The organism is Micromonospora sp. DT229, from assembly GCF_049844505.1.
GTDB lineage: Bacteria > Actinomycetota > Actinomycetes > Mycobacteriales > Micromonosporaceae > Micromonospora.
In genome coordinates, this window is record NZ_JBNCLD010000006.1 from 1 (window position 1) to 56,640 (window position 56,640).

Annotated in this window: 50 protein-coding genes (1 of these 50 only partly in view); 18 read left to right on the forward strand and 32 right to left on the reverse strand. The window is 71.3% G+C overall.

Annotated elements, in window-relative coordinates; translation table 11 throughout:
• Window positions 1–149 precede the first annotated feature (149 nt).
• The 5 genes from pdxS to pgsA form a co-directional block, all read right to left on the reverse strand.
• Window positions 150–1,061 (reverse strand): pyridoxal 5'-phosphate synthase lyase subunit PdxS, encoded by a 912-nt coding sequence (gene pdxS / locus ACLQ2T_RS11180; protein ID WP_425765937.1) that lies wholly within the window; start codon window positions 1,059–1,061, stop codon window positions 150–152.
• Window positions 1,062–1,190: 129 nt separating this feature from the next.
• Window positions 1,191–1,697, reverse strand: a complete 507-nt coding sequence (locus tag ACLQ2T_RS11185) for a hypothetical protein (RefSeq protein WP_425765938.1) — start codon at window positions 1,695–1,697, stop codon at window positions 1,191–1,193.
• A 26-nt stretch (window positions 1,698–1,723) separates the two neighbouring features.
• Entirely contained in the window at window positions 1,724–2,884 is a 1,161-nt protein-coding gene (locus ACLQ2T_RS11190; protein ID WP_425765939.1) for a glycosyltransferase family 4 protein, read from the reverse strand.
• 13 nt (window positions 2,885–2,897) lie between these two features.
• Window positions 2,898–3,776, reverse strand: a complete 879-nt coding sequence (locus ACLQ2T_RS11195; protein ID WP_425765940.1) for a phosphatidylinositol mannoside acyltransferase — start codon at window positions 3,774–3,776, stop codon at window positions 2,898–2,900.
• A gap of 28 nt (window positions 3,777–3,804) precedes the next feature.
• Complete coding sequence (pgsA, locus tag ACLQ2T_RS11200; RefSeq protein ID WP_425765941.1) at window positions 3,805–4,437, reverse strand: phosphatidylinositol phosphate synthase; 633 nt, start codon at window positions 4,435–4,437, stop codon at window positions 3,805–3,807.
• Between the two features lie 240 nt (window positions 4,438–4,677).
• Here pgsA and ACLQ2T_RS11205 point away from each other — a divergent pair, with 240 nt between their 5' ends.
• The gene (locus ACLQ2T_RS11205) at window positions 4,678–6,828 is read left to right on the forward strand and encodes an elongation factor G-like protein EF-G2 (RefSeq protein WP_425765942.1); all 2,151 of its coding nucleotides are present in this window, start codon (window positions 4,678–4,680) and stop codon (window positions 6,826–6,828) included.
• Between the two features lie 13 nt (window positions 6,829–6,841).
• Here ACLQ2T_RS11205 and ACLQ2T_RS11210 read toward each other — a convergent pair whose 3' ends face one another.
• The gene (locus ACLQ2T_RS11210; protein ID WP_425766268.1) at window positions 6,842–7,843 is read right to left on the reverse strand and encodes an aldo/keto reductase; all 1,002 of its coding nucleotides are present in this window, start codon (window positions 7,841–7,843) and stop codon (window positions 6,842–6,844) included.
• A 322-nt stretch (window positions 7,844–8,165) separates the two neighbouring features.
• On the opposite strand from ACLQ2T_RS11210, the gene drmD reads away from it, so the two are divergent.
• Both drmD and ACLQ2T_RS11220 read left to right on the forward strand, forming a co-directional pair.
• Window positions 8,166–11,345, forward strand: a complete 3,180-nt coding sequence (gene drmD, locus ACLQ2T_RS11215) for a DISARM system SNF2-like helicase DrmD (protein WP_425765943.1) — start codon at window positions 8,166–8,168, stop codon at window positions 11,343–11,345.
• Window positions 11,345–15,448: an Eco57I restriction-modification methylase domain-containing protein gene (locus ACLQ2T_RS11220; RefSeq protein WP_425765944.1), complete on the forward strand. Its 4,104-nt coding sequence runs from the start codon at window positions 11,345–11,347 to the stop codon at window positions 15,446–15,448. The genes drmD and ACLQ2T_RS11220 overlap by 1 nt, the downstream gene beginning before the upstream one ends.
• Before the next feature lie 58 nt (window positions 15,449–15,506).
• Here ACLQ2T_RS11220 and ACLQ2T_RS11225 read toward each other — a convergent pair whose 3' ends face one another.
• Complete coding sequence (locus ACLQ2T_RS11225; protein WP_425765945.1) at window positions 15,507–16,325, reverse strand: NPCBM/NEW2 domain-containing protein; 819 nt, start codon at window positions 16,323–16,325, stop codon at window positions 15,507–15,509.
• 801 nt (window positions 16,326–17,126) lie between these two features.
• Between ACLQ2T_RS11225 and ACLQ2T_RS11230 the strand changes: the two genes are divergently transcribed.
• On the forward strand, window positions 17,127–18,077 hold the full coding sequence (locus ACLQ2T_RS11230; protein WP_425765946.1) for a hypothetical protein: 951 nt from the start codon (window positions 17,127–17,129) through the stop codon (window positions 18,075–18,077).
• A 23-nt stretch (window positions 18,078–18,100) separates the two neighbouring features.
• Here ACLQ2T_RS11230 and ACLQ2T_RS11235 read toward each other — a convergent pair whose 3' ends face one another.
• The 3 genes from ACLQ2T_RS11235 to ACLQ2T_RS11245 all read right to left on the reverse strand — a co-directional run bounded on the left by ACLQ2T_RS11235 (window position 18,101) and on the right by ACLQ2T_RS11245 (window position 20,474).
• Window positions 18,101–19,192 (reverse strand): IS630 family transposase, encoded by a 1,092-nt coding sequence (locus ACLQ2T_RS11235; RefSeq protein WP_425765947.1) that lies wholly within the window; start codon window positions 19,190–19,192, stop codon window positions 18,101–18,103.
• A 185-nt stretch (window positions 19,193–19,377) separates the two neighbouring features.
• On the reverse strand, window positions 19,378–19,578 hold the full coding sequence (locus tag ACLQ2T_RS11240; protein WP_425765948.1) for a DUF397 domain-containing protein: 201 nt from the start codon (window positions 19,576–19,578) through the stop codon (window positions 19,378–19,380).
• Window positions 19,578–20,474, reverse strand: coding sequence for a helix-turn-helix domain-containing protein (locus tag ACLQ2T_RS11245; RefSeq protein WP_425765949.1), 897 nt, complete (start codon window positions 20,472–20,474; stop codon window positions 19,578–19,580). The genes ACLQ2T_RS11240 and ACLQ2T_RS11245 overlap by 1 nt, the downstream gene beginning before the upstream one ends.
• Before the next feature lie 136 nt (window positions 20,475–20,610).
• Here ACLQ2T_RS11245 and ACLQ2T_RS11250 point away from each other — a divergent pair, with 136 nt between their 5' ends.
• From ACLQ2T_RS11250 to drmC, 5 genes are all read left to right on the forward strand, one after another.
• Complete coding sequence (locus tag ACLQ2T_RS11250) at window positions 20,611–20,949, forward strand: hypothetical protein (protein WP_425765950.1); 339 nt, start codon at window positions 20,611–20,613, stop codon at window positions 20,947–20,949.
• A 33-nt stretch (window positions 20,950–20,982) separates the two neighbouring features.
• A complete protein-coding gene (locus tag ACLQ2T_RS11255; protein WP_425765951.1) occupies window positions 20,983–21,822 on the forward strand; it encodes a DNA-processing protein DprA in 840 nt (279 codons plus the stop codon).
• A gap of 104 nt (window positions 21,823–21,926) precedes the next feature.
• Window positions 21,927–25,430 carry a DISARM system helicase DrmA gene (drmA, locus tag ACLQ2T_RS11260; protein WP_425765952.1) on the forward strand — a complete coding sequence of 1,168 codons (3,504 nt, stop codon included), beginning with the start codon at window positions 21,927–21,929 and terminating at the stop codon, window positions 25,428–25,430.
• Window positions 25,427–27,271, forward strand: coding sequence for a DrmB family protein (drmB, locus tag ACLQ2T_RS11265; RefSeq protein WP_425765953.1), 1,845 nt, complete (start codon window positions 25,427–25,429; stop codon window positions 27,269–27,271). The genes drmA and drmB overlap by 4 nt, the downstream gene beginning before the upstream one ends.
• The gene (drmC, locus tag ACLQ2T_RS11270) at window positions 27,268–28,071 is read left to right on the forward strand and encodes a DISARM system phospholipase D-like protein DrmC (RefSeq protein ID WP_425765954.1); all 804 of its coding nucleotides are present in this window, start codon (window positions 27,268–27,270) and stop codon (window positions 28,069–28,071) included. The genes drmB and drmC overlap by 4 nt, the downstream gene beginning before the upstream one ends.
• Before the next feature lie 34 nt (window positions 28,072–28,105).
• Here the strand turns inward: drmC and ACLQ2T_RS11275 are convergent, their stop codons facing one another.
• Window positions 28,106–28,618, reverse strand: a complete 513-nt coding sequence (locus ACLQ2T_RS11275; RefSeq protein WP_425766269.1) for an HIT family protein — start codon at window positions 28,616–28,618, stop codon at window positions 28,106–28,108.
• Between the two features lie 213 nt (window positions 28,619–28,831).
• On the opposite strand from ACLQ2T_RS11275, the gene ACLQ2T_RS11280 reads away from it, so the two are divergent.
• On the forward strand, window positions 28,832–29,581 hold the full coding sequence (locus ACLQ2T_RS11280; protein ID WP_425765955.1) for a D-Ala-D-Ala carboxypeptidase family metallohydrolase: 750 nt from the start codon (window positions 28,832–28,834) through the stop codon (window positions 29,579–29,581).
• Window positions 29,582–29,633: 52 nt separating this feature from the next.
• Here the strand turns inward: ACLQ2T_RS11280 and thrS are convergent, their stop codons facing one another.
• A complete protein-coding gene (gene thrS / locus ACLQ2T_RS11285) occupies window positions 29,634–31,634 on the reverse strand; it encodes a threonine--tRNA ligase (RefSeq protein WP_425765956.1) in 2,001 nt (666 codons plus the stop codon).
• A gap of 218 nt (window positions 31,635–31,852) precedes the next feature.
• On the opposite strand from thrS, the gene ACLQ2T_RS11290 reads away from it, so the two are divergent.
• On the forward strand, window positions 31,853–32,692 hold the full coding sequence (locus tag ACLQ2T_RS11290; protein WP_425765957.1) for a DUF1775 domain-containing protein: 840 nt from the start codon (window positions 31,853–31,855) through the stop codon (window positions 32,690–32,692).
• Window positions 32,693–32,699: 7 nt separating this feature from the next.
• Here ACLQ2T_RS11290 and ACLQ2T_RS11295 read toward each other — a convergent pair whose 3' ends face one another.
• Window positions 32,700–33,620, reverse strand: coding sequence for an ADP-ribosylglycohydrolase family protein (locus tag ACLQ2T_RS11295; RefSeq protein ID WP_425765958.1), 921 nt, complete (start codon window positions 33,618–33,620; stop codon window positions 32,700–32,702).
• Window positions 33,621–33,694: 74 nt separating this feature from the next.
• On the opposite strand from ACLQ2T_RS11295, the gene ACLQ2T_RS11300 reads away from it, so the two are divergent.
• The gene (locus ACLQ2T_RS11300) at window positions 33,695–34,384 is read left to right on the forward strand and encodes a response regulator transcription factor (protein ID WP_425765959.1); all 690 of its coding nucleotides are present in this window, start codon (window positions 33,695–33,697) and stop codon (window positions 34,382–34,384) included.
• Between the two features lie 29 nt (window positions 34,385–34,413).
• Complete coding sequence (locus tag ACLQ2T_RS11305; protein ID WP_425765960.1) at window positions 34,414–35,808, forward strand: HAMP domain-containing sensor histidine kinase; 1,395 nt, start codon at window positions 34,414–34,416, stop codon at window positions 35,806–35,808.
• A 238-nt stretch (window positions 35,809–36,046) separates the two neighbouring features.
• Here the strand turns inward: ACLQ2T_RS11305 and ACLQ2T_RS11310 are convergent, their stop codons facing one another.
• Window positions 36,047–37,072, reverse strand: coding sequence for an adenosine deaminase (locus ACLQ2T_RS11310; RefSeq protein WP_425765961.1), 1,026 nt, complete (start codon window positions 37,070–37,072; stop codon window positions 36,047–36,049).
• Complete coding sequence (locus ACLQ2T_RS11315; RefSeq protein ID WP_425765962.1) at window positions 37,069–37,863, reverse strand: trans-aconitate 2-methyltransferase; 795 nt, start codon at window positions 37,861–37,863, stop codon at window positions 37,069–37,071. Before ACLQ2T_RS11315 ends, ACLQ2T_RS11310 begins: the two co-directional genes overlap by 4 nt.
• 90 nt (window positions 37,864–37,953) lie before the next feature.
• Here ACLQ2T_RS11315 and ACLQ2T_RS11320 point away from each other — a divergent pair, with 90 nt between their 5' ends.
• The gene (locus ACLQ2T_RS11320) at window positions 37,954–38,937 is read left to right on the forward strand and encodes an aldo/keto reductase (RefSeq protein WP_425765963.1); all 984 of its coding nucleotides are present in this window, start codon (window positions 37,954–37,956) and stop codon (window positions 38,935–38,937) included.
• 50 nt (window positions 38,938–38,987) lie between these two features.
• Window positions 38,988–39,182, forward strand: a complete 195-nt coding sequence (locus ACLQ2T_RS11325; RefSeq protein ID WP_425766270.1) for a hypothetical protein — start codon at window positions 38,988–38,990, stop codon at window positions 39,180–39,182.
• A 185-nt stretch (window positions 39,183–39,367) separates the two neighbouring features.
• On the opposite strand, the gene ACLQ2T_RS11330 is transcribed toward ACLQ2T_RS11325, so the two are convergent.
• The 8 genes from ACLQ2T_RS11330 to ACLQ2T_RS11365 all read right to left on the reverse strand — a co-directional run bounded on the left by ACLQ2T_RS11330 (window position 39,368) and on the right by ACLQ2T_RS11365 (window position 45,251).
• Window positions 39,368–39,571: a cold-shock protein gene (locus ACLQ2T_RS11330; RefSeq protein ID WP_067306996.1), complete on the reverse strand. Its 204-nt coding sequence runs from the start codon at window positions 39,569–39,571 to the stop codon at window positions 39,368–39,370.
• Window positions 39,572–39,833: 262 nt separating this feature from the next.
• Window positions 39,834–40,106, reverse strand: coding sequence for a DUF4235 domain-containing protein (locus ACLQ2T_RS11335; RefSeq protein WP_425765964.1), 273 nt, complete (start codon window positions 40,104–40,106; stop codon window positions 39,834–39,836).
• The gene (locus ACLQ2T_RS11340) at window positions 40,103–40,423 is read right to left on the reverse strand and encodes a DUF3618 domain-containing protein (protein ID WP_425765965.1); all 321 of its coding nucleotides are present in this window, start codon (window positions 40,421–40,423) and stop codon (window positions 40,103–40,105) included. Before ACLQ2T_RS11340 ends, ACLQ2T_RS11335 begins: the two co-directional genes overlap by 4 nt.
• Window positions 40,420–40,890, reverse strand: a complete 471-nt coding sequence (locus ACLQ2T_RS11345; protein WP_425765966.1) for a phage holin family protein — start codon at window positions 40,888–40,890, stop codon at window positions 40,420–40,422. Before ACLQ2T_RS11345 ends, ACLQ2T_RS11340 begins: the two co-directional genes overlap by 4 nt.
• A gap of 234 nt (window positions 40,891–41,124) precedes the next feature.
• Window positions 41,125–42,315 (reverse strand): mechanosensitive ion channel family protein, encoded by a 1,191-nt coding sequence (locus ACLQ2T_RS11350; protein ID WP_425765967.1) that lies wholly within the window; start codon window positions 42,313–42,315, stop codon window positions 41,125–41,127.
• Window positions 42,316–42,420: 105 nt separating this feature from the next.
• Window positions 42,421–43,242, reverse strand: a complete 822-nt coding sequence (locus ACLQ2T_RS11355; protein ID WP_425765968.1) for a DUF1206 domain-containing protein — start codon at window positions 43,240–43,242, stop codon at window positions 42,421–42,423.
• A gap of 60 nt (window positions 43,243–43,302) precedes the next feature.
• Window positions 43,303–43,668, reverse strand: a complete 366-nt coding sequence (locus tag ACLQ2T_RS11360) for a hypothetical protein (protein ID WP_425766271.1) — start codon at window positions 43,666–43,668, stop codon at window positions 43,303–43,305.
• Between the two features lie 53 nt (window positions 43,669–43,721).
• Window positions 43,722–45,251, reverse strand: a complete 1,530-nt coding sequence (locus tag ACLQ2T_RS11365; RefSeq protein WP_425765969.1) for a glycoside hydrolase family 3 protein — start codon at window positions 45,249–45,251, stop codon at window positions 43,722–43,724.
• Window positions 45,252–45,566: 315 nt separating this feature from the next.
• Here ACLQ2T_RS11365 and ACLQ2T_RS11370 point away from each other — a divergent pair, with 315 nt between their 5' ends.
• Complete coding sequence (locus ACLQ2T_RS11370) at window positions 45,567–47,198, forward strand: RecQ family ATP-dependent DNA helicase (protein WP_425765970.1); 1,632 nt, start codon at window positions 45,567–45,569, stop codon at window positions 47,196–47,198.
• 72 nt (window positions 47,199–47,270) lie between these two features.
• A complete protein-coding gene (locus tag ACLQ2T_RS11375) occupies window positions 47,271–47,774 on the forward strand; it encodes a hypothetical protein (protein WP_425765971.1) in 504 nt (167 codons plus the stop codon).
• Window positions 47,775–47,819: 45 nt separating this feature from the next.
• Here the strand turns inward: ACLQ2T_RS11375 and ACLQ2T_RS11380 are convergent, their stop codons facing one another.
• Window positions 47,820–48,584: an ABC transporter permease gene (locus ACLQ2T_RS11380; protein ID WP_425765972.1), complete on the reverse strand. Its 765-nt coding sequence runs from the start codon at window positions 48,582–48,584 to the stop codon at window positions 47,820–47,822.
• On the reverse strand, window positions 48,577–49,542 hold the full coding sequence (locus ACLQ2T_RS11385; RefSeq protein ID WP_425765973.1) for an ATP-binding cassette domain-containing protein: 966 nt from the start codon (window positions 49,540–49,542) through the stop codon (window positions 48,577–48,579). Before ACLQ2T_RS11385 ends, ACLQ2T_RS11380 begins: the two co-directional genes overlap by 8 nt.
• 95 nt (window positions 49,543–49,637) lie before the next feature.
• On the opposite strand from ACLQ2T_RS11385, the gene ACLQ2T_RS11390 reads away from it, so the two are divergent.
• Window positions 49,638–50,387 (forward strand): TetR/AcrR family transcriptional regulator, encoded by a 750-nt coding sequence (locus ACLQ2T_RS11390; protein ID WP_425765974.1) that lies wholly within the window; start codon window positions 49,638–49,640, stop codon window positions 50,385–50,387.
• Between the two features lie 10 nt (window positions 50,388–50,397).
• On the opposite strand, the gene ACLQ2T_RS11395 is transcribed toward ACLQ2T_RS11390, so the two are convergent.
• The 7 genes in view from ACLQ2T_RS11395 to ACLQ2T_RS11425 are tightly spaced (at most 10 nt apart) and all read right to left on the reverse strand, a layout consistent with a single transcriptional unit that may run on beyond the window.
• Window positions 50,398–51,381: a DNA topoisomerase IB gene (locus tag ACLQ2T_RS11395; protein ID WP_425766272.1), complete on the reverse strand. Its 984-nt coding sequence runs from the start codon at window positions 51,379–51,381 to the stop codon at window positions 50,398–50,400.
• A complete protein-coding gene (locus tag ACLQ2T_RS11400) occupies window positions 51,365–52,315 on the reverse strand; it encodes a glycosyltransferase family 9 protein (protein ID WP_425765975.1) in 951 nt (316 codons plus the stop codon). The genes ACLQ2T_RS11395 and ACLQ2T_RS11400 overlap by 17 nt, the downstream gene beginning before the upstream one ends.
• Window positions 52,312–53,007, reverse strand: a complete 696-nt coding sequence (locus ACLQ2T_RS11405) for an SDR family oxidoreductase (protein ID WP_327026852.1) — start codon at window positions 53,005–53,007, stop codon at window positions 52,312–52,314. Before ACLQ2T_RS11405 ends, ACLQ2T_RS11400 begins: the two co-directional genes overlap by 4 nt.
• The gene (locus tag ACLQ2T_RS11410) at window positions 53,004–54,425 is read right to left on the reverse strand and encodes a PfkB family carbohydrate kinase (protein WP_425765976.1); all 1,422 of its coding nucleotides are present in this window, start codon (window positions 54,423–54,425) and stop codon (window positions 53,004–53,006) included. Before ACLQ2T_RS11410 ends, ACLQ2T_RS11405 begins: the two co-directional genes overlap by 4 nt.
• Before the next feature lie 10 nt (window positions 54,426–54,435).
• Entirely contained in the window at window positions 54,436–55,110 is a 675-nt protein-coding gene (locus tag ACLQ2T_RS11415) for a D-sedoheptulose-7-phosphate isomerase (RefSeq protein WP_425766273.1), read from the reverse strand.
• Window positions 55,107–56,324 carry a glycosyltransferase gene (locus ACLQ2T_RS11420; RefSeq protein ID WP_425765977.1) on the reverse strand — a complete coding sequence of 406 codons (1,218 nt, stop codon included), beginning with the start codon at window positions 56,322–56,324 and terminating at the stop codon, window positions 55,107–55,109. Before ACLQ2T_RS11420 ends, ACLQ2T_RS11415 begins: the two co-directional genes overlap by 4 nt.
• A protein-coding gene (locus tag ACLQ2T_RS11425) for a glycosyltransferase (protein WP_425765978.1) crosses the window boundary here: on the reverse strand, window positions 56,315–56,640 show its final stretch. Its footprint extends 646 nt past the window's final position; 326 of the gene's 972 nt are visible here — the last part of the coding sequence; the start codon falls outside the window, past its right edge — the gene reads right to left on this strand; it ends in the stop codon at window positions 56,315–56,317. The genes ACLQ2T_RS11420 and ACLQ2T_RS11425 overlap by 10 nt, the downstream gene beginning before the upstream one ends.

Here is a 56,640-nt window from a genome sequence, read left to right on the forward strand (position 1 = left end):
ACGCGACCCTGGCCTGTACTGCGCATTCGTCACCCTCGCCGCCGCCCTGACCTGCCACAAGCGCTACCTCAAACTCATCACCTGAGACACACTCTAAGAAGGGTCCCCTTCTCTACCGCAGGCGTTAATAAGGTGCCCTTCCTTGCACTTCACCAGCCGCGGTCGGCCAGGCGGTGGGGGACGGGGATGTCGTCGACGTTGATGCCGACCATCGCCTCGCCGAGACCCCGGGAGACCTTGGCCAGCATCTCCGGGTCGTCGTGGAAGGTGGTCGCCTTGACGATCGCGGCGGCCCGCTGGGCCGCGTTGCCGGACTTGAAGATGCCGGAGCCGACGAAGACCCCCTCCGCCCCGAGCTGCATCATCATCGCCGCGTCGGCCGGGGTGGCGATGCCACCGGCGGTGAACAGCACCACCGGCAGCTTGCCGGTCTCGGCCACCTCCTTGACCAGCTCGTACGGGGCCTGCAACTCCTTGGCCGCGACGAACAGCTCGTCGGTGGGCAGCGAGGACAGCCGGCGGATCTCCTGGCGGATCTTGCGCATGTGGGTGGTGGCGTTGGAGACGTCCCCGGTGCCGGCCTCCCCCTTCGAGCGGATCATGGCAGCGCCCTCGGTGATCCGGCGCAGCGCCTCACCCAGGTTGGTGGCCCCGCAGACGAAGGGAACCGTGAAGGCCCACTTGTCGATGTGGTTGGCGTAGTCGGCCGGGGTGAGCACCTCCGACTCGTCGACGTAGTCGACACCGAGGGCCTGGAGGATCTGGGCCTCGACGAAGTGACCGATGCGGGCCTTGGCCATCACCGGGATGGAGACCGCGTCGATGATCCCGTCGATCATGTCCGGGTCGCTCATCCGGGAGACCCCGCCCTGGGCGCGGATGTCGGCGGGTACCCGCTCCAGCGCCATCACCGCTACCGCACCGGCGTCCTCGGCGATTTTCGCCTGGTCGGGGGTGACCACGTCCATGATCACGCCACCCTTGAGCATCTCGGCCATCCCCCGCTTGACGCGGGCGGTGCCGACGGCCGGACTGGTGGCGGTGGGGTTCGGGGAAGTCACGGCTGATCGCTCCTTGAGGCACGCGGGTGGGGGCAGCGGAATGCTATGGCCGCGGCGGCGTCGTTTCCGACAGCCAATCGCAGCGCTGGTGGCCTGGAATGTGGCCCCCGTCACCTGCGACGGTCCAGGTCAGCGTGGGGAGACGTCCACGATCGGCACGGTGAGGGTGGGGTCGTCGATGTCGAAGTAGCGCGGCCAGGTGTGCCGTCGTCCCATCCGGAACAGGCGCACCAGGCGGCGGCTGCGCGCGGTACGGGCGTCCCGGACCAGGTCGGTGTGCACCTGGCGGGCCAGGGCGAGGCGTCGGCTGGCCGCGATGACCGCCTCACAGTCCGGGTCGGCGGGGTCCAGCTGGACCGCCCGCAGTTGCCGGGTCAGGTCGTTCTCGGCCGCCTCCCGCTCCTGCGGCTGCGCGTCCAGGGCGATGCGGGCCGCCGCGTACAACTCGACGCCGTAGCGGCGCTCGGCCAGCACCGCGGCGGCGGCGGCGCGGCGCAGCAGGTGGGCGTCCAGGGCCCGGGCCGCGAGCTCCGCGCGGGCCTGCAGGCGCTCGACCCGACCGGCGGTCCAGATCAGGTACGTCGCCACCAGGGCGACGACCACCGTCGCCCCCACCACCCACCACATGCCCGGCATCGTAGTGCTGCTCCCGTTCCTCCCGGTCAGTCCAGTCCCACCCACTCCTGGTCGATCACCCGCCCGTCGGTCGCCTCGATCGCTGCTGCGTATACCTCCAGAACCCGGCGGGCAACCACGGGCCAGTCGAAATTCGCCACCACCTGGTCGCCGCAGGCGGTCAACTCCGCCCGGGCGGCCGGATCGTCCAGCAGTTCGACGAGGGTACGGCCCAGGGCTGCGGCGTCACCGGTGGGGAACAACCGCCCGGCCCGTCCGTTGTCCAGCACCCGGCGGAAGGCGTCCAGGTCACTGGCGACCACGGTGGTACCGGCGGCCAACGCCTCGGTGAGGATCATGCCGAACGACTCCCCCCCGGTGTTCGGCGCCACGTAGAGGTGCACGCTGCGCAGCATCCGGGCCTTCTCCGCCTCGGGCACCAGCCCCAGGAAGGTGACCCGATCCCGAAGCTCGGGGGGGAACCGGTCGAACAGGTCGTCCGGGTCGCCGGGGCCGGCGACCAGCAGGCGCAACCCGGGTCGCCGGGGGGCCAGCTCGACGAAGGCGTCCCGCAGGATCGGGAAACCCTTGCGGGACTCGGTGAACCGGCCCAGGAAGCCCAGGGCGCCGCCGCTGCCGGGTCCGCACTCCCCCGGCCAGCCGGGCAGCGGGGGCATACCGGCGAACTTGGCCACCGCCACCCCGTTGGGGATCTCCACCGCCCCGCCGTCGAGGTGCTCCACCTGCACCTTGCGGGCCAGGGCACTCACCGCGATCCGGGCGGTGATCCGTTCCAGCACGATCTGCAGGGCCCCCTGGGCGGCCGACAGCACCCGGGACCGGGTCATCGCGGTGTGGAAGGTAGCCACCACCGGCCCGCGGGCGGAGAGCACCGCGAGCATGGAGATGCTCAGGGTCAGCGGCTCGTGCACGTGCAGCACGTCGAATTCACCCCGGGTGATCCACCGGCGTACCCGGGTGGTGGAGACCGGGCCGAAGGCGATCCGGGCCACCGAACCGTTGTACGGCAGCGGCACCGACCGACCGGCCGAGACCACGTACGGCGGCAGGGGGACGTCCTCGTCCGCCGGGGCGAGCACGCTCACCTCGTGGCCGAGCCCGATCAACGCCTCGGCGAGGTCCATGACGTGGTTCTGCACCCCGCCCGGCACATCGAAGGAGTACGGACAGACGATGCCGATCCGCATTGCGCCCGTCCCCTCAGTCCAGCCACATCCGCTGCAACATATGCCAGTCTTGCGGATGCCGCGCGATGCCCGCCGCCAGACCGTCGGCGATCAGCTGGGTCAGCGACCGGACCCGGGTGTCCAGGGCGCCTTCCTCCGGACCCGGCACCGGCAGCGGACCCTCGATCGCGGCGCGGGCCGCATTCGGTTCGTACCACAACGACGCCACGTACAGCGGTGCACCGGTGCGCAGCGCCAGCAGAGCCGGACCGGCCGGCATCCGGGTCCGGCCACCGAAGAAGTCCACCTCCACCCCACGGGCGGACAGGTCCCGGTCGGCCAGCAGCGGCACCACCGCTCCGGCGTTGAGTCGGTCGGTCAGCACGTCCAGGGGCGGTCGCGAGCCACCGGTGGTGGGCAGGATCTCCATGCCCAGCCCCTCCCGGAAGGCCATGAACCGTTGGTAGACGGCCTCCGGCTTGAGCCGCTCGGCGACCGTGGACAGCGGCCAGCCGTTGGCCACCACCCAGGCACCGGCCAGGTCCCAGTTGCCGGCGTGCGGCAGGGCCACCACCGCGCCCCGTCCGGCGGCCACGTCGGCGGCCAGCAGCTCGGCGCCGTCCAGCCGGAAGGTGGCCAGCACCTGCTCCCGGCTCAACGAGGGCAGCCGGAAGGCCTCCATCCAGTAGCGGGCGTACGACCGCAGGCCCGCGCGGACCAGGTCGTCCAGCTCGGCCTCGGGCAGCTCCGGGCCGACCACCCGGCGCAGGTTGGCGCGCAGCCGGGTGGCGCCGGCGCCCCGACGACGGTGGGCCCGGTCGGCGCCGGCGTTGAAGGCCGCCGCGGCCACCGGGCGGGGCAGGGCACGGACCAGTCGCCAGCCGGCGACGTAGCCGAGTTCGGTGAGATTCACCGGCACCCCCGGGGTCGGGCTGTGCCGCTCACCCCTGGCCGCCCGGCACGTCGACCTGCTGGGCCTGCCGGTAGACGAACCGCATCCGCTGCCCCACGGTGAACAGGGACACCGCCGCCAGCAGCCACAGGGCGATCGGCAGGGCCAGCGGGTGGACCAGTTCGGCCAGCAGGCCACCCACCCCGACGATCAGCAACCGCTCGGTACGTTCGGCGATGCCGACGTTGCCGCTCATGCCGAGCCCTTCGGCGCGGGCCTTCACGTACGAGACGAGTCCACCGGCGGCCAGGCAGATCAACGCGGCGGCCGTGCCGGCGCGGTCCCCCTGCCCGGCCAGGTAGAACGCGACCGCGCCGAACACCGCGCTGTCTGCGACCCGATCCATGCTGGAGTCCAGGAAAGCGCCGAATCGGGTGGATCCGCCACTCATCCGGGCCATCGTCCCGTCGAGCATGTCGGTGAGCGCGAAGAGCGTCACGATCAGCGCACCGGCGACCAGGTGGCCGCGGGCACCGAAGCCGAGGGCGCCGACGAGCACCCCTACGGTGCCCGCGACGGTGACCGCGTTGGGGGTAACGCCCGCGCGCAGGAGGCGGCGGGCAATCGGCTCGACGACGCGGGTCATCCCCGCGCGGACCGACACTTGGAAGATCTTCGCCATGGCGGTCCCACGATAACGGTCGGTCCTGCGACGGCAACAACGCCGGTCCCTGCCAAGTGGGTTGTGCCGGTCGGCCATCGGGTGTGGGATCGAGACGGGAGGGTGACCCAGCTCACCCGACCGCCCGTTGACTGCCCGGTCCGGGGCGAACCACCGGAGGATGATCGCCGCGGTACCCCGTCCGGGCCGCATCCCGTCGCGCGCGGCGGTCGCCACCACCGGCTGAGGGAGGTGCGCCCGATGGCGCAGAAGATTCAGGACAAGCACACCACCGGGGTACCGGTGGTGACCGACCCGGCGAAAATTCGCAACGTGGTGCTCGTCGGGCACTCCGGTGCGGGCAAGACCACCCTGGTCGAGGCGCTGCTGGCGGCCACCGGCACCATCTCCCGCGCCGGCTCGGTGGCCGAGGGCACCACGGTCTGCGACCACGACCCGGCGGCCGTACGCCAGCAGCGGTCGGTCGCCCTGGCCTGTGCGCCGCTGATGCACGACGGCATCAAGGTCAATTTGCTGGACACCCCCGGGTACGCCGACTTCATCGGCGAGTTGCGGGCCGGGCTGCGGGCCGCCGACGCCGCCCTGTTCGTGGTCTCCGCGGTGGACGGGATGGACGCCGCCACCGCCGCCCTGTGGGAGGAGTGCGCCGCCGTCGACATGCCCCGAGCGGTGGCGGTGGCCCGACTGGATCACCCCCGCGCCGACTTCGACGAGGCGGTGGCGCTGTGCCAGCGGGTCTTCGGCGACAACGTGATGCCGCTCTACCTGCCGATGCTCGGCGATGACGGGGTCTCCACCGCCGGCCTGCTGGGGCTGATCACCCGGCGGGTCTTCGACTACACCGACGGGCTGCCCGCCCAGGTGCGTCAGCCCGACCCGCAGCACCTGCCGGCGATCGCGGAGTCCCGGGACGAACTCATCGAGGGGATCATCGCCGAGAGCGAGGACGAGACCCTGATGGACCGGTACCTGGCCGGAGAGGAGATCGACCCCGCCGTCCTGGTCGAGGACCTGGAGAAGGCCGTGGCCCGGGGCCACTTCTATCCGGTCGTACCGGTCTGCGCGGCCACCGGGGTCGGGGTGGACGCCCTGCTGGAGGTGCTCACCGCCGGCTTCCCCTCGCCGCTGGAGCACACCCTGCCCGCGGTCACCGGGGTGGACGGCTCCCCCCGTCCGCCGCTGACCTGCGACCCGGAGGGCCCTCTGGTCGCCGAGGTGGTCAAGACCACCATCGACCGGCATGTCGGCCGGGTCTGCGTGGTGCGGGTCTTCTCCGGCACCCTGCGCCCGGACCAGACGGTGCACATCGCCGGTCACGGGCTGGCCGAACGCGGCCACCCCGACCACGACGCCGACGAGCGGGTCGCGCACCTCTACAGCCCGCTGGGCGCCACCCTGCGTGAGGTCGGTGCGGCGGTGGCCGGTGACATCTGCGCGATCACCAAGTCCGGCAGCGCGGAGACCGGGGACACCATCTCCGCCAAGGAGGACCCACTGCTGATCGCCCCGTGGGAGATGCCGGAGCCGCTGCTGCCGGTGGCGATCGTGGCCCGGACCCGCTCCGACGAGGACGCCCTGGCCCGCAACCTGGCCCGCCTGGTGGCCGGCGACCCGACGATGCGGCTGGAGCGCAACCCGCAGACCCATCAGTTGGTGCTGTGGTGCATGGGCGAGGCGCACGCCGACGTGGTCCTGGACCGGCTGCGCGCCGGTGGGGTCGAGCTGGACACCGAGCCGGTCAAGGTGGCGTTGCGGGAGACCCTGACGGCACCGGCGGCCGGGCACGGCCGGCACGTCAAGCAGTCCGGCGGGCACGGCCAGTACGCGGTCTGCGACATCGAGGTGGAGCCGTTGCCCCGGGGTGCCGGTTTCGAGTTCGTCGACCGGGTGGTCGGCGGGGCGGTCCCGCACAACTACATCCCTTCGGTGGAGAAGGGGGTACGCGCCCAGATGGAACGCGGGCTGCTCGCCGGGCACCCCGTGGTGGACCTGCGGGTGACCCTGGTCGACGGCAAGGCGCACAGTGTCGACTCCTCCGACGCGGCCTTCCAGACCGCCGGGGCGCTGGCCCTGCGCGACGCCGCCGCCAAGGGCCGGCCGGTGCTGCTGGAACCGGTCGACGAGGTGACCGTGCGGGTGCCGGACGGCAGCGTGGGCACCGTGCTGGGTGACCTGTCCGGCCGCCGGGGCCGGGTGCTCGGCACCGAACCGGACCCGCAGACCGAGGGGCGCAGCCTGGTCCGGGCCGAGGTGCCCGCCACGGAGTTGCTGCGCTACGCCGTCGAACTGCGGGCGATGACCGCCGGAGCGGGCACCTTCCGCCGCCGGTTCGTGCGCTACGACCCCATGCCGGAGCACCTGGCGGACCAGATCCGCAAGGAGCACGCCTGAGGGTCGGGGGCGGTCAGGGGCGGGCGGTGGGAAGCATCGGGCTGGGCCAGTAGGGGCGGTCGGCCGCCCGCAGGGCGGCGGCGCGCAGGGCGGCCAGTCGGTGTTCGACCTCGGCGAAGTGGTCCGGGGTGAGCGGGCCGAGGGTCAGCGCGGCGGCATTCTCCTCCACCTGGGCCACCGTGCGGCAGCCCGGGATCGGGATGGTCCGGTCGCTGCGGGCCCAGATCCAACCCAGCGCCCCCTGGGCCAGGGTACGGCCGTCGGCGGTCAACGCCTCCCGGACGGCCTGCACCCGGCGCAGCCACTCCGGGGCGGGACGGCCACCCCGGAACCACTCCAACCAGCCTGAGGTCATGCCCCGGATGTCGTCGTGAGGCAGGGTCGAGGCGGGGTGGTACTTGCCGGTGAGCAGCCCCATGCCCAGCGGCCCCCGGTTGACGCTGGCCAGGTCGTACTTCTCGCACAGGTCGAGCAGTTCCGGGGCGTCGCGCAGCACCGACAGGCCGTGCTGCACGGCGGCGGCGTGCGGGGCGTCCTGACCGAAGGCGGCGGCCCGTTCGGTGCGGTCGGTGCTCCAGCCGTACGCCCGGATCAGGCCGTCGGTGACCAGTTCCTCCAGGGTGCCGATCAGCGCCTGGGCCCGGGCCACCGGCAGGTCGGCCAGGTGCAGTTGGTAGAGGTCGATCCGGTCGGTGCCCAGCCGCCGCAGGGAGGCCCGTACGGCCCGGTGCAGGTAGGCCGGTGAGGGGTCCGTACCGGTGGCCTGTCGGGTCTGTTCGTCGAAGGTGTAGCCCCACTTGGTGGCGATGACTGCCGCGTCCCGCCGCCGGGCCAGGGCCCGCCCCAGGAGGCGCTCGCCGTGCCCGGCGCCGTAGGTGTCCGCGGTGTCGAACAGGGTCACCCCCAGGTCGAGGGCCCGGCGGATCGCCCGTACCGATTCGGCGTCGTCGACCGCCCCCCAGCCCAGCGGGGTACGCCCCTCCGCCCAGGGACCGGCTATCGCCCAGCAGCCCATGCCCAGGGCGCTGACCCCGATGCCGCTGCGACCCAGCGTCCGTCTCGACTCCGCCACCGGCGCATCGTGCCATCCCAAGGGCGGTGCTGGGCAGATATTCATCACGATCATCCGTACGGGGTACCGGGCCAGGCGGATCAATCGTCCGCAGAAAGCACCCGGTTCGGCCACGGTGAGTGGCCGGCGTCGGACATCCGTCTTATGTAGATCTTCTGTGGACAGTCGTTTACTCTGCACCTTTGCCCGCCCGAGCACGCATCCGTTGCTGCGGATCGCTCGATGCATGACGGCCAGAGGAGCCCCTCCCGATGGTTCGAGCCGGATGATCACGACCACCGATACCAGGCCGCTGGCCGGTCAGCTCGTCACGGTACGCAATCGCCGTTGGGTCATCGCCGACGTGAGTCGCAGCGAGGTGACCAGCGGAGATCCGCACGTCTTCACCGCACAGCCGCCACACCTGGTGACCCTGGTCAGCACGGAGGACGACGCCCGCGACGAGGAGCTGCGGGTGGTGTGGGAGTTGGAGCCGGGGCGGCGGGTGCATGACAGCGCTACCTTGCCGGACCCCCGTCACGGGTACGACGATCCGGCGCAGCTCGACGCCTTCCTCGACGCCGTACGGTGGGGCGCGATCGCCTCGGCGGACCGGACCGCCCTCCAGGCACCCTTCCGCTCCGGCATCGAGATCGAGGACTACCAGCTCGACCCGGTGGTCCGGGCCCTGTCGATGCCCCGCACCAACCTGCTGATCGCCGACGATGTCGGGCTCGGTAAGACCATCGAGGCCGGCCTGGTGATGCAGGAGCTGATGCTGCGGCACCGGGCCCGCACCATGATGATCGTCTGCCCGGCGGGGTTGACCCGGCAGTGGCGTGACGAGATGCGCGACAAGTTCGGCCTCGACTTCCGCATCGTCGACACCCGTCTGCTGCGGGAGCTGCGTCGCTCGCGTGGGCTCTACACCAACCCGTGGACGCACTACCCACGGCTGATCGTGAGCGTGGACTGGCTCAAGCGGGAGCGGCCGTTGCGGCTGCTGCGCGAGGTGCTGCCGATGACGCCGCGTTATCCGCGCGCGTTCGACCTGCTGGTGGTGGACGAGGTGCACACCTGCGCGCCGTCCGGTCGGGGGCGCTACGCGGTGGACTCGCAGCGCACCCGGGCGATCCGTGCCCTGGCCCCGCACTGCGAGCACCGGCTGTTCCTCTCCGCCACCCCGCACAACGGCTTCACGGAGTCCTTCACCGCCCTGTTGGAGCTGCTCGACGACCAACGCTTCGCCCGGGGGGTCAAGCCGAGCGACGAGCAACTGGCCCGGGTGATGGTGCGGCGGCTGAAGAACGAGCTGCCGCCGAGGTGGGACGGCACCCCCCGGTTCCCGGTACGCCATCTCGACTATCTGGAGGTCGACTACCCGCCCGCCGAGCGGCAGGCCCACGACCGGCTCAACCGGTACGCGGCCAGCCGCCGGACCAACGCCGAGGGGCGGGCCGGTCAGGTCGCCGCCGACTTCGTCACCACCCTGCTCAAGCGGCGGCTCTTCTCCTCCCCGAAGGCGTTCGCCGAGACGGTCGACACCCACCTGGCCACCATGACGGCCCGGTCGGCGGCGGGCCCGGCGTTGACTGTGGAACGGGCTGCCGGTGACAAGGTCCTCCAACCGGTGATCGACCGGTTGGCGGAGACCGCCGAGGACGACGAGGCCTACGGCAGCGCCGAGGCGGACGCCCTAAGGGCCGTCCGGCACTACGCGGCACCGCTGACCGCCGAGGAACGCCGACTCCTGGAGGAGTTGCGGGACTGGGCCCGTACCGCCCAGGACCGGTCGGATGCCAAGTTCGATGCGATGCGCCGCTGGCTGGACCCGATCGTGCGGCCCGAGGGTGAGTGGCAGCCGGAGCGGGTCATCATCTTCACCGAGTACCGCGACACCCAGCGCTGGCTGCACGAGCGGCTGATCAGTGCCGGGTATCCGGCGGACCGCATCGCCCTGCTGCACGGTGGACAGGACCCGGAGGAACGCGAGCGGGTCAAGAGCGTCTTCACCGAGGATCCCGATCTCGACCCGGTCCGCGTCCTGCTCGCCACGGACGCGGCCAGCGAGGGCATCAACCTGCAACGGCACTGCCATCGGCTGCTGCACTGGGAGATCCCCTGGAACCCCAACCGGCTGGAACAACGCAACGGCCGCATCGACCGGCACGGCCAGCGCGCCGCCCGGGTCGAGGTGTGGCATTTCGTACCGGCCGGCTGGCAGCAGGTCGACTACACCGACGGCTCGTTGGAGGACGAGCTGGCGTTCCTGCGGCTGGCGGTGGAGAAGGTCGAGGCGATCCGCACCGACCTGGGTAGCGCCGGTGAGGTGATCGCCACCCAGATCGAACAGAAGATGACCGGCCGACGCTCCGACTGGCAGGTCACCGACGCCGAGATCGACCGGCGGGCCAGCCGGGCACGGCTGCGGGTGGAACGCGATCTGGCCCGCGACCTGCACCGGCTGACGGAGACGTTGAAGGGCAGCCGGACCGCGCTGAACCTGACCCCGGCCACCGTGGAACGGGTGGTACGGACCGGGCTGCTGCTGGCCCACCGCCGGGATCTGATCGACGCGCCGACCCCGCCGGGTGCCCTGGGCCGCTGGTTCCGGCTGCCGGAGTTGCCCGGTGCCTGGGCCGCCGCCCGCAACGACGGTCTGCTGCATCCGGTCACCGGCCGGGAGCGACCGGTGACCTTCGACCCGGATGCGGCGGCCGGACGCACCGACGTGGTGCTGCTGCACCTCGGGCACCAGTTGGTGCAGATGTGTCTGCGGCTGCTGCGCGCCGAACTGTGGTCGCAGGCCCGGGGCGACGCCGGGTCCGGCGGGGCGAAGCTGCACCGGGTCACCGCCCGGGTGGTCCCCGGTGACCTGCTGCGTACGCCAGCGTTGGTCGCCCACGGCCGGGTGGTGATCACCGGCGCGGAGGGCATCCGGCTGCATGAGGAGATCGTCACCGCCGGTGGCCCGATCGAGGGCGGGCGGCTCACCCGAGCCCGGCAGGAGGAGCTGGAGACGCTGCTGGCCGCCGCCACCGACGAGGTGCCCGCCGAGCGGGTGCGGCAGCACCTGGCCGAGCTGTGGCCGACCCTGTCCGGGCCGCTGGCCCGCGCCCTGGGCACCCGGGCCGACCAGCGCGCCCGCAGCCTGCACGGGCTGCTCGCCCGACGCTGCGAGGAGGAGGTCACCGCGATCGAGGCGGTGCTGACCGAGTTGGCGGCCTCGATCCGGAGCAAGCTCACCGACGAGCCGCACTGGGAGCAGCCGACCCTGTTCGCCGTCGAGCGGGAACAGTTGCACGCCGACCGGGACGCGCTGAAGACCCGGTTGCGGGACATCCCGGCGCAGCGGGAGCGGGAGACCGCCGCCCTGCGCCGCCGCTACGCCGACCCGACGGTCCGCTGGTTCCCGGCCGCCGTCACCTTCCTGGTCCCCGCGTCCCTGGCCCGAGGTGCCCGCTGATGCCGCCCGCGATTCCCCGCCAGTCCCGAGGCGACTCCGGCCGTCGGCCCGGCCGACCGCCCGCGCAGCGCATCGACGAGCAGCACGCCGAGTGGCTGGGTCTGCTGCGCCCGGAGGGCCCCTTCCTGACCGTGCCGGTGCTGGTGGAGGCGCTGCCGCACGGGTTGGACACGGTGCCCGAGGAGGTGCGCAACCGCATCCGGCAGGGCTGGGCGGAGGTGCAGGAGGCCCCGGATCTGCTCGGCCCGGCCTGGACCGAGCTGATCCTGGGCGAGTTGCTGAACTATCCCTCCAGCGCCCGCAGCGAGGGGGTCTCCGGGGGCAACGGCTTCCAGCCGGAGCTGGTGCTGTCCGGCCCGCGACTCGGCGGCGGTCGGGCCGCCCGGCTGCACGTACACCGGGTGCCCTTCGGCATGTCGCTGACCTCCGGCCGAAGCGACAGGCCCGCCCCGGTCGACCAGGCCGCCCAGTTGTGCCGGGACACCGAGGTGCCGCTGGCGTTGGTGACCAACGGGCAGCACTGGGCGCTGGTGCACGCCCGCCGGGGCGAGGCCACCGGGGTCGGGGTCTTCGACGCCGACCTGTGGCTGGAGGAGCCCGCGCTGTTGCGGGCCTTCGCCACCCTGCTCGCCGCGTCCCGGGTGCTGCTGCCGCCGACCGACGCCGAGGGCCGTCCCTCCACCGGCCTGGCCGGGTTGTTCGCCCGCAGCGCGGAGGCGCTCACCCAGATCACCACCACCCTCGGCGATCAGGTCCGGCAGGCGGTGGAGCTTTTCGTGGCCGAGTTGGCCCGGCTCGACCGGGAGTCCGAGGGCCGGCTGCTCGGCAAGGTCAGCGCCCGGGAGATCTACCAGGGTGCGCTGACCGTACTGATGCGGCTGGTGTTCCTGCTCTACGCCGAGGAGCAGCGACTGTTGCCGGTGGCCGACCCGCTGTACGCGCAGGCGTACGCGGCGTCCACCCTGCACGGCCAGCTCGGCGCGGTGCGGGCCGTGCACGGCGACGAGGTGGGCGATCGGCGTACCGCCGCCTGGCCCCGGCTGATCGCCCTCTTCGCCGCGGTGCACAGCGGCTGCGAGCACCCCGACCTGCGCATCCCCGCGCACGGCGGGTCGCTGTTCAACCCGTGGCGCTTTCCCTGGCTGGTCGACGCGGCGATCACCGACCGGGTGGTGTTCGAGATGCTGGACGCCCTGCTGGTGCTGCGGCACCAGGGCAGGGCGGCCGAGCAGCTCAGCTACTCCAGCCTCGGGGTGGAGCAGCTCGGGCACGTCTACGAGGGCCTGCTGGACTTCTCCTGCGCCCGGGTGGCCGAGCCGTACGTCGGTCTGATCGGCAGGCGGGAGCCGGAGCTGCCGCTGGCGGAGTTGGAGGCGGCGGCCGAGCGGGGCGACGCGGAGCTGCGGGTGTGGCTGGTCGCCCGCTACGACCTGACCACCCGGCAGGTGGAGAAGGCGCGCGCCAAGACGCCCGCGCCGCACCAGCTCGCCGCGCTGCACGCGGCCTGCGACAACGACGCCGACCTGGCCGATCGGGTACGCCCCTTCTGGGGTCTGCTCCGCACCGACCTGCGGGACCTGCCCACCGTCTTCCCCGCCGGGTCGGTGCTGTTCACCCAGTTCGGTGACCGGCGGAACACCGGCACCCACTACACGCCCCGCGAGTTGGCCGAGGAGGTCGTGCGGCACACCCTGGCCCCGCTCTGCTTCTCCCCCGGCCCGGCGCAGGGGGTCACCGACGAGGGGGTGTGGCGGGCGAAGACCGCCGACGAGCTGCTGGCGCTGAAGGTGCTGGACCCGGCGATGGGTTCCGGGGCGTTCCTGGTGGCGGCCTGCCGCTACCTGGCCGAGGTGCTGGTGCGGGCCTGGGATCGGGACGGGCTCCCCGCCGAGCTGGCCGAGCTGGCCAACGGCAACCCGGACCGGGAGGATCTGCTGCTCACCGCCCGCCGGATGGTGGCCGCCCGCTGCCTGTACGGGGTGGACCGCGACGACATGGCGGTGGAGCTGGCGAAGCTGTCGCTGTGGCTGGTGACCCTCGCCAAGGGCAAGCCGTTCGGCTTCCTCGACCACGCGCTGCGCCACGGCGACTCCCTGGTCGGGATCACCTCGCTGGATCAGCTCACCGCCTTCCACCTCGACCCGGAGACCGGCCGCTTCCAGCACAGCCGCTTCTTCGGCGACCTGGTCGGCCGGCTCGAACGCACGGTCGACAGGATGACCGCGTTACGCGACTCGATCGGCGCGACAGTGGTCGAGGACACCCGGGACGCCGCCGACAAGCAGGGAAAGCTCGACGAGGTCGAAAACCTCGGGCGGCACCTGCGGTTGGCCGCCGACGCGGTGGTCGGTGCCGCCCTCTCCACCGCCGTGCGGGCCAGGCGCCGCCCGTGGGATCCGGAGGACGACGAAGACGACCCCGAGGCGAAGTACGACGACCGCCTGCTGGCCATCAGCGACGAGGTGTACGGGCTGCTCGACCGGCCGGACGACGCGGAGCTGGCGCAGCGGATCGAGCTGACCGTGACCGACTGGCTGCGTGGCTCCCGCCCGGAACCGATCCGGCCCCTGCACTGGCCGTTGGAGTTTCCCGAGGTGGTCAACCGGTCCGGCTTCGACGCCGTCATCGGCAACCCACCGTTCGTCGGCGGACAGCGCCTCACCGGGGCGATCGGGCCGGACGTGCGCGAATATCTGGTCGAGCGGGTCGGCCGAGGCAAGCGCGGCAGCGCCGACCTCTGCTCCTACTTCCTGCTGCGCAACCTCAGCGTCACCGGCCAGGGCCGGGTGGGCATCATCGCCACCAACACCATCGGGCAGGGCGACACCCGCGAGGTCGGCCTGGATCAGGTGGTCGACATGGGCTGGACGGTCTACCGGGCCAACAAGTCCCAGCCGTGGCCCGGCACCGCCTCCCTGGAGGTGTCGCTGCTCTGGGTGGGCCACGCCGCCGAGGGTGAGACGCCGATCCTGGACGGCCGCCCGGTGCGCGGCATCACCCCGTCCCTGGACGCCCGTTCCCGGGTGACCGGCAACCCGTACCGCCTGGCCGCCAACGCCGACCAGTCCTACATCGGCTCGTATGTCCTCGGCACTGGCTTCCTGTTGGAACCGGAGCAGGCGCAGGCGCTGATCGACAAGGATCCGCGCAACGCCGAGGTGCTCTATCCCTACCTCAACGGCGAGGACCTGAACGGCCGTCCCGACTGCTCGGCCCGCCGCTGGGTCATCAACTTTCACAACTGGTCAGTCGAACGCGCCCAGCAATACCCCGACTGCTTCGCCATCGTGGAACGCGAGGTAAAACCCTTCCGGGACAGAAACAACCGAAAGGTGTACCGCGACTACTGGTGGCAGTACGCCGAAAAACGACCGGCATTACACAAGGCGATCGAAGGGCTCGATCGTGTGCTTGTTATCGCCCGAGTCAGCAGCACTGCGGCCGCCACTTTCGTACCCACAAATCAAGTTCTGAATGAAAAGATAGTAGTCTTCGCCACCGACAAATCCGATAAGCTTGCACTTCTGAACTCCGTAGCTCACGTTCTGTGGGCATGGAAATTCTCTTCAACACGTACAGCTGACCTTCAGTACACGCCGTCGGACTGCTTCGAGACCTTTCCGCAGCCGGAGGCGACCGAGCGGATGGCGCGGATCGGAGCGGAGCTGGACTCGTACCGTCGCTCGGTGATGTTGGATCTTGACCTGGGGTTGACGAAGCTCTACAACCGGGTGCACGACGAGCAGGTGAGCAGCGCGGACATCCGCCGCCTGCGGGAGATACACGTCGAGATCGACGAGGCGGTGGCCGAGGCGTACGGCTTCACCGTGCCGCTGGGACACGGATTCCACCAGACCCGGCAGGGCACCCGGTACACCATCGACCCGACCGCCCAGGTCGACGTCCTCGATCTGCTGCTCGAACTCAACCACCAACGCCACGAGGAAGAGCAACACCGGAACCTCGGAACCCGCCGCAAGCCGCTAAAGCCGACGAAACTCGTCCCCCAGCCCCGATCGGCGAACGACCCGGCAGAACCTCCGATATCGATGGGGCCGGCTCTAGACGGCGGCCTATTCCCTCTTCCCGACGCGCTGTTCTAAAGGGGTAAGTGGCTCCAACGATTCCAGGTGACTGTCTAATCAAATGAGGTTGTCGGTGTCAGACCCGCAGCGCTGCGTCGCCCCAGACCACCTTGTCGTTGTCGTCGAAGCCGGAAGCGTCCGAGGGCCGGAAGAAGGTCATCTGCAGGCGTAGTCGCTGCCCGTTGGCCACCTTAACGGCGACCTTCTTGGAGGCGCCGGCGGCGAGGGTCTCCTCATGAATCACCTCCTGGTCCACGATCACTTCGAACTTGACTTCCCGGTTGCCGTTCCGGTTCTTGTCCGACAGCCCGATGACGGCGGTGAACTCGGCGTACCGGCGTCCCAGGTCGTATTCGGCGTAGACCTGCTTGGCTTCTGACCGCCCGTAGCCCTGCGCGAAGGAAATGCTGTGGACGTAGGTCTTGCCGCTCACGTTAGCGGCACCCTTCTCGGGGGTTTCCCCGCGCAACATCTGCTCGTCGGCCAGATAGACCATGTTGGGCGGGATGCCGTCCGAGGAGGACTCGCCATCCTCGCTGGTGGCATCGTCAAGATCCTGCCTCAGGCCATCCCGCTCCTCGCGCAGCCTGTCGATGTCTAGGACCAGCGTGTCTCGCTCGGTCTTGAGCGTAGCTACCTGCTCAGAGAGACCGGACACCTCGTCAGAGAGCGCCTCCACCCGGCCCTCGGCCTGATCTTTCTGCTGGTTGACCCGCACACTTACCACGCCGAGCACTGCGGTCAGCAGCGTCAGAACTGCGGTGCAGACACCGAGGATGGCGATGATCTTTTTGGTTCGGAGTTCCATAGCGTTTTCCGCCACGGGCCGCGCGTCGCTCGTGCGCCCATCGCCGCTTTGCTCTTCCGCGCGGTTGTCGCGACTCTTCTGCGACATTGAACCTCCGTTGACGATAGCGTCATGTCGACGCGAGACGCTAGCGAAGATCCCACGAAAGAGCAATGGACCTGCCGGATCGGGAACTGACCCGATCAGCCGCTTCGGGCTAGTTTGATCGCACCTAATCAGGCCGTTCGAAGCTAGCGGGTTCACTGATCGATCCAACTTGGAGATGGGGGCTCGCAACCCTTCGGTGATCACTTGGGTGTCGAGTCGGATGGCTCCCTAGAAAGAGCCGTGAGCATGGTCGATGATACGAGCAGGCCATTGGCCTCGACGGCAGGGTGGTCGACCAACTTGAGTTGCTGTCGGCCAGGTCCTCAACTGTGCTGTGAGCTTCTTACTCTACTTCAACCCACGCAATGGTTTGCCGCCGAATCCGGTGCGTGGGTTGAGGAAGAGCAAAGGCGGGAGTGGAGAGGGTGGGTCGCTGGCCCATTCACTCCGTCGGCACCGCAGGACCGGCAGCCCTCTCGGCCAGCCGATGGTCGCTTGTTGGGACAGAGCTCCCGGCCAGTTCCGGAACCGCAGATCAACACCCCGCCACAATGTCGAGAAGCCGACAATCGCGATCTGGACATCGCTGCGACTCTTCGGTTCGTCGACGTTCGACTGTCCGTGCCATATGGGCCGATCCTCCGGATGAGGAAACAGGAATGCCCGGTCGTCGTCCACGGTCGCACCCTCGGGTGTTGCCCCTGTATGTCGGCCCCTGGTAAACAGAGTCAGAACCGCCAGAGGGCGTTCCCTCCCCACGATCGTCATTGATTCATCCGGCGCTAGGAAGTGAGCCATCATATGTCGTTCATCAAAAGGTTCGGGGCGCTGACCCTTGGTGTCTTCCTTCTCGCTGGAACGGCTTGCAGCGGATCCGGGCCGACCGGTAATCAGGACGCTTCGGCGCGGGAGATTACGCTAAACTTCCCGACCGCTCCGCCCCAGGTCGATATGCCTCATCTAATTTGTCTCGATGATGCGGTCGTGGCGTCGATAATCGGACAACCGGTGACCGACAAGAAGACGTCTGAGGACGATTCCGGGCTGTCGGAGTGCTATTACGAATTTGGCTCGGAAAAACTTCTTTTCATGGCGTTCCGACGGAATGTACAACGAACCGGACATCCCGGTCGGGGGATGCCAGCAAATGACCTCGGGCCAGATTTCATCCGGTTTAGAAACCAGGAACAGCATGGCGCGATTTGTGAGGTCTTCGAGCCTACATTGTTCGACGTGGTGATCTACGACTTCCGCACGTCACACGACTCGGGCATGCTGTGCGGATGGGCCAATCAACTGATCAAGCTTCCCTTCCACGAACCGGTGCCCGCCGAACTGGCCATTCCGGCCGAGGGACGCCCCGGAGCCTGCAACTGGCTGGGTGACGCTGATCTCCCGGTGCCGGTCGGGCCTGAGACGACTTTCAGCCGTTACGCACAGCAGACGACGATGTTTGGTCGCCCGTTCGTCCCGGCCCAGGGTTGCCAGGTCACGGCCGGGGATGTGCACGTCTGGTGGTGGGTCTCGGAGTCGCTGCCTGCCGACGATATCGCGCAGGCAGTCAAGGACTACGACTCCGGTGGTGGCCGGCGTGCTGACGTGGGCGATGCCGGGTTCAAGACCTTTCCGCTGGGCATCGCGTGCGTCAAGGGCGATCGCCTGATCGAGGTGGCCATCCAGACGCCCGAGACCGCAGGCCGGGAAGAAGCTGAACTCCGCCTGGCCCAGGCGGTAGTCGCCGCGATCTCCTAACCCGCTGATCAACTAGTGCCCCGTCATGCAGCCTTGAACGGGTAATCCGGATGGCGGATCTTGGATCCGGTGGCGAATCCTGATTTCGGTCTGGCGTGCTGGTTGCGCCAGCGGATGTAGGCGCCGATGGCGGTGTCCTGTTCGGCGTGGGTGCGGTGGTCGGTGCCGTTGAGGGCGAAGTACCTGACGGCGGCGAACTCGGCCTCGATCCAGTTCAGCCACGACGCGTACGTCGGTAGGAACACCAGGTCGATCTGGTTGGCGGCGCACCAGGTACGGACCTCTGGGTGCTTGTGCGGGGAGAAGTTGTCCAGGATCAGGTAGAGCCGGTCGTCTGGCCAGCGGCGGCGCAGGGTCTTGAGGAAACCGAGGAACTCGCGCCAGCGTTTGCGGTCGCGGATGCGGTAGTGCAGGCGTCCGGTGGTCAGGTCGAGGGCGGCGATCATGTGCCGCACGCCCTGGTCGCGGGTGTAGGTGGCCCGTAGCCGCACAGGGTGTGCGACGGGCCGCCAGGCGCGGCCGGGACGGGGTTGCAGGTTCAGCGGCCCGAACTCGTCGACAGACAGCACCCGACCATCAGCTGGTGGATGGTCGTAGAGGTCCAGGATACGGCGCATCTTCGACGTGAAGTCGGGGTCGGTGCTGGCCTTCCACGTCTTGGTGGCCTGCCACGAGATCCCGCGTTCGTGCAGGATCCGGCGGATGGTTTCGATGCTGATCGCTGTGACGTGACCGGCTTCGATGAGGTAGTCGCGCAGCTTGGCCAGGGACCAGCAGGAGAACGGCCGGCCGAGGAAACGGGGGTCGCACCGGGCGATGACACAGATCCAATCGCGGGTCTGCTCATCAATCCGTCTCGGTGCGCCCCCGCTCCATTTTGGGTTCAAGGCGTCGACCCCCCGCTCGTTGAACGCGTGGATCACGTCACGGACGTAGTCCTCGCTGGCCTTGAGCAGGTGAGCGATGTCCGGGGCCGGCTGCCCCTGGGCAGACATCAGCACCACGATCGCCCTGCGCAACTTCACTGGGTCCCTCGCGGTCCGGGTGATCCGCTGCAACCGCTGCCCCTCGGCCATCGACACCTGCCGGACGAACACCTCCGGCCGTCTACCCACCGGCCACCACCTCCCACCACGAGTACTGGGGGACAGCCTGCCCGATACATCCTCAGAACCAGCGGATTACACGATCAACGTTCAAAGACGAGGCACTAGGTTGCGGCGAAGTAGCGGACTTCTGGCGCCCGGGATGCCGCCATACCGCCGAACCGGCGAGTCCACCACAGGAGTGCGGCTAACCGTCAGCTTGCCACGCCGGCCTTGAGCCCATTCATGAAGCTGGCCCAAGAGGAGGCGTCGAAGGTGAGCATCGGGCCGCTGCGGTCCTTGGTGTCACGGACATCCACCGCACCGCCGTCGATCCGGACTTCGACGCAGGCGGCGTTGTTGGAGCTGCGGGAGGACTTGAACCAGCCACGGTCAGGGGCGGGACGAGGGGCCATCACGTCATCTCCTTGGCGATCCGCCGGATCAGCGCCAGCGACTCCGCCGAGCTTAGCGCCCGCTCCCGTGCCTCAGCGAAGGTGACCACGTAGTCCGCGACCCTGCTCGACTGGTCGATGATGTCGCTGGAGGTGAGCACCTCCTGCCAGACGAGTTCGGGCAGCCGGGGCGACGGGAACGACAGGATCTGGAACGGGCCGCCAAGCGCAGGATGCGCCCCGGCGGTGAAGGGCATGACCCTGATCTCGAACTGCTCCGGCCGCTCGGTCAGCAGCCGATCGAGGTGGTCGAGTTGGGCGCGCATCACCTCGGGGCCGCCTACTTGCTGCCGCAGCGCGCCCTCGGCGATCACGGTGGTCAGCCGCAACGGGTGGTCGCCGTCGAGCCGCCGCTGCCGCGCCATTCGCACGGTGACCCGCCGCTCCATCTCGGTCAGCCGGACGTAGGTGTTGCCGCCTCGGATGACCGCGCGGGCGTACTCCTCGGTTTGCAACAGCCCGTGCAACAGTTCGTTGTCATAGGTGCGGATGTGCTCGGCCCCTGCCTCGTAGCCGAGGAAGCGAAGGAACTCGGCCGGGAAGAGCTGTGAGTACTGGTGCCACCAGGCGCGCGTCATGGCGGCCACCCGCAGCTCCTCCAGCTCGGCGGCGTCGGCAGGGTCGATCTCGTACACCGTGACGAGCTGGGCCAGCCGGTCGCCCGGCAGCTTGACCCGCCCGGCCTCCACCCCGGAGATGTACGCCTGGGTGATGCCGCTGGCCCGACCGGCGGCCACCGCCGTCATCCCCACTTCCTCGCGGCGTTCACGCAGCCGCAACCCCAGCTCCCATGCCTGCACGGTCGGGGACACAAGCAACGGCCGCTTGCGGCGCGTCCTTCCGGAGTTCGATGGCATCTCGATCCGCTCCCTCCACTGTCGCATCTACGGCGCTCACAATATCCGTCAAAGCTTTCTCGCGATAGGTTCTTGATATAAATAGCGGTATCGGCGATGCTGCCACGGGGAGCTTCACTGTCCACAAGGAGGCGGCATGTTGAGCGAGATCAGGTGGTTTCCTCGGGAGCCGGAGGTGCGGCACGCCCTGTCGCTCTGCCGGGTGGTCGACGCCAGCACCCGGGACGAGTGGTACGACCTGCTCGGGGTCATCCGGGTGCCGGTGCGCCCACAGACGCCGGAGACGCCGCACGATCGGCTTCGGGACTGGGCGCTGGCCACCCTGAGAGCCGGTGGCTACGGCTTCGGACGCTACTACGCGAGCCTCTCCACGCTCGACCAGGACGGCGAGCCGGACAAGTTGATCGCGGAGGAGAACATCAACTGGTCCGGCAGCGAAGCCCTGGTCCCGGCCGACCGATCAACCGACGGGTGAAACGTCACCCGCGCGAACCCTATGGACACCGAGATGATCGAGCGGGCTGCCCTGGTCGCCCTACTCCGTCGCCCTCATGCAGGCTGGCCGGAGACGACGCTGCAGATCCAGGAGAACGGCAGCGCCAAGGCCGTCCTTGACCACACAGTCGGCCATTCCGCCACGCTCTTCCCGGATGCGGATTCGGCAACCAGTCTGCTCGACGCTGCCGCCGCCGAGATCGCCGAGTGGCAGGCAGAGGGGATCGGCGTCCACGCCTTCTTCGACGCCACCTACCCGGCCCAACTGCTCGGCATCCGGGAGATGCCACCGCTCCTGTTCAGCCGAGGTGATTTGCGGGTTCATGACCGGGCGGTCGCCCTCGTCGGCAGCCGCAAGGCAAGCAGGGACGGGCTACGGATCGCCCGAGCGTGTGCCACCACCTTGGTAGGGCGTGGCGTGACCGTGGTCAGCGGGCTCGCCACCGGCATCGACACCGCCGCTCACACCGCCGCACTGGAGGCAGGAGGCCGCACCGTCGCCGACGTGGGGCTGGTGATCTCGCAGTTCTGGCCTGACACCCCGCCGAGCCGCCAGAGTTTTCCCATGCGCAACGCCGTCATGAGCGGATACGCAGTCGCGACTGTCGTCGTCGAAGCAGGCGAGACCAGCGGAGCACGCGTCCAGGCCCGGCTCGCCCTCCAGCACGGTCGTCCCGTCGTTCTCACGAGTCAGGTCATGCAGTGCGACTGGGCCAAGGCGTTCGCCGAAAAGCCCGGCGTCTACGTCGTCCACGGCACCGCACAGCTGCTAGAAGCCGTCGATGACATCCTCAGCTACCAACCTACCGAAGCTGGCCTGGAGAACTTCCCTGACTTCGCACTCCACTGCTGAACACTGACCGAAGAGTCTCGCCTGGCGTCGATGCGGCCGCCCCCTGGAAGGTGCCGCAGCGGCCGGTTCCCCTGGTGTCGTTCCTAACCGCTACGGTCACCTCCATGAATGGGGAGGGTGTGCTCGCCGCACCGGATGAGCGGGGGATCCGCGCCGAGCTGCAGAAACTGGTCCTGGATGACCTGCTCGGGCCGCTCCACGGTGCGGCGGAGGAGTTTCCGACCAGGGAGAATCCGCTCGATCGCTACCTGCTCGGTCGACTCGCTCCCAACGGTGAGTCGGTTGACCCGTCCGATCAGGACACCCTCGATGAGGCCACTGTGTCCGATCCGGTGGAGGGGGGTGCCGAGCCGAGCGCCCCGAGCCTGCCCAGCATGGCGCCCTCCGCGATCGGCTTCACCACCTCCGTGCCGGTGTCGGTCACCCAGCTACGGCTCACCGCTGCCTGGGGCAGCTACGACATGGGGGTGTCGGATCGGGAGGAGCACGCCGGGCAGCGGGTCTGGCGACGGCACCAGCGCGGCGGCCCGGTGACGGTGACCCTGAGTGAGGGGTTGCTGGCTCCGGAGCCGGTCGACACGGCTCAGCCGAAGGTGGTGGTGCGTGGTCGGGCACGTCGCCTGGGCGAGCACTGGCTGGTCTCGCTCTTCCTGGAGAACCGGCAGCACAGTCCGTCGCCTCGGGACCCCAAGCAGTGGATCTTCCAGGTGGAGCTGAGCGCTACCGGCCCCGAGGAGGGCGAGCCGGTCTTCGTGCCCCGGCCGGAACAGGTCTCCGGTGGTGATGCCGCAGATCAGGCCGAGCGGCGTCGGCTGGCCATGGCCTACCGCTTCCAGCCAGAGTTCGCGGTGGGGCACGGCACGGCCGTCTCGGCCGAGGTGGCGCCCTCCGATCCACTCCTAGCCCACAGGATCTGCACCACCACCGTTCCCGTCCACGAGATGCCCTTCACCGACGTGCCCGACAGCAGGCAGGACAAGGATCTGCTGCCCGAGCTGGCCGAGGTGGAGCTGGACATGAAGCGGCTGGCCGAGTTGGCCGAGGCCGGGCCCGCTGCGACGTTGACCAGGGCGCTACGGCCCCTCGTCGCCGGCTACCGCAGGTGGATCACCAAGAACGAGGCGAGCGCCGGCGACCCGGCGCGACGACTCGACGAGTACCGCCCGGAGGTGCGGGAGGCCCTGCGTGACGCGCGGACCTCGGCCGACCGGATCGAAGCCGGCATCAACCTGCTGGCCGCAGATCCGACGGCGCGCGAGGCGTTCGGCTTCGCCAACCGGGCGATGTATCTGCAACGTGTGCACACCGTGGCCGCCAGTCGCCGACGGGAGGATCCGAAGACTGCGCTGGCGGATGCGGTAGCTGCCGTCGACCAGCCGGACAACCACCGGTGGCGGCCGTTCCAGTTGGCCTTCGTCCTGCTCAACCTGCCGGCGCTGGCCGACCCCCGGCACCCGGAGCGCAGTGCCGACACCGACCAGGCCATCGCCGACCTGCTGTGGTTCCCCACCGGTGGCGGCAAGACCGAGGCGTACCTCGGCCTCACCGCCTTCGCCATCGCGGTACGCCGTCAGCAGCCGGAGTACCCCGGGTTGACCGGCCGCGACGGGCTGACGGTGCTGATGCGCTACACCCTGCGCCTGCTCACGATCCAGCAGTTCGAGCGGGCGGCCACCCTGATCTGCGCGGCGGAGACCCTGCGCCGCGCAGATCCGCAGACCTGGGGCGAGACGCCGATCCGCATCGGGTTGTGGGTCGGGGGCCGGGTCACCCCGAACCGCACCCAGGACGCCAAGGAGTGGCTGGATCAACGGCGGCAGAATCGCCCCAACCGGGGGGTCGGTTCGCCGCATCAGCTCACCAGTTGCCCCTGGTGCGGCACCAGGATCGACCCGGGTCGACACATCGTCGTGGAGCGGGAGCCCTGGCGCACCCTGGTGCTCTGCCCGGACGTGGACTGCCCGTTCAGCACCCTGGGCGGCTTCTCGCTCCCCGAGGACCAGCGGGGGCTTCCGGTGCTCCTGGTCGACGAGGAGATCTATCGACACCCACCGGCCCTGGTGATCGCCACCGTCGACAAGTTCGCCCAACTGCCGTGGAAGGGTGAGACCGCCACCCTCTTCGGCCGGGTGCACAAACGCTGCGAGCAGCACGGCTACCTGACCGAGGACCTCGAAGCCACCGACTGGGAGCGCCGGCGACACCGGCCGGGAAACCGGGTGCTCCCCTGCCCGCCGCTGCGCCCGCCGGACCTCATCATCCAGGACGAGCTGCACCTGATCTCCGGCCCGCTCGGTTCGCTGGTCGGGCTCTACGAGACCGCAGTGGACCGGCTGGCCAGTTGGGAGCCAGAGCCCGGGCACCTGTCCCGACCCAAGGTGATCGCCTCGACGGCCACCATCCGCCGCGCGCAGCAGCAGATCGGCGCGTTGTTCCACCGGCGGACCCAGGTCTTTCCGCCGCCGGGGCTGGACGCCGCCGACAGCTTCTTCGCCCGGCAGCGCGAGCACGAGCAGAAGCCGGGTCGCCGCTACGTCGGCATCTGCGCGCACGGCAACCGGCTCCGGTCAACCCTGATCCGGGTGTACGTCTCGGTGCTCGGCGCGGCGCAGAAGCTCCACGACAAGTACGGCGGCAACCCGGTCACCGACCCGTACATGACCCTGGTCGGATACTTCAACAGCCTGCGTGACCTGGGTGGTATGCGGCGGGTGGTCGAGGACGACATCTCCACCCGACTCACCCGCGCGGACGAACGCGGACTGGCCCGGCGCTACGACCCGCACCTGGAGGAGTTGACCTCCCGGATGTCCTCCGACGCGATCCGGCCCCTGCTGGACCGGCTCGCGGTGCGGTTCTCCGGCACCCGAGCCAAGGGCGGGCAACGGCCGATCGACGTACTCCTCGCCACCAGCATGATCTCCGTCGGTGTCGACATCGATCGGCTCGGCGTGATGGTGGTCGCCAATCAGCCGAAGTCGGCCGCGGAGTACATCCAAGCCACCAGCCGGGTCGGCCGACGGGCCCCGGGGCTGGTCTTCACCGTCTACAACTGGGCCCGGCCGCGCGACCTGTCCCACTATGAGCGGTTCGATCACTTCCACGCCACCGTCTACCGGCAGGTCGAGGCCCTGTCGGTGACCCCCTTCGCCGAGCGGGCCATCGACCGGGGTCTGACCGGGGTGCTGGTAGCGCTGATCCGCGACCTGGAGGACACCTACAACGGCAACCTTCGGGCCCGGGACTTCGACCGGCACAGTCAGCTCGCCGAGCACGTCGTGAGTTTCCTCAAGCGGCGCAGCACGGTGGCCGCCGACAACACCATCAGCCGGCGGGTGGTGGACGAGTTGGAGGCCCGTCTGGACCTCTGGGCCCGGGAACGGATGCGACCCGCGCGGCGGCTGGCCTACGACAAGCCGTACCACAGCGACGACATCGCCGGGCTGCTGCACCGCCCGGACGAGGGCCGGTGGGAGCAGACCACCTGCCCCACCTCGCTGCGCGACGTGGAACCCGGCATCCAACTCCAACTGCAACTCGCCGCCCTCGACGAGGAGCCCCCGCCGTTCCTCCCGCCCGTCGTGAACGCGCCCGGAGGTGCCTCGTGACCGGTCCGCAGCAACGCAGCCTCCGGGTCGGGGCGCTGCGCCCCAACCAACTCCTGCACACCTACGGCGTCGGGTCGGTGGCCGACCTGCCCAGCCTGTCCGTGCTGACCCTCGGGTTGGCGCACTGGGACCTCACCCACTCCGCCCCGGTCGTCGAGGAACGGCTGCTGGCGGCGCTCCGGCGCAGACTCGGCGATCAGGTGGAGAGCCTGCGCCTGCCGCCGCACCTGCCGGAGACCTCCGACCCCTTCGCCGACTGGACCCGGGTGGGCGTGCCGGTGACCCTCTTCCCCACCTGGCTGCGGTGCTCCGACACCCGGTGCAACCGGCTGGCTCCGGTCACCTCCGGGCTGTTCGAGCTGCTCTCCTCCCCCTTCCAGCCGGACAAGGCCCGCTACGTGCACAGCTGCCGGGGCAACGGCCCGTCCCGGCCCACCGCAGTGCCCGCCCGTTTCGTGCTGGCCTGCGACAACGGCCACCTGGACGACTTCCCCTGGTCGTATGTCGCACACAAAGGGACCGATCCCGGCCCCGGGCACACCCTCAAGCTCACCGAGCGCGGCAGCACCGGTGAGACGACCAACATCATCATCAACTGCGAGTGCGGGGCCGCCCAGGCGATGTCCCAGGCGATCGGCAAGCCCGCCGAGCGGAACCTTCCCGCCTGTCGGGGCCGTCACCCCCACCTGGGCACCTACGACGAGCGCTGCGGCGCCGCCACCCGGACCCTGGCCCTCGGTGCCACGAACAGTTGGTTCGCGATGCAACTGCGCGTCATCAGCCTCCCCCGGGCCGAGACCCCGGTCGACCAGGTGGTCGCCGACAACTGGAGGGACCTGGGCGTGCTCGCCGGGCTGAACGCCGAGATCGCCAAGCAGATCATGCAGTCCCAGGTCTGCTGGCCCGAGTTGAAGCCGTACGGCGTCGACCGGGCCTGGGAGGCCATCCAACGGCACGCCGCCGCCGAAGGCACCGACGGCCCAAGCCACGACGACACCGATCTGCACACGCCCGAATGGCTCGCCTTCACCTCCGGCCGCACCTTTGAACTGCCCGACTTCACCACCCGGCCGGAGCCGGTACCGGCCCAGCATCGGGATTGGCTGCGGGACGTGGTCCTCGTTCCCCGGCTGCGGGAGGTCGCCGCACTGTACGGCTTCACCCGGATCGACGCCCCCGAGTGGGTGGTTCTCGACACCCCGGACCGGCGGCGGGCCCCGCTGACGGTCGGCCGGCCCACCTGGCTGCCCTGCGCGGAGATGCGCGGGGAGGGGATCTTCCTGCGCCTAGCCGAGGACCGGATCGTCGAGTGGGAACACCGCCCGGAGGTCAAGCGGCGCGAGAAGATGTTGACCGTCGCCCACGACCGCTGGCGGGCCTCGCGGAACATGGACCCGAATCCGCATCCCGGGCTGCGATACGTCCTGCTGCACACGTTCGCGCACGTGCTCATCCGTGAGCTGGCTCTGGAATGCGGCTACAGCGCCGCCGGCATCCGGGAACGCATCTACCCCGGAACGGACGACACTTCCGCCGCTGGAATCCTGCTCTACACCTCGGCACCCGACAGCGAGGGCACCCTGGGCGGGCTCGTCTCCCTGGGGCGCACCGACCGGCTGGGCGCGCTCATCGAACGCGCCCTGGAGGCCGCCCGGCTGTGCAGCTCGGATCCGCTCTGCGCGGAACACGACCCGAGGGTGCACTCCCGGCTGTCCGCCGCCGCCTGCCACGCCTGTCTCTTCGCCGCCGAGACCTCCTGCGAACGAGGCAATCACTACCTGGACCGGGCCCTGCTCGTCGACACCCTCACCGATCCCGGCTCCGGCTTCTTCACCGCATGAGTCACGAGCGATTCGCCGAGGTGATCGCCGACCTCGCCACCGCCCTCCCCGCCGACCACATCGCCGCCTGGGCCGGTGTGCTCGGCAGCGTGGACCGGGAGCCGGACGCCGCCCTGGCGGTCGACCTCATCGCGGCCCGGCCCGGGTTCTCGGTAGCCACCCAGGCCACCAGGCTGATCACCGCCTGGCAGGCCGAGGCGCCCGACCTGCCCGGCTCGGCGGTGGCTCTCGCGCTGCGGGGTGCCGCAGTCATGCAGCAGCGGGTCGAAACACAACGGACCCGGTTGGTGGTCAGCGGCCCGACCAGCCCTGCCGTACCGGTCCGGCTGACCAGTTCCGTGATCGTGCAGGTCATCCGCGAGGCCCGGAGCCGTCTGCTGGTGGCGAGCTTCGCCGCGTACCGGGTGCCCGAGGTCGTCGCCGAGTTGCGCTCGGCGGCGCACCGGGGCGTACACATCGATCTGATTCTGGAAAGCTCGGCCGAGGACGGGGGTGCCCTGCGGGGATCGTCCGGGGCCGCAGCCGCCTTCGCCGCCGTACGCGAGCAGGCCAACTTCTGGCACTGGCCGGGAGCCCGCCGCGCCGCCGACGGAAGCCCGCGCGCCGCACTGCACGCGAAGTTCGTCGCCGCCGACGACCGGCAAGCGGTGATCACCAGCGCCAACCTCACCGGCCGGGCGCTGTCCGACAACATCGAGGTCGGGGTGATGCTCAACGATCCGCAGGTCGTCGGGCGGCTCGTCGCGCACTTCCGGGCCCTCACCGACCCGCGCACCGGCCCGCTGGAGCGGCTCACCTGAACCCGCCTGGGCGGTGCGGCAGGTGGTGGTCGGGTCAGCTGGGCCAGGCGCGTAGGAGCAGGTCGCGGGTGTCGCCGAGCAGTTGCGGCAGGACCTTGGTACGCCCGATCACCGGCATGAAGTTGGCGTCACCGCCCCACCGGGGCACCACGTGCTGGTGCAGGTGGGCGGCGATGCCCGCGCCGGCCACCCCGCCCTGGTTCATCCCCAGGTTGAAGCCGTGGGCGTTGCTGACCTTGCGGATCACCCGCATGGCGGTCTGGGTGAAGGAGGCCAACTCGATGGTCTCCGGCTCGTCCAGGTCGGTGTAGTCGGCCACGTGCCGGTAGGGGCAGACCAGCAGGTGACCCGGGTTGTACGGGTACAGGTTGAGCACCACGAAGACGTGCTCGCCCCGGGCCACCACCAGGCTCTCCTCCTGGGATCGGCCGGGGGCCAGGCAGAAGGGGCAGCCGGAGGGCTTCTCGTAGCCCCCCTCGGGCCGATCCTCACCGGAGATGTAGGTCATCCGGTGGGGGGTCCAGAGCCGGTCCAGCCCGTCTGCCATGTCCCTGTCGGTGTGCTGCTCGTCCGCCCCAGTCACACGGCGATCCTACGTACCGCGCGGGGGTGGTCCGCCACCCGCACCGTGCGGTGCCCGACGACCGCGACCGCCGCTGAGGCCCGTTCGCAGATGGAAACAAGGATTTATTGACGATTACATCGACATCGATGAAACTTTCAGTCCCCTTACCTCGAAGATCGTCGATTTGGAGTTGCTGTGGAACGACGTACCGTCCGGCACCGTCTGGGGCGCGCCCTCACCGCCTGCGTACTGGCCGCACTGGCCAGCCTGGCAGCGGTGGCCGCCACCGGCACCCCCGCCCAGGCCGACGCCTGCTACACCTGGGGCCGAGCCCTCTCCTCCGGCATGACCGGCGAGGACGTACGCCAGTTGCAGATCCGGGTCTCCGGCTACCCCGGCTACGGCGCGGTGCTCACCCTGGACGGGGCGTACGGTCCCGCCACCCGGTCGGCGGTGATCCGCTTCCAGCAGGCCTACGGCCTGGCCGCCGACGGGGTGGCCGGCACGCAGACCTTCAACCAGATCTACGCCCTGCAGGACTCGGACTGCACCCCGGTCAGCTTCAGCTACGCCGAGTGGAACCGGTGCAACAGCGACTGGTCCGGCGGCGCGGTCTCGGCCAGCACGGCACGGTTCAACGCCCTGGTCTCCATGTGGAAGCTCCAGGCGATGCGCCGGGCCATGGGCAACTCACCGCTCTACCTCAGCAGCGGATTCCGCAGCTACTCCTGCAACAGCGCGGTCGGCGGCGCCGCAAACAGCCGACACCTGTACGGCGACGGGATCGACCTGGTCGGGTCGCACTCCTTCTGCGCACTCGCCCAGCAGGCCCGCAACCACGGGTTCACCAACATCCTCGGCCCGGGATACCCCGGACACAACGACCACACCCACCTGGGCAACACGCCCAGCCGGTCCTGGTCGGCACCGAGCTGCGGGATCTGAGACCCCCATGCGACGGCGGCCCCACCGAACGGGGGGCCGCCGTCGTGGCGGGTCAGGCGGCCGAGGGGCCGATGTTGGTGCGGGACTTCACCACGTCCAGGACGTGGGTCACCGCCTCGGCCAACGGCACCCCGTTGCGCTGCGAGCCGTCCCGGTAGCGGAAGGAGACCGTGCCGGCGGCCACGTCGTCGTCCCCGGCGATCACCATGAACGGGATCTTCTGCTGCTGGGCGGTACGGATCTTCTTCTGCATCCGGTCGTCACCGGCGTCCACCTGGGCCCGGATGCCCTCGGCGCGCAGCGCGGCGACGAAGCCGTGCAGGTAGTCCGCGTGGTCGTCCCGGATCGGGATGCCGACCACCTGCACCGGGGCCAGCCAGGCCGGGAAGGCACCCGCGTAGTGCTCGGTGAGCACCCCGAAGAACCGCTCGATCGAGCCGAACAGGGCCCGGTGGATCATCACCGGCCGCTGCCGGGTGCCGTCCGCGGCCTGGTACTCCAGGTTGAAGCGCTCCGGCAGGTTGAAGTCGACCTGGATGGTGGACATCTGCCAGGTCCGGCCGATGGCGTCCTTGACCTGCACGGAGATCTTCGGGCCGTAGAAGGCCGCGCCGCCCGGGTCCGGCACCAGGGCCAGGCCGGACTCCTCGGCGGCCGAGCGCAGGGCCTCGGTGGCCCGCTCCCAGTTCTCGTCGGTGCCGACCGACTTCTCCGGGTTACGGGTGGACAGCTCCAGGTAGAAGTCGTCCAGGCCGTAGTCGCGCAGCAGTTCCAGCACGAAGGCCAGCAGCGACTTCAGCTCGCCGGCCATCTGCTCCTCGGTGCAGAAGATGTGCGCGTCGTCCTGCGTCATGCCGCGTACCCGGGTCAGGCCGTGCACCACGCCGGACTTCTCGTACCGGTAGACCGTGCCGAACTCGAACATCCGCAGCGGCAGTTCCCGGTAGGAGCGACCACGGGAGCGGAAGATCAGGTCGTGCATCGGGCAGTTCATCGGCTTGAGGTAGTAGCTGGCGCCCTCCACCTCCATGGGCGGGAACATGCCGTCGGCGTACCAGTCCAGGTGCCCGGAGACCTCGTACAGGTGGCCCTTGGTGATGTGCGGGGTGTTGACGAACTCGTACCCGGCCTGCTCGTGCTTGAGCCGCGAGTAGTTCTCCATCTCCCGGCGGATGATGCCGCCCTTGGGGTGGAAGACCGCCAGGCCGGAGCCCAGCTCGTCCGGGAAGCTGAACAGGTCCAGGTCCGCCCCGAGCTTGCGGTGGTCGCGCCGGGCGGCCTCCTCCAGCAGCTTCAGGTACGCCTTCAGCTCGTCGCGGGTCGGCCAGGCGGTGCCGTACACCCGCTGCAACTGCGGGTTGCGCTCCGACCCCCGCCAGTACGCGGCGGCCGAACGCATCAGCTTGAACGCGCCGATCAGCCGGGTGCTCGGCAGGTGCGGGCCCCGGCACAGGTCCGACCAGCAGACCTTGTCCTCGTTGGCGGCCAGGTTGTCGTAGATGGTCAGCTCACCGCCGCCGACCTCCATCACCTCGGAGGAGTCCAGCCCTTCGCCCTTGACGTCGATCAGTTCCAGCTTGAACGGCTCGGCGGCCAGCTCGGCCTTCGCCTCGTCCAGGCTGTCGAACCGGCGCCGCCGGAACCGCTGCCCGGACTTGATGATCTCCTGCATCCGCTTCTCGAGCTTGGCCAGGTCGTCCGGCTGGAACGGCTTGTCGACCGCGAAGTCGTAGTAGAAGCCGTTGTCGATCGGCGGGCCGATGCCGAGCTTGGCCTCCGGGAAGATGTCCTGCACCGCCTGGGCGAGGACGTGCGCGGTCGAGTGCCGCAGCACGTTCAGCCCGTCCGGCTCGTTGAGCGCGACCGGCTCGACGACGGTGTCCTCGGCCGGGCACCAGTCCAGGTCGCGCAGCATCCCCTGCGGGTCGCGGACCACCACGATCGCCTTCGGGCCACTGGTGGGCAGTTCGGCGGCGGCCACCGCGTCGGCCGCCGTCGTCCCGGCGGCGACGACGACGGGGTCGGCCACGGCGGGGGTACGGGGTGCGGACACGGGAGACTCCTCGCAGCAGATGTGACGGTAGGTGCCGATCTCGGCTCCCTGTGATGCTATCGGTCGCCCCGCAGGCGAGCGCCGCCGACACCGGCCGGGGGCCCGCTGCCCCCGGCTGGAACCAGGGCCGGCCGTCGTTGAACCTTTCCGGCCCGGCATCCGAACTACCTGGTGTGACCGGAGTCGGTTCCGGTCCTGGAACAGGGATGGGGACCCGGATGGCGAGGACGTGCGGTGGAGGCCGTCGACGCCGGGGTGGGCCAGTCGCCGTACTGGTCACCGCGCTGGTGCTGCTCTGGCCGGCGGCGGCCTGGGCCGACGGGGTGAGCTTCACCCCTACCGAGGCGCAGCAGGGCAACTCGGTGAAGATGGAGTTCACCGTGCCGGACGAACGGCCGGGGGTGCGTACCGAACGCATCGAGATCCGGATGCCGGTGGACCCGCCGATCGCGGAGGTCTATCCGCTGTCGGTGCCCGGCTGGGCGCCGACCATCACCCCCCGCAGGCTGGAGGTGCCGGTGGCCGGTCTGCACGGCCCGCCGACCGATGTCGTCACGGCCGCCCTGACCTGGACCCGGGCCCCCGGTCCGGCGGAGGCCGGTCCGGCCCGGCTGGTGTTCTCGATGGCCCCCCTGCCCCAGGCCGAGCAGGTGACCTTCGAGCTGACCCAGACCTACGCCGACGGGCTCCAGGTGCACTGGGGTACCGGGCCCGGTCAGCGTCCGCTGCCGCCGCTGACCCTGACCCCGGGCGATCCGGCCTACCCCGCGCACGGCGGACACGGCACCGCCCCGACCGCCGGGTCGGCCGCCCCGGGCGACACCGGTCCGAACGCCAACAGTCTGCTCGCCGCCGGTCTGGTCGCCGGTCTGGGTGGCGGCGCGGTGGTGGGCTGGCTGATCAGTCGGCGCCGTCGCGGCGAGACCATCGACCGCTCGGTGCTCGCCGAGGAACCGACGGGACCGCCCGCCGAGCGGGAAGGCTCGGAGCAGCCGACAGACCAGGAAGGCCCGGCGCAGGTCGCCGAGCGGGAGCAACCGGCCCGCGCCGGGCGCTGAGCCGACCTCAGTCGACCCAGTCGGGTAGCGGCTCCCGGGCCGCCAGCCAGGCGGTGGGCACTCCGCCGGGGGTACCCACCGAGGTGTATCCGGCCACCACCCCGCCGACGATGGCGGCCGTGGTGTCCACGTCCCCGCCCGCCTCGACACAGGCCCGTACCGCCGAGGGGTAGTCCGCCAGGTGGGTGGCGGCCACCCAGAGGGTGAAGGCCACGGTGTCCTGCGCGGTGACCCGGGCGCCGTTGCCGAGGGCCGCCACGACCTCGGCGAGGGGACGGCCGAGCAGCCCACCGGCCCGGCGTACGCCCTGGTGCACCTCGGTCGCCGGGTCCAGGGCGGCGGCCACCGCGGCGAGCAGCCGGGCCGGGGCGGGCCGGTCCCCGTCCAGGCGGGCCCGGGCGGCCAGCGAGGCGGCCACGGCCACGGCCACCGCCCCGGCGATGCCCTCCGGGTGGGCGTGGGTCACCTCGGCCGAGGCCCGGGCCTGGGCGGCGGCCCGGTGGGTGGAGTCGGCGAAGTAGGCCCCCAGGGGCGCGACCCGCATCGCCGCGCCGTTGCCGCAGGAGCCCTGCCCGTCGAAGGCGGAGGCGGCGGCGACCGGCCAGGGGGTGCCGGTACGGATCAACCGCAGGATGCGCACCGCACCCGGGCCGTAACCCCGGTACGGCTCGCACCGCTGGGCGAAGTCGACCGCCAGGGCGTCCCGGTCGATGCCGCCGGCCTGGGCGAGTGCGGCCACCACCGAGCAGGCCATCTCGGTGTCGTCGGTCCACTGCCAGGGCGGCGGCGGGAGCAGACCGGCCGCCAGATCGCCGGGGGCCCGGCCGGGTACGAAGAACTGGGAGCCCAGGGCGTCGCCGACCGACAGCCCGGCGAGACTGTCCCGGGCCAGCATCAGTCGGGTGTCCGGATAGAGGGTGAAGGTCATCGTTGGAACAGCTTGGCGGGTTCCGGGGTGGGCCGCAACAACGCTCGGTGCGCCGCGCCGAGTACCGTGCTGGGGTGGCCACCGTCCTCCTGGTCGAAGACGATCATGTCGTACGCGGCGCGATGCTTCGCTCCCTCACCGATCGGGGCCACGCGGTGCACGCGGTGGGCAGCGCCCTGGACGCCCTGCGTCGGGTCGCCGCGGAGGCACCTGACCTCGTCGTGCTCGATCTGGGGCTGCCGGATCTGGACGGCTCGGACGCCCTGCGGATGTTGCGCGGCATCACGGACGTGCCGGTCATCATCGCCACCGCCCGCGACGACGAGCAGTCCGTGGTCCGGCTGTTGCGCGCCGGGGCGGACGACTACATGGTCAAGCCGTTCACCGGGGCCCACCTGGACGCCCGGATCACCAGCGTGTTGCGCCGGGTGGGGCGGGCCAGTCGGGCGGAGCAGCCGGCGGTGCTCACCGTCGGTGGCCTGCGGGTGGACCTCGGCGAACGCAGCGCGCAGTTGGACGGGGCGGCGCTGGCGCTGACCCGAAAGGAATTCGACCTGCTGGCGTATCTCGCCGCCCGCCCCGGCCGGGTAGTGTCCCGGCGGGAGCTCTTGGAGGAGGTATGGCGGCAGCCATCGGTCGGCGAGGATCAGACCATCGACGTTCACCTGTACTGGCTACGGCGCAAAATGGGCGAGTCCGCGGCGAAGCCGCGCTACCTGCGCACCGTGCGGGGGGTGGGCTTTCGGCTGGTCGCCCCGGACTGAGGCGGTCGCTGGCCCTGTTGACGGCCGGGATGGGCGTCCTGCTGGCGCTGGCCTTCCTGGTGCCGCTGGGGCTGACCCTGGGCGCACAGGCCCGGGAGGAGGCGATCGCCGACGCGGCCCGGCGCAGCGCCCTGGTGACCGGGGCCCTGGCGGTCAGCACGAAGCCCGAGGTGGTGGCCCGGGCGATCGACGCCAGTAGCGATGATCCGGCTACCCGCCCGGTCGTGCACGGCCTGAAAGACGTCCCCTCGACCGGACGCGCCGACGCCGGGCAGTTGGCGCAGGCCCGCTCCGAGCGGCGGTCGATGGTGCTGGACGTCGACGGGGGCGTGGTGCGGCTGGATCCGGTGGTGCTGGCCGACCGTACCGCCGTGGTGGAGGTCTTCGTTGCGGAGTCCGCGCTGGGCGAGGGCGCCGGCACCCGGTGGCTGCTGCTCGCCGGGGTGGCCGTGGCCCTGGTGGGCGCCGCCGTGCTGGTGGTGGACCGGGTGGCCGCCCGGGCCGTGGACGCCACCCGGGATCTGGTCAAGGCGGCCCTCGCGGTGAGCGACGGTGACCTGGGGGTACGCGTCGAACCCAGCGGCCCCCGGGAACTGGCCGAGGCGGGCCACGCCTTCAACCGGATGGCGGAGCGCTTCGTCGCGGCCCGTACGGAGGAACGGGAACTCGTGGCGGATCTGTCGCACCGGCTGCGTACCCCGCTGACGGTGTTGCGTCTGGATGCCGAGGCCCTGGAGTCCGACGACACCAGCGTGGGCTCGTTCAGCCAGGCCGAACTGGATCACCGGCGGGGAATCCGGCGGATCCGGCAGGCGATCGTCACCCTGGAGGGTGAGATCGACACCCTGATCAAGACCACCCGCAAGGCGGTGGCCACCGAGGCCGGTCCGGCCATGTGCGACGTGAGCGAGGTGGTCCGGGAGCGGATGGTCTTCTGGGCCGCCCTGGCGGGTGACCAGAACCGCCCGCACCGGGTGATCGGGGCCCAGTTGCGCATCCCCGCGCCGGTGCCCCGGGCGGAGCTGGCCGCCGCCCTCGACGCGGTGATCGGCAACGTGTTCCGCTACACCCCGCAGGGCACCGCCTTCGAGGTGGCGGTCTCTCGGCGCGACGGGTACGTGGCCATCCGGATCGACGACGCCGGACCGGGCATCGCCGATGCCGACCGGGCCCTGCGCCGGGGCGCCAGCGACCAGGGTTCCACCGGCCTGGGGTTGGACATCGCCAAGCGGGTGGCGTTGCAGGCCAACGGGTCGGTGAGCATCGACCGGGCGCGGCTGGGCGGGGCCAGCGTGGTGATGCTGCTGGCCGACCCGGAGGCGACACCCCGGCAGGTCAGCCGGTTCGGCCTGGTGGGCCGGATGGCCCGGGAGCAGAAGAGCAGTGGACGCCGGTGGCCCCGACAGCGTCCGACGGACACCTGAATCGCCGGAAGATCCCCGGGTGACCGTTCGGGCTGTGCCCCGGCGCAAGTCTTCCTTAGATCCGGATTAATCCCCACCCGGTACCGGCCGAGCACTGTCAGGATTCGGTGCGAAACCAGCAGTTCCCCCGGCCTTCCGCTCCCAGCGCACCGGCCGGTGGAGCCGTGCGCGCGGCGGGAGACACGGTCCCCCCACGTACCTGTCTTCCGCCGCGCGCCCCTCGATCGGCTCGGGTCTCTCAGGCCGACGCGGCGGCCAGGTAGGCGTCGATCTCGTCGAGGATCTGCCGCTTGCCGGTCTCGTCGAGGAAGGACGCGGTCACCGCGTTGCGGGCCAGTTGCGCCACCTGCGCCGGGCCGGCCTCCAGCAGACGGGCGGCCACGGCGTACTCGTCGTTGAGGGTGGTGCCGAACATCGGCGGGTCGTCGGAGTTGATGGTGACCAGCAGCCCGGCCTCGATCAGGCGGGGCAGCGGGTGCTCCTCGATGCGGGGCACCGCCCGGGTCCGCACGTTCGAGGTCGGGCACACCTCCATCGGGATCTGCCGCTCGGCCAGGTACTCCAGCAGCCTCGGGTCTCCGGCGGCGGAGATGCCGTGCCCGATCCGCTCGGCCCCCAGCTCGCGCAGGGCGTCCCAGACGGTCTGCGGGCCGGTGGTCTCCCCGGCGTGCGGCACCGAACGCAGCCCGGCCGCCCGGGCCTGGTCGAAGTAGGGCTTGAACTGCGGGCGCGGCACCCCGATCTCGGGCCCGCCGAGGCCGAAGCTGACCAGCCCCTCCGGTCGCTGCTCCAGGGAGATCCGCAGGGTCTCCTCGGCGGCGGCCAGGCCGGCCTCTCCCGGGATGTCGAAGCACCAGCGCAGCTCGATGCCGAAGTCGGCGGCGGCCCGCTTGCGGGCGTCCTCGATGGCCTCGCAGAAAGCCGCAGCGGGGATCCCCCGGCGCACGTGCGAGTACGGCGTCACCGTCAGCTCGGCGTAGCGGACCTGCTGGCGGGCCAACTCGCGGGCCACCTCGTGGGTGAGGATCCAGACGTCCTCCTGGTCGCGGATCAGATCCACGACGCTGAGGTACAGCTCGATGAAGTGCGCGAAGTCACGGAACACGAAGTAGTCGGCCAGCAGTTGCGGATCCGCCGGGACCGGGGTGCGTCCCTCGTGCCGGGCGGCCAACTCGGCCACGATCCGGGGCAGGGCGGAGCCGACGTGGTGCACGTGCAGCTCCACCTTGGGCAGTCCGGCGATGAAGGTGGGCAGATCGGTCACAGACTCTCCTGGGCGCTGGCGCCGGTTCGGGCGACGACGAAGATCCGGCGGAACGGGAAGTACACCTGCCCCTGCCGCACCGGGTACGCCTCGGTCAGGCGTACCCCCAGGGCGGCCCGGAAGGCCGACCAGCGGGCCGGGTCCAGCGCGGCCCGGACCGGACGCAGGGCGGTGCCCTCCATCCAGGTCAACACCGGATGGTCCGCGTCGGGCGGGGCCGCCAGCAGGTGCACATAGACAGTCTCCCAGGCGTCCACCGCACAGTCGGCATCGACCAGCGACTCGGCGTAGTCGACCAGTTCGGCGACCGGTTCGGCGCGCAGCAACGGAAGCAGGTCGGCCTGCCAGGCCGGGTCTGCGGCGACCTCGCGCAGCGCGCGGTGCGATCCGGCGGTGAAGTTGCCCGGCATCTGCACGGCCAGCCAGGCACCGGGCGGTAGCTCACCGGCCCACCTGGTGAGCAGGTCCCGGTGACCGGGCACCCACTGAAGGGCGGCGTTGCTGACCACCACCTCGGTGCTCGGGTCGGGGTGCCAGTCCCGCAGGTCGGCCACCTCGAAGGTGACCGGGGTGTCCAGGGCGGCGGCCTGGGCGATCATCTCGGCCGAGGAGTCCAGCCCGATGATCCGGCTGTCCGGCCAGCGGGCGGCGAGGGTGGCGGTCAGGGAACCCGGACCGCAGCCTAGGTCGACCACCGTGTGGGGCCGGTCGGCGGCCACCCGGGCGAGCAGGTCATGAAAGGGCCGGGAGCGCTCGTCGCGGTAGCGCAGATAGGTCTTCGGGTCCCACATCCCGACCTCCCAAAATAAAAACCGTACGTACGTCTTGTTAGAGTACGGCCCGACCCGGCCGGAGGCAACCGTGGCCACTAGGCTCGCCCCATGGAGCAACGCACCTTCCCCCGACTCGGCCGGCAGGCCGGCGTGGTGGGCCTGGGCGCCTGGCAGCTCGGCGCCGACTGGGGCACGGTCAGCGAGGACGACGCGATGGCGGTGCTCAGCGCCGCCGTCGAGGCCGGGGTCACCTTCCTGGACACCGCCGACGTGTACGGCGACGGGCGCAGCGAGCAGCTGATCGGGCGGTTCCGCGCGGCCCACCCGGAGGCCGTACTGACGGTGGCCACCAAGATGGGCCGCCGGGTACCGCAGACCCCCGAGGCGTACACCCTGGACAATTTCCGGGCCTGGACCGACCGGTCCCGGGCGAACCTCGGAATGGACACTCTGGATCTGGTGCAGTTGCACTGCCCACCGACGGTGGTCTTCGCCGACGACGCGGTCTTCGACGCCCTCGACACCCTGGTCGAGGAGAAGCGCATCGCCGCGTACGGGGTCAGTGTGGAGACCTGCGAGGAGGCCCTGACCGCGATCGCCCGGCCGGGGGTGGCCAGCGTTCAGATCATCCTCAACGCGCTGCGCCACAAGCCGATCGAACGGGTGCTGCCGGCCGCCGCGAGCGCCGGGGTCGGCATCATCGCCCGCGTTCCGCTGGCCAGTGGGCTGCTCTCCGGCCGCTACGACGAGCACACCACCTTCGCCGCGGACGACCACCGGTCGTTCAACCGGCACGGGGAGGCCTTCGATGTCGGGGAGACCTTCTCCGGTGTCGACTTCGCCACCGGCCTGGCCGCCGTACGCCGGCTGGCCCCCCTGGTCGGCGACGGCCGGACGATGGCCCAGTTCGCCCTGCGCTGGGTGCTCGACCAGCCGGGGGTCACCGTGGTGATCCCCGGGGCCCGGGACGGGGCACAGGCCCGCGCCAATGTCGCCGCGGCCGGTCAGCCCCCACTGTCGACATCGGAACTGGCCGAGGTGACCGCGGTCTACGACGAGCTGATCCGACCGCAGGTGCATCACCGATGGTGAACGAACCGGCCGGCGGGGTCACCGACCGGCCCGAGGACAAGCAGGTCGTGATGAGCGGCTGGTTCCGGCTGACCCTCGGCCTGCTGGGGGTGGTCCTCGGCGCGGCCTGCACGGTGCAGGGGCTGGGCTACGTCGAGGACAGTGTGATGACCGGTCACCGGATCTGGGCCGTGATCGGCCCGGTGCTGATGGTGTCCGGGCTGGTCCTACTCTGGCTGGGGGTACGGGCCCGCAACCGCCGCTGACCCGCACTCGGTACCGGACCTTGTGGTCGGGTACCGGATGCGGTGGGCCCGGTCGGGGGTGGATTCCCCGGCCGGGCACGGAAAGCCCCGCGCACGGAAAAGCCCCGCGTCCGGTAGGAACGCGGGGCTTCACACCGATGTCTGGGGCGGCCGCGCCACTGGCCGGCAGCCGCCGACCGGTGTTGTCAGAGGGGGCGGACCTGCTCGGCCTGCGGACCCTTCTGGCCCTGGGCGATCTCGAACTCCACCCGCTGGTTCTCCTCCAGCGAGCGGTAGCCGCTGGACTGGATTGCCGAGAAGTGGACGAACACGTCAGCACCCCCGCCATCGACGGTGATGAAGCCGAAGCCCTTGTCAGCGTTGAACCACTTCACGGTACCCTGCGCCATGTGTATCTCCTTCTAAAACTGGCGGCCAAGCACGCCGTGCGGCCGGTTGGCCGTTTTCGAGCAGCGGTGCCTGAGGCGGCCCCCGGTGAAGGAGACTTCTCTCAACCCACGCCATCTCTCAACAGCGTGGAATAGCAAACCACGTACGCAAAAACTCTGCACAGCCTACCGGACGAAATTCTCCGACATGTGACCTGACGGATAGGTCAGTCCCACTGGGTGGTGGCCGCGCACGAGTCGAAGGGCCCCTTACCGGGCGGGTCTAATCGGGCCAACTGCCGGTCAACCGGCGTACCCCGACCGCTCCGCCCCGGTCCACAGCGGCCCGTACCACCGAGAAGATGGCACCCTGCAAGGCGGCGGCGGCCAGGATCTCGGCCCACCGGCGGTCCTCGTCGGTGGGGTTGGGCGCCTCACCGTCCCCAGCGGTCATCTTCCACACCTGACGAAAGATGACACCCGCGAGCGCACCGGCGGCCAGCCCCATCAGCACGCCGACCGGCCGGTAGGCCGCTTTGCCGATTTTGTTACTCATCCACGCCTCCCCTGGATGATGGCCAGAATCACCGCGGCGACGACCGCTCCGGCGGCCAGCGCCAGGAAGGGGGCCGGACCGCTGCGGGCATCACCCGTCGCGGCGTCGCGCCGCATCCCGGTCTGCGCGCGCATCCGCGCCACCGTCACCGCGGCCTGGTCCCGTACCCGTTCCCGGGTCTGGTCCGCAGAGGACCTCAGCCGCTTCTTGATGTCGGCCTTGGCGGCCAGCGCCTCCATCGTCTCGCCCAGCTCGACCCGGGTGCGCTGGATCTCCTCCCGCAGCGCCTCGGTGTCGCCGGTGCCGTTGCGTGTCATGCCCGCCCCCTGTCCCGGACCGCGGCGCTGACCACGTCGACGTCGGCGCGCAGGCTGCGCACGGTCGCCTGCGGCACCGGCGGCACCGCCCGACGAACCTGCCGTCGTCCGATCAGGGCGAGCACCCCGGCGATCGGGAACATGGCCACCCCCACGATCAGGGCGGCGGCCCACGCCGGCAGCACCAGGGCCAGCAGCAGGATCGCGGTGGTGATCAGCGCGGCGAGACCGAAGAACGCGAACACGCCGCCCCCGGCGAGCAGACCGACTCCGATGCCGGCCCGCTTGCCCTTCTCCGTCACCTCGGCGCGGGCCAGCGTCAGTTCGTCGCGTACCAGGCGGGAGACCTGCTCGGTCGCCCGCTGGACCAACTCGGCGGTGGACGGTTCGCCCCCATTGTGGGGTGTCCTCCCGTTGTGGGATGTCCTCCCGTTGTGGGATGCCCGGATGTTCGCCACGTCGGCCATGCTGTCCCCCTCTCGTTCATCTTCGCGCTGTGTGCCCGAACTCGGCGCCGGTCAATCCTGCCTGCGGATGGTCGACTTACCGCGCGGCGCAGACACCGAGAGATGGGACAGAAGCGTCCCGCAGCAGGTCCCCGGAAAACCCGACGACAAACCCCGGCGGGCGGCGGTTTCTCCCCGATCAGGGCGGTTCTTCTGCCCCGATCAGCAGGCGAGCCACGCCCGTGGGCCCGGGGGTCAGTGGCGGGCCTGCGCGGGTTCCTCCGGGCCGACGAAGGCCTCGCTGCGGGCCTCGCCGTCGTCACTGCCGCCGAACAGGCGCGCATCGTCCGGCACCTCGGCGTGGCGGCGGGGCGCCCGCGCGGGTCGTACCCACTGCCAGGGCAGGGTGCCGGTGCCGTCGCCGACCTCGGCGCGCAGTCGGGGCATCGCGGTGGGCCGGTGGTCGCGTACCCACGCCACCAGGTGTTCCCGGACCAGGCAGCGCAGGTCCCACAGGGCCCCGGCACTGCCGGCGCTCACCAACGCCCGAATCTTGATCATGCCGCCGGTGGCGTCCGTCACCTGGAGTACGCAGACCCGACCGTCCCACAGCTCGGTGCCCTCCACCAGGCGACGCAGTTCCTCCCGCATGGCCTGCACCGGAACCGACCAGTCGACCTCGAACTCGGCCGTGCCCAGCACGGCGGCCTCGGTGCGGGTCCAGTTCTGGAACGGGGTGTTGATGAAGTAGGAGGTGGGCAGGATCAGCCGCCGGTCGTCCCAGATCTGCACGACCACGTAGGTGAGGGTCAGCTCCTCGATGCGGCCCCACTCCCCCTCGACCACCACCACGTCGTCGAGGCGGACCGCGTCGCTGAAGGCCAGTTGCAGCCCGGCGAAGAGGTTGCCGAGCAGGCTCTGGGCGGCCAGGGCGGCGACGATACCGACCACCCCGGCACTGGTCAGCACACCGGCGCCGATGCCGCGTACGGCCGGGAAGGTCATCAGCATCACGCCGACCGTGAGGATCACGATCACCACGATGGTGACCCGGCGGAGCATGACCACCTGGGTACGCACCCGGCGGGCCTGGCGGTTGTCCGGCACGTCGACCCGGAACCGGGCCAGGGCGGTGTCCTCGAACACCACCAGCAGGGAGGCGACCAGCCAGGCGGTGGCAGCGATGACCGTGAGCACCAGCAGATGCAGGATCACCTGGCGCCCGGCGGTGCCGACGGCGTACCCGGTGCTGAAGCGGATGGCGAACTGCACCGCCAGCACGGTCGCGGCCACCTGGGCGGCCCGGTGGGCGTGCTCGGCCAACTCGGTAAGCAGCACCGAACGGCGGCCCCACCGTTTGATCAGCCGATGCACCACCTCCACGACGACGACGGCGGTCGCCGCCGCGGCGAGCGCGGCGACGACCGTTACCAGGTAGCTGTGCACGTGTTGCTCCTCCTCCGAGCCGACGGCAAGATCCGCACAAAGGGGCTATCGTGCCTCGGATCGCCGCCGCCGGCCACCGCTGGGAGGCGGTGGCCGGCCGGAGGATCAGACCTTGCGGTAGCGGGACTGGAGGAAGCAGTAGACGCCGAAGGCGGCGATGCCGAGGCCGATCAGGATCAGCAGGATGGTGCCGAAGGGCTGGTCACGCAGCGTACGCAGGGCGGCGTCGAGCCCTCGGGCCTTCTCCGGGTCGTAGTTGACCGCAGCCAGCACGACCAGCAGACCGGTGACCGCGAAGGCGCTGCCCCGGGAGATGTAGCCGGCCATGCCGAGACGACGGGCGAGCTGGGTGGTCCGGGCGTCCATCTCGCCGGTCTTGAGCCGCTTCATGAACTTCTTCTTGGCCCCGTAGATGGCCATGCCCACGCCGACCCCGGCGAGGACCAGGCCGGCCAGGCCGACCAGCCAGCGGCCACCGGTGGACTCCATCATCCGCGCGGTGAGCTCCTCCTGCTGGGAGGCGCTGTCGGAGTTGGCGTTGGAGAAGACCTTCCAGGCCGTCCAGGCCAGCCAGAGGTAGATGACCGTCCGGGCGGCGGAGACGACCCGCTCCTTGGTCCGGTCGTTGCCCTGTGCGGCGTGGTGCCCGACGGCCGCCTCCAGGGCCTGCCAGATCGCCATGGCCAGCATGCCGACGGCGATCGCGACGACGACAAACTTGCCCATGGGTTGCGCCGCCAGGGTGCGCAGCGCGCCGGACTGGTCGCCGTCGTCGGCAGACTTGCCGAACGCGAGCTGGAGGACCAGCCAGCCGAACAACAGGTGGACGATCCCGTAGCCGATGAAACCGGCCCGGGCGAGTAGTTCCAGCCACCGGCTGTCGGCCGTACGGGCGGCGGTGGCTTCGGCGTTCCGGGTGAGAGACATAGGCCCTCAATCACCGAACCCGAAGATTTCCAAACGTGGTGCCGCCGCCCGTCGTGACCGTCAGCCCGGGTTGCGGGAGATTCGCACCGCGACCTGGGAATCGGTGACGCTGTCCAAGGTGACCGCCAGACCACCGACCTCGGTGGCCTGCTGGCCGACCGTCAGGGTCAACTGCTCACCGGCGATGTCCAGGGTGACCTGGTCGTTCTGCACGCCGACCAGCTTGGCCTCGACACCGAGAATGTTGGCGTTGGCCTCGACCCCACGGTCGAAGGTCACCGTGCAGGCGTCCAGCCCGCAGTCGGTGCTGGCCCCTTCCGAGCTGCAACCGGCCAGCAGGGCGGTGCTCAGGGCCAGCCCGGCCAGCAGACCGGCGAGCTTACCGAGGGAGGTGGGGGAAGTCTTACCGGCGGAGGGTCGGTTCATCACGCCGCCCAGGGTACGAGAGGCCCGCGAATCCCCGTCGGTGCGCGAGCCGGTCACCAGCCGGGGGTGTCGGCGGCCCCGCTGAGCACCTCGGCCGCGGCCCGCCCGCAGGCCCGGGTGGCGCCGTGGGTGGCGATGTGCACCGGCCCGGTGACCAGGGCGGGGACCCCCAGTTCCACCACCACCGCGTCGGGTCGGGTGGCCAGGGCCCGGTCGACCGCGGCCCGCATCCAGGAGTGCCGGTGCAGGTCCCGCACCACCAGGACCAGGGGACGGCCGGCGGCCCCGGCGCTCGGATCGGCCGGGGTGGCCTCCTCGGTGTAGCGGACTGCGGTGGTGCCCGGCAGCAGTTCGGCCAGGGGGGCGGCCACCCCCCAGGGGGTGGCCGTTCCGATCGCCAGGTGGTGCGGTGGGGCGAACTCCACCACATGCGCGGCGCCGACCAGGGGCAGGGCCCGCTGCCCATCGGTCCGGGTGACCCGGACCGCCCGTCGGGCGGCGGCCAGTCCGACCCTCGAACCCGCCCCCTCGAACCCGCCCTCGACCGACCCGGCCCGGCCGCCGACCGACCCGGTTCGGGCGGCCAGGGTCCAGGCGGCCAGTTGGCCGACCCGCTTGGCCGCCTCGGCCAGGCGTTCCTCCGGCAGTTCCCCGGCGACGACCGCGGCGACGATGGCCTCCCGCATCTGATCGACGACCTGCTCGTCGGCGTGCTCGCCGCCGACACAGATCGCGTCCGCACCGGCGGCCAGGGCGCGGACCACCGCCCCGGGCAGGCCGTACTGGCCGGACACCGCCCGCATCTCCATCCCGTCGGTCACCACCACCCCCTGGAAGCCCAACTCCTCGCGGAGCAGACCACCGAGGATCCGACTGCTCAGGGTGGCCGGGAGTTGCGGATCCAGCGCCGGCACCAGCAGGTGACCGGTCATCACCGCCTGCACCCCCGCGGCGACGGCGGCCCGGAAGGGGGCCAGCTCGACGGCGTCCAGGCGGGCCCGGTCGGCGGTGATCCGGGGCAGGTCGTGGTGGGAGTCGACATGGGTGTCGCCGTGGCCCGGGAAGTGCTTGGCGCAGGCGGCGACCCCGCTGGACTGCAGGCCGCGTACCCAGGCGGTGGTGTGCCGGGACACCAGGGCGGCGTCGGCGCCGAAGGAGCGCACCCCGATCACCGGATTGTCCGGATTGGAGTTCACGTCGGCGTCCGGGGCGTAGTTCAGGGTCACTCCGGCGGCGGCCAGTTCGGCGCCGAGATCACGGGCCACCTCCTCGGTGAGCGCCGGGTCGTCCACCATGCCGAGGGCCAGGTTGCCAGGTCGGGAACTGCCCCGCACCCACTCGATCCGGGTGACGTCGCCGGCCTCCTCGTCGATCGCGACGATCACCTCCGGCCGTTCCGCCCGCAGGGCGGCGGTCAGCGCGCTCACCTGGGCCGGGTCGACGACATTACGGCTGAACAGGACCACCGATCCGAGCCCTTCGCCGAGGAGGCGACGGACCCAGTCGGGCGGGACCGTCCCGACGAAACCGGGCTGCAGCACCGCGTTCGCCAGCGCCGCCAGGTTTCCGTTGGACGCCCTCATGCCTGCTCTCCTCCACTTCGTACCGCCACCCGACGGTGCAGCCATGGTCACACTCGCACCCGAGAATAGTCAATAAACCTTACAGTTGCCTTGGGGGCCCTGCCCGGCGAGAGTGCGGGGATGGAGTTGCTGCTGAGCGACGCGACCAGCCCGGCCGACATTCCCGGCGTACGCCTGCTCGGCCTGGTGGTCGGCGGCCTGCTGTTGCTGCTGGCGATCCGGGCGATGTTCCGGCGCTGAGCCGCCGCTGAGGTGGTCCGACCCGGGAGGTGGTCCGGTTTCGGCATCAGGCCGCCCGGGTACCTGCGGCCCTCGATGAAACTGACCACGCACTCGATGTCGTTGCGCCGCGCGGCTCGCAGCCTGTTCGGTTGGAGCACCCTGCGGCCCAACCAGCTCGCCGCCATGCGGGCCGTGATGAAGCGCCGCGACGCCCTGGTGGTCCTGCCCACCGGCGCCGGCAAGTCGGCGATCTACCAGATCCCGGCCAGCCTGATCCCCGGCCCCACCGTGGTGATCTCGCCGCTGCTGGCCCTGCAACAGGACCAGATCGCCGCCCTCAACGAACGCCGGCGACCGGAGCTGCGGGCGGTGCGGATCAGCTCGGACGAGACACCCGGCCAGCAGGCCGAGGCGATCGCCGAGATCCGCGACGGCCGGGCCGAGTTCCTGTTCATCACCCCGGAGCAGTTGGCCAACCCCCAGCGACTGGCCGAGGTGCGCGAGCTGAAGCCCGCCCTGGTCGCCATCGACGAGGCGCACTGCATCTCCGCCTGGGGACACGACTTCCGCCCGGACTACCTGGCCCTGGGCCAGCTCATCGAGGGCCTGGGCCGCCCGCCGGTGGTGGCGCTGACCGCGACCGCCTCCCCACCGGTACGCGAGGACATCGTCGCCCGGCTCCGGCTACGCGAGCCGGAGATCGTGGTGTCCGGGTTGGACCGGCCGAACCTCTTCCTCGAGGTGGCGCACTGCCCGACCGAGGACTACCGGTGGCGGCGGCTGATCGCCCTGCTGGAGCAGGACGAGCGGCCCGGCATCATCTACGTGCCCACCCGGCGCGCCGCCGAGGAGTTGGCCGAGCGACTGACCTCGGCCGGCTTCCCGGCGCAGTACTACCACGGCGGGATGTCCGGAGGTGCCCGGGCCCGCCTGCACGAGGCCTTCCTCGCCGACCAGGTGCCGATCATGGTGGCCACCTCGGCGTTCGGCATGGGTATCGACAAGCCCAACATCGCCTGGGTGGTGCACATGGCGCTGCCCGACTCGCCGGACAGCTACTTCCAGGAGATCGGTCGCGCGGGACGCGACGGCCAGCCCGCCCGGCTCCTGCTGCTGTGGCAGGCCGAGGACGTCGGGTTGCAGCGGTACTTCAGCGGTGGCCTGCCGGACCCCACCGAGCTGCGCGACCTGGCCGCGTTGCTGCGCAGTGGCCCGAGCACCCGTAAGGAGCTGCGCGAGAGCACCGGCCTGGGGCCCCGCAAGCTCGGTCAGTACCTGGCGTTGCTGGAGCAGGTGGGTGCCGCCCAACCCCGGGCGGGGCAGCGGATCGGGGCACCCCGCTACTCCCCCACCCCCGTGGAGGCCGCCGAGGCCGCCCTGGCCGAGGCCGAACGGCAACAGAACCTGACCCGCTCGCGTACCGACATGATGCGTGCCTTCGCCGAGACCAGCGCCTGCCGTGGACAGACCCTGCTGGCGTACTTCGGGGAGCAGATGAGCGAGATCTGCGGGCACTGCGACAACTGCCACGCCGGCACCAGTGCCGCCGACGACGGTGCGGTGGGTCCCTTCCCGGTGCACAGCCAGGTCCGGCATCCGGAGTGGGGGCCGGGCCTGGTGCTCAGCTACGAGGAGGGCCGGATGACGGTGCTGTTCGACGAGGTCGGGTACAAGACCCTGTCGGTCAGCGTGGTGTCCGAACAAGGGCTGCTGTCGCTGGACTAACCTGGGCCGACCGCCGGCCGCACCCGCCCGGGTCCGGCCGAGGAGAAGACCGACGACGAGCGGGAGAGGCACATGATCGAACAGCCGGCGTACACCGGTTTCGGTTTCACCGACGACGAATGGGGGCTGCTCGTCGGTCTGCCGCAGTCGGTGCTCACCGCGGCGAGTGCCGCCGAGTCCGACGGCACCAAGGCGACCATGGCCGAGAGCGCCGCCGGGCTGGAGAGCATCTCCGCCGGCCGGGAGTCGGCCAGTCCCCTGGTGGCGGCGGTCGCCGGTGAGCTGGTGACCCGGGTGGGCGACCCGGAGGCCGGCGAGGAACTGCCCGCCATCGCCCCCGCCGACCCGCGCACCTACGCCGAGGACGTCCTGGCCCGCGCCAAGGAGGCCATGGAGCTGTTGGCGGCCAAGGTCGACGAGGGTGCGGCCGGCGCGTACCGGCACTGGCTGGTGGAGATCGCCGACCAGGTGGTCGGCGCGGCCAGCAGCGGCGGGGTCCTGGGCTTGGGCGGCAGCGTGGTCAGCGCCTCGGAGCGCCGCTTCCGCGACCGGCTGGCGCAGGTCCTCAACGACTGACCTGAGGGTACGGCGGCACCGGTCGGCGCCGCCGTACCTGTTAGGTCAGCCGACCCGTCGGCGGAACAGCACCGCCGAGAGCACCACCCCGAGGGTCAGGATGCCGAGGGACCAGGCCACCGCCTGGGCCGGTGCCGATCCGACCGGGGTGCCCAGCAGCAGCCCGCGCAGGGACTCGATGACCGGGGTGATCGGCTGGTGCTCCGCGAAGCCGCGCAGCCAACCGGGCATGGTCTCCACCGGCACGAAGGCGCTGCTCGGGTACGGCAGGAACATCACCAGGAAGGTGTAGCCGTTGGCCGCCTCCGGGGTCCGGGCCAGCAGACCGAAGGCCGCGGACACCCAGGAGACCGCGAGCAGGAACAACACCAGCAGCCCGGCGGCGGCCAGCCAGCGCGACGGCGCGACGGCCGGCCGGAACCCGATGGCCACGGCCACCGTCAGCACCAGGGTGGTGGCCACCAGGTTGCGGGCCACGCTGGCCACCACGTGCCCGGCGAGGATCGAGGTGGCTCCCACGTCCATCGTGCGCAGCCGCTCGATCATCCCCTCGGTCAGGTCGGTGGTGACGCTCACCGCGGTGCCCGCCGCGCCGAACCCGGCGCAGAGCAGCAGCACCCCGGGTACGACATAGGTCACGTAGGCCGAGCCGGTGTCGATCGCCCCGCCGAAGAGGTAGACGAAGAGCAGCATCAGCAGCACCGGCAGCACCAGCGAGGTGAGCAGGGCATCGATGTTGCGTCGGGAGAGTCGGACGCAGCGGCCGATCATCACCCCGGTCTGGGCACCCCGCAGCGCCAGCTCAGACACGGGTCACCTCCGGTCGTGCGGCGGCCGGTCGGCCGGTGAGGGTCAGGAAGACGTCGTCCAGGGTCGCCTCCCGGACGGTGAACCGGACCACCCCGTGCCGGTCCGGGTCGATCTCGTCGAGAAGTCGGCGTACCTGCGGCGCGCTGCCGTCGGTGCTGACCGCCAGGGCCAGCCGGGCCGGGTCCTGGCGCAGGACCCGGCCACCGAGGCGCTGCGCCACCTGCGCGAAACCGGCCGGGTCCCGCCAGATCAGCTCCAGTCGCTGGGCCCCGAACCGTCGCTTGAGTTCGGTGGCCGTGCCTTCGGCGGCCAGCCGGCCCTGGTGCAGCACGGTGATCCGGTCGGCCAGCCGGTCCGCCTCCTCCAGGTACTGGGTGGTCAGCAGCACGGTGACCCCGGCCTGGGCCAGTTCGCCGATCACCTCCCACAGGCCCTGTCGACTGCGGGGGTCCAGCCCGGTGGTCGGCTCGTCCAGGAAGATCACCGACGGGGTGCCGACCAGGCTGGCCGCCAGGTCGAGCCGACGGCGCATCCCCCCGGAGTAGGTCCGCACCCGCCGACCGGCGGCCTCGACGAGATCGAACCGTTCCAGCAGGGTGGCGGCCCGACGGCGGGCGGCGGGCCCGGAGAGCCCGGTCAACCGGGCCAGCATGGTCAGGTTCTCCACCCCGGTCTGCCCGTCGTCCAGGGCGGCGTGCTGGCCGGCGAGGCTGATCACCCGCCGGACCTGCCGACGGCTACGCCGCACGTCGTGCCCGGCCACCCGGGCGGTACCGCTGTCCGGGCGGGTCAGGGTGGCCAGGATCCGCACCGTGGTGGTCTTGCCCGCCCCGTTGGGGCCCAGCAGGGCGTGCACTCCGCCGGTGTCCACCCGCATGGTCAGCCCGTCCAGCACCACGAGCCTGCCGTAGGTCTTGCGCAGGTCGTCCAGTTCCACCGCCGGGGGTCCGTTGGCCATGATCCACCTCCGTTAATCTGCGTATGGCATACGCTTTAATGCGTAGACCGTACGCAGAAGATAGGATGGCGGTCAAGCCGTTACTGGGAGGTGGGGTGGGCGAGGTCGAACTGCCCGAGAACATCGCGCTCGCGTGGGGGCTGCGCGACCGGTCCAGTCGGGGCCCCAAGCGCAGTCTCAGCCTGGAACAGGTGGTCGCCACCGGCATCCAGGTCGCGCAGGCCGAAGGGCTGCCCGCGGTGTCGATGAGCCGGGTCGCCAGCGAGCTGGGGGTGTCGACCATGTCGCTGTACCGGTACGTGCCGACCAAACACGACCTGCTCGACCTCATGGTCGACACCGCCTTCGGCCCGCCGCCACCACCTCGCGGCCCCGAGGAGGGTTGGCGATCCGCCCTGGCCCGCTGGGGTGAGGGCAACCTCGTGGCGCTGCGCCGACAGCCCTGGATGCGACACGTGGCGATCAGTGGTCCGCCGATCAACCCGAACCAGGTCCGCTGGTTCGAGTACGGGCTGATCGCCCTGCGCGGCACCGGGCTGCGGGCCACCGAGCGGATCTCCACCATCATGCTGGTCAGCGGGTACGCGCGCAGCTGGGCCATGATCAGTGTGGATCTCGCCGAGGCCGCCGCCCGGTCCGGGCAGACCCCCGAGGAGGTGGGCCTGCGCTACTGGCGCCACCTGGCCGTGCTCACCGCCCCCGGCCCGTACCCCGCCATCCACGAACTGCTGGCCGAGACCTTCGACGAGGAGGAGCACCCCGACGAGGACTGGCGCTTCGGCCTGGAACGGATGCTCGACGGGGTCGAGGTGCTGATCCGCAACCGCGCCTCGGGCCCGGCCTGAGCAGGCCCCCTCAGGCCCGCTCCAACAGGGTCAACACCGCCCGCTCGGCCTGGTCACGAGGGGTGTCCGGGCGTACCGGCGCCAGCACCCCGTCGTGGAACAGGTCGACCACCCGGGGATCCACATAGGAGGTACGGGCCACCGTCGGGGTGTTGCCCAGCAGCTGGGCCACCTCCCGCATCACCCCGGCCACCGCCCGACGACGGGCCGTCACCGACCGGGGTGCCCCGAGCGCGGCCAGTTCGGTGGCCGCCCGCACGGTCGCGTGCCAGGTCCGGAAGTCCTTGGCGGTCATCTCCCCGCCGCTGGCCGCACGCAGATAGTCGTTGACCTCGTCGGCCCGCACGTCCCGCCAGTCCCGCCCGTCCCAGTAGCCGAACAGCCGCTGGGCCGAGCGGCGCCGCCTACGCAGGTCGACCAGCACCTGGCACAGCTCCGGGTCGGAGACCGACCGCACCTGCTCCACACCCCCCTTGGCGGGGAAGGCGAAGACCACACAACCCTGCCGCAGCCGGGCGTGCTCCGGGCGCAGGGTGGCCACCCCGAAGGTCGGGTCCTCACCGGCGGCGTACTGGTCCCCGCCGACCCGGAAGGTGCCCATGTCCAGCAGCCGGGTCACCGTGGCCAGCACCCGTTCCCGGCGCAGCCCCCGCCCGGCCAGATCCCGGCCCACCCGCTCCCGCAGCACCGGCAGCCGACGGGCCACCTCCAGCACATGGTCGAACTTCGCCTGATCCTGACGCTGACGCCAGAGAGGGTGGTAGAGGTACTGCTTGCGGCCGGCGGCGTCGATCCCGGTGGCCTGGATGTGCCCGTTGGGGTACGGCGAGATCCAGACCTGCCGCCAGGCCGGCGGAATGACCAGCGACCGCAACCGGGCCAGCTCGTCGGGGTCGCCCACCGGGGTCCCGTCCGGTCCCAGGTACGACCAGCCCTGGCCGCGCCGGCGGCGTCCGTACCCCGGCCGACCCGGATCGCTACGCCGCAACCGCACGGTCCGCACGCACCGCCCGTTCCACCCCGTCGACGGCCCCCAGCACCCGGTCGAGATCGAGCGCGGCCATCGTAGGGTGACTACCTACCCCGTCCCAGTCCGGCCATGCCCCCGGCCCGACCCAAAGCACCCGGTGCCGTCGCCGCTCCGGCGGCGGCCCCCACCGGCTGGGCGGGACCGGGCCGAAGAGCACCACCGAGGGGGTGCGGTAACCGGTGGCCAGGTGCGCCACCCCGGTGTCCCCGCTGACCACCAGGCGGGCGTCGGCCACCAGGGCCGCCAGCCCGGCGAGGTCGGTGCCCCCGGCCAGCACCGCCTCCGGGGACAGGCCGGCCCGCGCCGCGATCCGGGCCACCGTGGGGCGTTCCCGGGCACTGCCGGTCAGCACCACCCGGTGTCCCTGCTCGGTCAGCCGCCGGGCCAGGGCCGAGTACCGGTCGGGCGGCCACCGCTTGGCCGGCACCTTGGACCCGGGATGCAGCACGGTCACACCGGCCAGGTTCGACGGCGGCGGCCGACGCAGATCCAGATCCGTGGGGTCGGCCGCGATGCCGTAGCCCGCCAGCAGGCGGCACCACCGCACCACCTCGTGCTCGTCGTCGTCCCACCCCGGCCCGTCGAGCTGCCCCGCCTCGGGGTTGGCGAAGGCGAACAACCGACCGGGGTCCACGGTGGCCAGCAGCCGGTGCGAGTCCGGGCCCCGGCCGTGCAGGTTCACCGCCACCTCGACCGCCGCCCCGGGTCGGTCCAGCCGCCTCAGCCCGGCGGTCGGCAGCAACCGGTCGACCCCGCCGACCAGCTCGACCAGCGGCGCCAACCAGGCCGGCGCGGCCAGCACCAGTTCCGAATCGGGGTACGCCGCCCGCAACCCCCGCAGCGCCGGGACCGCCGTGGCCAGGTCACCGACGCCCAGGGCACGCAGGGCCAGGATCACGGGTAGGAGGTCTCCTGCTCGGCGCAGACCACCAGCTCGCGTACCGCGCAGCCGGCGGGCTGGGACAACGCGAACATGATCGCGGCGGCGGTGTCCCCCGGCTCGTTGAGGATCGCGTCCGGTCCGGGCCGGTACTGCGGGTCCCGATCGTCGAAGAAGGCCGTCCGCATCCCACCCGGGATCAGCAGGGTCACCCCCACCGTCCCGGCCAACTCGGCGGCGAGCGCCCGGGTGAACCCGACCACCCCGAACTTCGCCGCGCAGTACGCGGTGGCGTCGCTGACCGCCTTCAGCCCCAGGGTGGAGGCCACCGTGACGATGTGGCCCCGGGAGGCCGTCAGGAAGGGCAACGCCGCCCGGATCACCGCGGCGGTGGCCAGCAGATCCACCGCCACGATCCGATCCCAGGTCTCGCCGGGCACCTCGGCCAGTCGACCGGGCACGTCGATGCCCGCCGCGGTGACCACCGCGTCCAGTCCCCCGGTCCGCTCGACCAGCCGACGGGTGGCCTGCTCCGCGCCCCGGGTGTCGGCCAGGTCGCATTCGATCCACGGCACCCCGTCGGCGGGTGCCTGCCGGTCGAGCACGAGGGGTCGGCCGCCGGATCGGGCCACCGCGGCGACCACGGCCGCGCCCAGGCCGCTGGAACCGCCGGTGACCAGTACCGTCCGGCCGATCTCCGGGGTGCTCATGCCAGTGCTCCGGTGGACCGGGTGGCCGCGATCAGTCCGGTGGTGGAGCGTCCGTCCAGGTAGGGCACCACCACGCTGTGGCCGCCCCAGCGGCGCAGGATCTCCGCCTCGGGCAGGGCCTCGGCCCCACCGGTGGCGTAGTCGCCACCCTTGACCCAGATGTCCGGTCGCAGCCAGGACAGGGCCGCAGCCGGGGTCGACTCCTCGAAGATCACCACCGCGTCGACGCAGCTCAACGCGGCCAGCAGCCGAGCCCGGTCGACCTGCCCGATGACCGGCCGCTGCGGGCCCTTGAGCCCGGTGACGCTGGCGTCGGAGTTCAGGCACACCACCAGGCAGTCGCCGAGTTGCCGGGCGGCCTGGAGGGTGGCCAGGTGACCGGCGTGCAGCAGGTCGAAGCAGCCGCCGGTGGCGACCACGGTGCCCCCGGCGGCCCGGACCCGGGCCACCACGGCGGCGGCCGCGGCCACCCCCACCCGGTCCTCCGCGGCCGGGGCGTGCACCGGCTGCGGGGCCCGCCGGACCGGCGGTGGCAGTGCGGTGGCCACTCCCCCGTCGGCCACGTACGCCGAGGCCTCGGTGACGGCCTCCCGGACCGCCTCGGAGACCACCGCCCCACCGGCCAGGGCCAGGCTGGCGGTGGCCGCGAAACGATCTCCCGCACCGCAGGTGTCCCCCTCGGCGGCGACCGGAGCGGGCACCATCAGGGGGGTGGAGTCGGCCTGACTGAGCAGGGCGCCCTCGGCCCCCAGGGTCACCGCGACCGCGCCCGAACGCCACCGCTGCCGCAGCCGCTCGGCCCCCTCGGCGGCGGTGGCCAACCGGGTCGCCCCGACCGGTGCCTCCACCAGATGCCGCACCTCGGCCTCGTTCGGGGTGGCCAGGTGCACCCCGGGCACGGCCGCCGGTCCACGCGGGTGCGGATCCCAGACCACCGGGGCCCGGGTCGCCGCCAGGGCCGCCCGCAGCGCTGGTTGCCGGGCCACCCCCCGGCCGTAGTCGCTGACCAGCACCACGGAGGCGCGTTCGATCACCCGCAGCACAGCCGCCGCGGGCTCCCCCGGCTCGCCGGCGCCACCACCCCGGTCGTGGCGCAGCAGCACCCGCCCACCGGCCCGCAGCCGAATCTTCTCCGGGGTGGCTCCGGTCAGCCGCAACGGATACACCTGCACCCCGGCGGCGGCCAGCAACACCCCGAGGCGGGCCGCACCGGCGTCTTCCGCCAGCGCGGTGATCAGCACCACCTCGGCGCCCTGGGCCGCCGCGAAGACGGCGGCCAGACCCGCCCCGCCCGGCCGGTCCAGGTGGGTGATCTCGTCGAGGACCGGCACCGGGGAGTCCGGACAGAGCCGGTTCACCACGCCCTCGACGTCGCGGTCGAGCAGGGTGTCGCCGAGCACCACCACGGGTCCTGTCACGATTGCCTCCTCACGCCTCGACCGGTCGCCCGACGTCGCCGTCCAGCACCACCTCGACACCGGTCCGGACCGGACCCACCGCCGGTGCGACCGGCTCCGTCTCCGGCAGGCAGTCCGGCAGCGCCTGTTCGACGTACTCGCAGAGCAGGTGGCTGGAGACCAGGTGCAGTTCCTGCACGACCTGGCTGTCCGGCGACTCCACGGCCAGCACCTCGTGGCACACCTCGGCCAGGGGGTTCGGGGCCGGGCCGGTGAAGGCCCAGCAGCGCAGCCCGGTCTCCCGCCCGGCCCGGGCGGCGGCCAGCAGGTTGCCGCTGCCGCCGCTGGTGGACAGCAGCAGCAGGACGTCCTCCGGCCGCCCGTGGGCGCGGACCTGGCGGGCGAAGACCTCGTCGTAGCCGTAGTCGTTGCCGATCGCGGTCAACGCCGAGGTCTCGGCGTGCAGGGCGATCGCCGACAGGGGCTGCCGGTCCTCACGCAACTTGCCGACCAGTTCGGCCGTCAGGTGTTGGGCTTCGGCGGCGCTGCCGCCGTTGCCGGCCACCAGCAGCCGACCGCCGTCGGTGAGCCGCCGGGCCAGGGTGGCCCCCCACCGGGCGAGCAGCGGCTCGCAGCGTCGGTACGGCGGCAGGGCCACCGCCAGGTTGGCCAGGTGCCGCTCCAACAGGGTGGCCGCCGGCATCAGGCCACCACCCGGGTCGGCCGACGTACGGCGACCACCTCGGCGTACACCTCGGCCAGCCGCTGGGCGGTCACCGTCCAGGAGTAGTGCTGCCGGGCCCGGGCCCGGGCCGCGCCCGCGTAGGCGAACCGGCGGATCCGGTCGTCGAGCAGCCGCCGCAGCGCCTCGCCCAGCGCCCGGGGATCCCGGGCCGGCACCAGATCCCCGGTCACCCCGTCGACCACGGTGTCGCGCAGACCCCCGACGGCGGTGGCCACCACGGGCACCCCGCAGGCCATCGCCTCCAGCGGGGTCAGGCCGAAGGGCTCGTACCAGGGGGCGGCGACCAGGATGTCCGCCGACCGGTACCAGCGGCCCATCTCCTCCCGGGGCACCGCCCCCACCAACCGGACCCGGTCGGCCACCTCGCAGCTGCCGGCCAGGGCCCGCAACCGCCGGGCGTACGGGTCGGCCTCCAGCAACCCGGCCGGTGGCCCACCCACGACCACACACTCCGCCTCGGGTACGTGGGCCATGGCCCGCACCACGGTCTGGAACCCCTTGCGTTCCACCAGTCGTCCGACCGTGAGGATCCGGGGCCGGACGGGTTCCCGCTCGGCGGCCGGGCCCAGCGGGGCGAAGGTGCCCAGGTTCACCCCGGACGGGATGACGGTCATCGCCGAGCGGGGCACGCCCATCCGGACCAGCTCACCGACCTCGTCCCGGCACTGCGCGACGACCCGGTCGACGGCGCGGCCGAGCTGGAGTTCGTAGCCGATGCGGCGGGCCGGGCTGGTGTCCTGCACCCCCTGGTGGCGGCGCTTGACCGTGCCCAGGGCGTGGTACGTCTGCACCACCGGGATGCCGGTGGCCCGACCGGCCTGGAGGGCGGCCAGTCCGCTCATCCAGAAGTGCGCGTGGATCACCTCGGGGGTCCAGTCCCCGCCGCGCCACTGCTCCACCAGCCAGGCCCCGAAGGGGCGCATGTGCGGCAGCAGGGCGTCCTTGACCACCGGTTCGGCCGGCCCGGCCGGTACGTGCACCACCTCGTAGCCGTCCGCGGTGCGTACGGTCACCGGCAGGTCGACCGCGTCGCGCCGGGTGTAGACCCGCACCTCGTGCCCGGCGGCGACCAGCGCGGCGGACAGCTCCGCGACATGGGTGTTCTGACCACCGGCGTCCTCGCCGCCCAGGATGGCTAGCGGGCTGGCGTGCTCCGAGATCATCGCTATCCGCATACTTCCTCCTCCAGCAGCCGGTCCCAGTCGGCGAGGAAACGGTCGAGGCCGTAGCGCTCCCGGGCGACGGCGCGGGCCACCCGGCCCACCCGGCGGGCCTGCTGCGGCTGGGCGACGAACCGGCCGGCGGCGGCCAGCAGGGTGTCCACCCGGGTGGAGAGCGCCCCGGCCTGCGGCGGCACCGCCATCACCGCCTCCGTGGTGGCCAGCGCCACCACCGGCATACCGATGCTCATCGCCTCGATCAGGCTCAGCCCCAGCGAGGTCCACCGGCACAGGTGCAGGTACGCCCGGCGGCGCGCCAACTCGGCGTGCA

Excerpts from the sequence above, each read along its gene's own strand:
- ACLQ2T_RS11225 (WP_425765945.1), bottom strand. The coding sequence starts at position 16,325 with ATGTCGCAGAAGAGTCGCGACAACCGCGCGGAAGAGCAAAGCGGCGAT.
- pgsA (WP_425765941.1), bottom strand. The coding sequence starts at position 4,437 with ATGGCGAAGATCTTCCAAGTGTCGGTCCGCGCGGGGATGACCCGCGTC.
- ACLQ2T_RS11185 (WP_425765938.1), bottom strand. The coding sequence starts at position 1,697 with ATGCCGGGCATGTGGTGGGTGGTGGGGGCGACGGTGGTCGTCGCCCTG.
- ACLQ2T_RS11220 (WP_425765944.1), top strand. The coding sequence starts at position 11,345 with ATGCCGCCCGCGATTCCCCGCCAGTCCCGAGGCGACTCCGGCCGTCGG.
- ACLQ2T_RS11420 (WP_425765977.1), bottom strand. The coding sequence starts at position 56,324 with ATGCGGATAGCGATGATCTCGGAGCACGCCAGCCCGCTAGCCATCCTG.
- ACLQ2T_RS11320 (WP_425765963.1), top strand. The coding sequence starts at position 37,954 with ATGGAGCAACGCACCTTCCCCCGACTCGGCCGGCAGGCCGGCGTGGTG.
- ACLQ2T_RS11335 (WP_425765964.1), bottom strand. The coding sequence starts at position 40,106 with ATGAGTAACAAAATCGGCAAAGCGGCCTACCGGCCGGTCGGCGTGCTG.
- ACLQ2T_RS11355 (WP_425765968.1), bottom strand. The coding sequence starts at position 43,242 with ATGTCTCTCACCCGGAACGCCGAAGCCACCGCCGCCCGTACGGCCGAC.
- ACLQ2T_RS11365 (WP_425765969.1), bottom strand. The coding sequence starts at position 45,251 with ATGAGGGCGTCCAACGGAAACCTGGCGGCGCTGGCGAACGCGGTGCTG.
- ACLQ2T_RS11325 (WP_425766270.1), top strand. The coding sequence starts at position 38,988 with ATGAGCGGCTGGTTCCGGCTGACCCTCGGCCTGCTGGGGGTGGTCCTC.
- ACLQ2T_RS11210 (WP_425766268.1), bottom strand. The coding sequence starts at position 7,843 with ATGGGCTGCTGGGCGATAGCCGGTCCCTGGGCGGAGGGGCGTACCCCG.
- ACLQ2T_RS11345 (WP_425765966.1), bottom strand. The coding sequence starts at position 40,890 with ATGGCCGACGTGGCGAACATCCGGGCATCCCACAACGGGAGGACATCC.
- ACLQ2T_RS11275 (WP_425766269.1), bottom strand. The coding sequence starts at position 28,618 with ATGGCAGACGGGCTGGACCGGCTCTGGACCCCCCACCGGATGACCTAC.
- ACLQ2T_RS11370 (WP_425765970.1), top strand. The coding sequence starts at position 45,567 with ATGAAACTGACCACGCACTCGATGTCGTTGCGCCGCGCGGCTCGCAGC.
- ACLQ2T_RS11205 (WP_425765942.1), top strand. The coding sequence starts at position 4,678 with ATGGCGCAGAAGATTCAGGACAAGCACACCACCGGGGTACCGGTGGTG.
- ACLQ2T_RS11295 (WP_425765958.1), bottom strand. The coding sequence starts at position 33,620 with ATGACCTTCACCCTCTATCCGGACACCCGACTGATGCTGGCCCGGGAC.
- ACLQ2T_RS11315 (WP_425765962.1), bottom strand. The coding sequence starts at position 37,863 with ATGTGGGACCCGAAGACCTATCTGCGCTACCGCGACGAGCGCTCCCGG.
- drmC (WP_425765954.1), top strand. The coding sequence starts at position 27,268 with ATGAGTCACGAGCGATTCGCCGAGGTGATCGCCGACCTCGCCACCGCC.
- ACLQ2T_RS11340 (WP_425765965.1), bottom strand. The coding sequence starts at position 40,423 with ATGACACGCAACGGCACCGGCGACACCGAGGCGCTGCGGGAGGAGATC.
- ACLQ2T_RS11290 (WP_425765957.1), top strand. The coding sequence starts at position 31,853 with ATGGCGAGGACGTGCGGTGGAGGCCGTCGACGCCGGGGTGGGCCAGTC.
- ACLQ2T_RS11255 (WP_425765951.1), top strand. The coding sequence starts at position 20,983 with ATGATCGAGCGGGCTGCCCTGGTCGCCCTACTCCGTCGCCCTCATGCA.
- ACLQ2T_RS11385 (WP_425765973.1), bottom strand. The coding sequence starts at position 49,542 with ATGGCCAACGGACCCCCGGCGGTGGAACTGGACGACCTGCGCAAGACC.
- ACLQ2T_RS11375 (WP_425765971.1), top strand. The coding sequence starts at position 47,271 with ATGATCGAACAGCCGGCGTACACCGGTTTCGGTTTCACCGACGACGAA.
- ACLQ2T_RS11305 (WP_425765960.1), top strand. The coding sequence starts at position 34,414 with ATGGGCGTCCTGCTGGCGCTGGCCTTCCTGGTGCCGCTGGGGCTGACC.
- drmA (WP_425765952.1), top strand. The coding sequence starts at position 21,927 with ATGAATGGGGAGGGTGTGCTCGCCGCACCGGATGAGCGGGGGATCCGC.
- ACLQ2T_RS11230 (WP_425765946.1), top strand. The coding sequence starts at position 17,127 with ATGTCGTTCATCAAAAGGTTCGGGGCGCTGACCCTTGGTGTCTTCCTT.
- ACLQ2T_RS11190 (WP_425765939.1), bottom strand. The coding sequence starts at position 2,884 with ATGCGGATCGGCATCGTCTGTCCGTACTCCTTCGATGTGCCGGGCGGG.
- ACLQ2T_RS11405 (WP_327026852.1), bottom strand. The coding sequence starts at position 53,007 with ATGAGCACCCCGGAGATCGGCCGGACGGTACTGGTCACCGGCGGTTCC.
- ACLQ2T_RS11245 (WP_425765949.1), bottom strand. The coding sequence starts at position 20,474 with ATGCCATCGAACTCCGGAAGGACGCGCCGCAAGCGGCCGTTGCTTGTG.
- ACLQ2T_RS11240 (WP_425765948.1), bottom strand. The coding sequence starts at position 19,578 with ATGGCCCCTCGTCCCGCCCCTGACCGTGGCTGGTTCAAGTCCTCCCGC.
- ACLQ2T_RS11360 (WP_425766271.1), bottom strand. The coding sequence starts at position 43,668 with ATGAACCGACCCTCCGCCGGTAAGACTTCCCCCACCTCCCTCGGTAAG.
- drmD (WP_425765943.1), top strand. The coding sequence starts at position 8,166 with ATGATCACGACCACCGATACCAGGCCGCTGGCCGGTCAGCTCGTCACG.
- ACLQ2T_RS11330 (WP_067306996.1), bottom strand. The coding sequence starts at position 39,571 with ATGGCGCAGGGTACCGTGAAGTGGTTCAACGCTGACAAGGGCTTCGGC.
- ACLQ2T_RS11250 (WP_425765950.1), top strand. The coding sequence starts at position 20,611 with ATGTTGAGCGAGATCAGGTGGTTTCCTCGGGAGCCGGAGGTGCGGCAC.